This window comes from Blastococcus sp. SYSU D00820 (genome assembly GCF_054050695.1).
The window spans coordinates 1-53897 of record NZ_JBJGZW010000030.1 but is presented as its reverse complement, the minus strand read 5'-3'; the positions used below and the strand labels follow the sequence as shown (position 1 = coordinate 53897).

At 75.2% G+C, this 53897-nt stretch carries 45 protein-coding genes, 1 tRNA gene and 1 pseudogene; 29 read left to right on the top strand and 18 right to left on the bottom strand.

The window, feature by feature from the left end; genetic code table 11:
• Positions 1-118: 118 nt before the first annotated feature.
• The 5 genes from dhaL (at position 119) to ACI79R_RS21735 (ending at position 6140) form a co-directional block, all read left to right on the top strand.
• Positions 119-931, top strand: a complete 813-nt coding sequence (gene dhaL, locus ACI79R_RS21755; protein WP_456575763.1) for a dihydroxyacetone kinase subunit DhaL — start codon at positions 119-121, stop codon at positions 929-931.
• Between the two features lie 41 nt (positions 932-972).
• A tRNA-Ser gene (locus ACI79R_RS21750) sits at positions 973-1060 on the top strand.
• 322 nt (positions 1061-1382) lie between these two features.
• Complete coding sequence (locus ACI79R_RS21745) at positions 1383-3374, top strand: oxidoreductase (RefSeq protein WP_456575762.1); 1992 nt, start codon at positions 1383-1385, stop codon at positions 3372-3374.
• Complete coding sequence (locus ACI79R_RS21740; protein WP_456575761.1) at positions 3364-4347, top strand: MBL fold metallo-hydrolase; 984 nt, start codon at positions 3364-3366, stop codon at positions 4345-4347. Before ACI79R_RS21745 ends, ACI79R_RS21740 begins: the two co-directional genes overlap by 11 nt.
• Entirely contained in the window at positions 4344-6140 is a 1797-nt protein-coding gene (locus ACI79R_RS21735) for an acyl-CoA dehydrogenase (protein WP_456575760.1), read from the top strand. Before ACI79R_RS21740 ends, ACI79R_RS21735 begins: the two co-directional genes overlap by 4 nt.
• Here the strand turns inward: ACI79R_RS21735 and ACI79R_RS21730 are convergent.
• From ACI79R_RS21730 to ACI79R_RS21710, 5 genes are all read right to left on the bottom strand, one after another.
• Entirely contained in the window at positions 6053-6859 is an 807-nt protein-coding gene (locus ACI79R_RS21730) for a TetR/AcrR family transcriptional regulator (RefSeq protein WP_456575759.1), read from the bottom strand. The two genes, ACI79R_RS21735 and ACI79R_RS21730, sit on opposite strands and share 88 nt — an antisense overlap.
• Positions 6860-6907: 48 nt before the next feature.
• Positions 6908-7333 carry a VOC family protein gene (locus ACI79R_RS21725; RefSeq protein WP_456575758.1) on the bottom strand — a complete coding sequence of 142 codons (426 nt, stop codon included), beginning with the start codon at positions 7331-7333 and terminating at the stop codon, positions 6908-6910.
• 37 nt (positions 7334-7370) lie between these two features.
• Complete coding sequence (locus tag ACI79R_RS21720) at positions 7371-8141, bottom strand: SDR family NAD(P)-dependent oxidoreductase (RefSeq protein WP_456575757.1); 771 nt, start codon at positions 8139-8141, stop codon at positions 7371-7373.
• Positions 8138-9550: a phenylacetate--CoA ligase family protein gene (locus ACI79R_RS21715; RefSeq protein WP_456575756.1), complete on the bottom strand. Its 1413-nt coding sequence runs from the start codon at positions 9548-9550 to the stop codon at positions 8138-8140. The genes ACI79R_RS21720 and ACI79R_RS21715 overlap by 4 nt, the downstream gene beginning before the upstream one ends.
• A 130-nt stretch (positions 9551-9680) precedes the next feature.
• Positions 9681-10349, bottom strand: coding sequence for a TetR/AcrR family transcriptional regulator (locus tag ACI79R_RS21710; protein ID WP_456575755.1), 669 nt, complete (start codon positions 10347-10349; stop codon positions 9681-9683).
• A gap of 87 nt (positions 10350-10436) precedes the next feature.
• On the opposite strand from ACI79R_RS21710, the gene ACI79R_RS21705 reads away from it, so the two are divergent.
• The 3 genes from ACI79R_RS21705 (at position 10437) to ACI79R_RS21695 (ending at position 12841) form a co-directional block, all read left to right on the top strand.
• Complete coding sequence (locus tag ACI79R_RS21705) at positions 10437-11642, top strand: acetyl-CoA C-acyltransferase (protein WP_456575754.1); 1206 nt, start codon at positions 10437-10439, stop codon at positions 11640-11642.
• Positions 11639-12388 carry a 3-oxoacyl-ACP reductase FabG gene (gene fabG, locus ACI79R_RS21700; RefSeq protein ID WP_456575753.1) on the top strand — a complete coding sequence of 250 codons (750 nt, stop codon included), beginning with the start codon at positions 11639-11641 and terminating at the stop codon, positions 12386-12388. The genes ACI79R_RS21705 and fabG overlap by 4 nt, the downstream gene beginning before the upstream one ends.
• 138 nt (positions 12389-12526) lie before the next feature.
• The gene (locus ACI79R_RS21695) at positions 12527-12841 is read left to right on the top strand and encodes a PspC domain-containing protein (RefSeq protein ID WP_456575752.1); all 315 of its coding nucleotides are present in this window, start codon (positions 12527-12529) and stop codon (positions 12839-12841) included.
• A gap of 13 nt (positions 12842-12854) precedes the next feature.
• Here the strand turns inward: ACI79R_RS21695 and ACI79R_RS21690 are convergent, their stop codons facing one another.
• The gene (locus ACI79R_RS21690) at positions 12855-13808 is read right to left on the bottom strand and encodes a PH domain-containing protein (protein WP_456575751.1); all 954 of its coding nucleotides are present in this window, start codon (positions 13806-13808) and stop codon (positions 12855-12857) included.
• A gap of 190 nt (positions 13809-13998) precedes the next feature.
• Between ACI79R_RS21690 and ACI79R_RS21685 the strand changes: the two genes are divergently transcribed.
• Entirely contained in the window at positions 13999-15039 is a 1041-nt protein-coding gene (locus tag ACI79R_RS21685; RefSeq protein WP_456575750.1) for a GGDEF domain-containing protein, read from the top strand.
• A gap of 7 nt (positions 15040-15046) precedes the next feature.
• Here the strand turns inward: ACI79R_RS21685 and ACI79R_RS21680 are convergent, their stop codons facing one another.
• The 3 genes from ACI79R_RS21680 to ACI79R_RS21670 are packed head-to-tail and all read right to left on the bottom strand — an operon-like array spanning position 15047 to position 17267.
• On the bottom strand, positions 15047-16171 hold the full coding sequence (locus tag ACI79R_RS21680) for a geranylgeranyl reductase family protein (protein WP_456575749.1): 1125 nt from the start codon (positions 16169-16171) through the stop codon (positions 15047-15049).
• A gap of 56 nt (positions 16172-16227) precedes the next feature.
• On the bottom strand, positions 16228-16803 hold the full coding sequence (locus ACI79R_RS21675) for an LOG family protein (RefSeq protein WP_456575748.1): 576 nt from the start codon (positions 16801-16803) through the stop codon (positions 16228-16230).
• A 5-nt stretch (positions 16804-16808) separates the two neighbouring features.
• Positions 16809-17267, bottom strand: a complete 459-nt coding sequence (locus ACI79R_RS21670) for a MaoC family dehydratase (protein WP_456575747.1) — start codon at positions 17265-17267, stop codon at positions 16809-16811.
• A gap of 85 nt (positions 17268-17352) precedes the next feature.
• Between ACI79R_RS21670 and ACI79R_RS21665 the strand changes: the two genes are divergently transcribed.
• Positions 17353-17820 carry an NUDIX domain-containing protein gene (locus tag ACI79R_RS21665; RefSeq protein ID WP_456575746.1) on the top strand — a complete coding sequence of 156 codons (468 nt, stop codon included), beginning with the start codon at positions 17353-17355 and terminating at the stop codon, positions 17818-17820.
• Positions 17821-17822: 2 nt separating this feature from the next.
• Here ACI79R_RS21665 and ACI79R_RS21660 read toward each other — a convergent pair whose 3' ends face one another.
• The gene (locus ACI79R_RS21660) at positions 17823-18632 is read right to left on the bottom strand and encodes an endonuclease/exonuclease/phosphatase family protein (RefSeq protein WP_456575745.1); all 810 of its coding nucleotides are present in this window, start codon (positions 18630-18632) and stop codon (positions 17823-17825) included.
• 110 nt (positions 18633-18742) lie between these two features.
• On the opposite strand from ACI79R_RS21660, the gene ACI79R_RS21655 reads away from it, so the two are divergent.
• The 4 genes from ACI79R_RS21655 (at position 18743) to ACI79R_RS21640 (ending at position 21547) form a co-directional block, all read left to right on the top strand.
• On the top strand, positions 18743-19522 hold the full coding sequence (locus ACI79R_RS21655; RefSeq protein WP_456575744.1) for a hypothetical protein: 780 nt from the start codon (positions 18743-18745) through the stop codon (positions 19520-19522).
• A gap of 33 nt (positions 19523-19555) precedes the next feature.
• Positions 19556-20443 (top strand): 1,4-dihydroxy-2-naphthoyl-CoA synthase, encoded by an 888-nt coding sequence (locus ACI79R_RS21650; protein ID WP_456575743.1) that lies wholly within the window; start codon positions 19556-19558, stop codon positions 20441-20443.
• Positions 20444-20511: 68 nt separating this feature from the next.
• The gene (locus ACI79R_RS21645) at positions 20512-20844 is read left to right on the top strand and encodes a hypothetical protein (RefSeq protein ID WP_456575742.1); all 333 of its coding nucleotides are present in this window, start codon (positions 20512-20514) and stop codon (positions 20842-20844) included.
• A 106-nt stretch (positions 20845-20950) separates the two neighbouring features.
• Positions 20951-21547, top strand: coding sequence for a TetR-like C-terminal domain-containing protein (locus ACI79R_RS21640; RefSeq protein ID WP_456575741.1), 597 nt, complete (start codon positions 20951-20953; stop codon positions 21545-21547).
• 6 nt (positions 21548-21553) lie between these two features.
• Here the strand turns inward: ACI79R_RS21640 and ACI79R_RS21635 are convergent, their stop codons facing one another.
• Positions 21554-22222, bottom strand: coding sequence for a TetR/AcrR family transcriptional regulator (locus tag ACI79R_RS21635; RefSeq protein ID WP_456575740.1), 669 nt, complete (start codon positions 22220-22222; stop codon positions 21554-21556).
• Between the two features lie 13 nt (positions 22223-22235).
• Positions 22236-22715: a DUF5946 family protein gene (locus ACI79R_RS21630; RefSeq protein ID WP_456575739.1), complete on the bottom strand. Its 480-nt coding sequence runs from the start codon at positions 22713-22715 to the stop codon at positions 22236-22238.
• A 121-nt stretch (positions 22716-22836) separates the two neighbouring features.
• Here ACI79R_RS21630 and ACI79R_RS21625 point away from each other — a divergent pair, with 121 nt between their 5' ends.
• Positions 22837-23952 (top strand): NDMA-dependent alcohol dehydrogenase, encoded by a 1116-nt coding sequence (locus tag ACI79R_RS21625; RefSeq protein ID WP_456575738.1) that lies wholly within the window; start codon positions 22837-22839, stop codon positions 23950-23952.
• Between the two features lie 33 nt (positions 23953-23985).
• Positions 23986-24663 (top strand): HAD family hydrolase, encoded by a 678-nt coding sequence (locus ACI79R_RS21620; protein ID WP_456575737.1) that lies wholly within the window; start codon positions 23986-23988, stop codon positions 24661-24663.
• Here the strand turns inward: ACI79R_RS21620 and ACI79R_RS21615 are convergent.
• The 4 genes from ACI79R_RS21615 to ACI79R_RS21600 are packed head-to-tail and all read right to left on the bottom strand — an operon-like array spanning position 24660 to position 29309.
• Entirely contained in the window at positions 24660-25631 is a 972-nt protein-coding gene (locus tag ACI79R_RS21615) for a glucosyl-3-phosphoglycerate synthase (RefSeq protein WP_456575736.1), read from the bottom strand. The two genes, ACI79R_RS21620 and ACI79R_RS21615, sit on opposite strands and share 4 nt — an antisense overlap.
• A 53-nt stretch (positions 25632-25684) precedes the next feature.
• The gene (locus ACI79R_RS21610; RefSeq protein ID WP_456575735.1) at positions 25685-27856 is read right to left on the bottom strand and encodes a phage holin family protein; all 2172 of its coding nucleotides are present in this window, start codon (positions 27854-27856) and stop codon (positions 25685-25687) included.
• The gene (locus ACI79R_RS21605) at positions 27853-28497 is read right to left on the bottom strand and encodes a DedA family protein (protein WP_456575734.1); all 645 of its coding nucleotides are present in this window, start codon (positions 28495-28497) and stop codon (positions 27853-27855) included. The genes ACI79R_RS21610 and ACI79R_RS21605 overlap by 4 nt, the downstream gene beginning before the upstream one ends.
• Complete coding sequence (locus tag ACI79R_RS21600; RefSeq protein WP_456575733.1) at positions 28494-29309, bottom strand: MBL fold metallo-hydrolase; 816 nt, start codon at positions 29307-29309, stop codon at positions 28494-28496. Before ACI79R_RS21600 ends, ACI79R_RS21605 begins: the two co-directional genes overlap by 4 nt.
• Before the next feature lie 243 nt (positions 29310-29552).
• Here ACI79R_RS21600 and ACI79R_RS21595 point away from each other — a divergent pair, with 243 nt between their 5' ends.
• On the top strand, positions 29553-30026 hold the full coding sequence (locus ACI79R_RS21595; RefSeq protein WP_456575732.1) for a hypothetical protein: 474 nt from the start codon (positions 29553-29555) through the stop codon (positions 30024-30026).
• Positions 30023-32491 carry a hypothetical protein gene (locus ACI79R_RS21590; protein ID WP_456575731.1) on the top strand — a complete coding sequence of 823 codons (2469 nt, stop codon included), beginning with the start codon at positions 30023-30025 and terminating at the stop codon, positions 32489-32491. Before ACI79R_RS21595 ends, ACI79R_RS21590 begins: the two co-directional genes overlap by 4 nt.
• A 131-nt stretch (positions 32492-32622) precedes the next feature.
• On the opposite strand, the gene ACI79R_RS21585 is transcribed toward ACI79R_RS21590, so the two are convergent.
• Positions 32623-33210 (bottom strand): TetR/AcrR family transcriptional regulator, encoded by a 588-nt coding sequence (locus ACI79R_RS21585; RefSeq protein ID WP_456575730.1) that lies wholly within the window; start codon positions 33208-33210, stop codon positions 32623-32625.
• Between the two features lie 110 nt (positions 33211-33320).
• On the opposite strand from ACI79R_RS21585, the pseudogene fdh reads away from it, so the two are divergent.
• The 4 genes and pseudogenes from fdh to ACI79R_RS21565 all read left to right on the top strand — a co-directional run bounded on the left by fdh (position 33321) and on the right by ACI79R_RS21565 (position 39212).
• Positions 33321-36614, top strand: a pseudogene (fdh, locus tag ACI79R_RS21580) (formate dehydrogenase).
• A gap of 208 nt (positions 36615-36822) precedes the next feature.
• Positions 36823-37878: a 4Fe-4S dicluster domain-containing protein gene (locus ACI79R_RS21575; protein WP_456575729.1), complete on the top strand. Its 1056-nt coding sequence runs from the start codon at positions 36823-36825 to the stop codon at positions 37876-37878.
• 1 nt (position 37879) lies between these two features.
• Entirely contained in the window at positions 37880-38920 is a 1041-nt protein-coding gene (gene nrfD, locus ACI79R_RS21570) for an NrfD/PsrC family molybdoenzyme membrane anchor subunit (protein WP_456575728.1), read from the top strand.
• A gap of 163 nt (positions 38921-39083) precedes the next feature.
• Positions 39084-39212: a hypothetical protein gene (locus ACI79R_RS21565; protein WP_456575727.1), complete on the top strand. Its 129-nt coding sequence runs from the start codon at positions 39084-39086 to the stop codon at positions 39210-39212.
• A gap of 12 nt (positions 39213-39224) precedes the next feature.
• On the opposite strand, the gene ACI79R_RS21560 is transcribed toward ACI79R_RS21565, so the two are convergent.
• Positions 39225-40439, bottom strand: coding sequence for a glycoside hydrolase family 3 N-terminal domain-containing protein (locus ACI79R_RS21560; protein ID WP_456575726.1), 1215 nt, complete (start codon positions 40437-40439; stop codon positions 39225-39227).
• Positions 40440-40706: 267 nt separating this feature from the next.
• Between ACI79R_RS21560 and ACI79R_RS21555 the strand changes: the two genes are divergently transcribed.
• From ACI79R_RS21555 to ACI79R_RS21525, 7 genes are all read left to right on the top strand, one after another.
• Positions 40707-41858 carry a hypothetical protein gene (locus ACI79R_RS21555; RefSeq protein WP_456575725.1) on the top strand — a complete coding sequence of 384 codons (1152 nt, stop codon included), beginning with the start codon at positions 40707-40709 and terminating at the stop codon, positions 41856-41858.
• 118 nt (positions 41859-41976) lie between these two features.
• Positions 41977-42777 carry a PP2C family protein-serine/threonine phosphatase gene (locus ACI79R_RS21550; protein ID WP_456575724.1) on the top strand — a complete coding sequence of 267 codons (801 nt, stop codon included), beginning with the start codon at positions 41977-41979 and terminating at the stop codon, positions 42775-42777.
• The gene (locus tag ACI79R_RS21545) at positions 42774-44354 is read left to right on the top strand and encodes an FHA domain-containing protein (RefSeq protein WP_456575723.1); all 1581 of its coding nucleotides are present in this window, start codon (positions 42774-42776) and stop codon (positions 44352-44354) included. Before ACI79R_RS21550 ends, ACI79R_RS21545 begins: the two co-directional genes overlap by 4 nt.
• Positions 44351-45940 carry a serine/threonine-protein kinase gene (locus tag ACI79R_RS21540; RefSeq protein ID WP_456575722.1) on the top strand — a complete coding sequence of 530 codons (1590 nt, stop codon included), beginning with the start codon at positions 44351-44353 and terminating at the stop codon, positions 45938-45940. The genes ACI79R_RS21545 and ACI79R_RS21540 overlap by 4 nt, the downstream gene beginning before the upstream one ends.
• Entirely contained in the window at positions 45937-46677 is a 741-nt protein-coding gene (locus tag ACI79R_RS21535) for a hypothetical protein (RefSeq protein ID WP_456575721.1), read from the top strand. The genes ACI79R_RS21540 and ACI79R_RS21535 overlap by 4 nt, the downstream gene beginning before the upstream one ends.
• A gap of 171 nt (positions 46678-46848) precedes the next feature.
• The gene (locus ACI79R_RS21530) at positions 46849-52842 is read left to right on the top strand and encodes an Ig-like domain-containing protein (protein WP_456575720.1); all 5994 of its coding nucleotides are present in this window, start codon (positions 46849-46851) and stop codon (positions 52840-52842) included.
• A 55-nt stretch (positions 52843-52897) separates the two neighbouring features.
• Complete coding sequence (locus ACI79R_RS21525; RefSeq protein WP_456575764.1) at positions 52898-53860, top strand: AAA family ATPase; 963 nt, start codon at positions 52898-52900, stop codon at positions 53858-53860.
• The last annotated feature ends 37 nt before the right edge of the window (positions 53861-53897 follow it).

The following is a 53897-nucleotide window of genomic DNA, read 5'->3' as shown; positions in this document are numbered from 1 at the left end:
CCCCCCCCCCCCCCCCCCCCCCCCCCCCCCCCCCCCCCCCCCCCCCCCCCCCCCCCCCCCCCCCCCCCCCCCCCCCCCCCCCCCCCCCCCCCCCCCCCCCCCCCCCCCCCCCGCCGGGGTGACCGTCGAGCGCGCCTGGGTGGGCACGTTCATGACCGCGCTGGAGATGGCCGGCTGCTCGCTCAGCGTGCTGCCGGTGGACGACGCGGTGCTGGCCCGCCTCGACGCACCGACCTCCGCCGCGGCCTGGCCGGCGGCCGGCCGCGGCCGGGTCGGTGACGACGCCGAGGTGCCCGCTCCGGAGGCCGACGAGCCGTCGGGGACGCTGCTGCCCGCGGACTCGCCGCTGCGCGCGGCGCTCACCGCGGTGGCGCACGCCCTGGAGGCGGCCGAGCCCGAGCTCACCGCGATGGACCGCGAGGTGGGCGACGGCGACCTCGGCGTGAGCCTGCGCCGGGCCGCCCGGGCGGTGCTCGCGGAGCTGGACCGGCTGCCGGGGGAGACGCCGGCGGCCACGCTGCGGGCGGTGTCGGCGCTGGTGCGGCGGGTCGTCGGCGGCACGTCGGGCCCGCTGTACGCCGTCCTCCTGCTGCGCGCGGCGACCGCGCTGGACGGCGTCGCGCAGCCCGGCCCGGCGGAGTGGGCGGCCGCCTTCACCGCGGGCGTCGAGGGCGTCACCGACCTCGGCGGGGCGCGGCCCGGCGACGCGACGATGGTGGACGCGCTGGTGCCGGCGGCCTCGTCCCTGGCCGAGCGGCTCGACCTGGGTGCCGCGGTGATCGCCGCCGAGCAGGGTGCCGCGGCCACCGCGGCGCTGCGCGCCCGGCGCGGGCGGGCGAGCTACGTGGGGGAGCGGGCGGTGGGCCGGGTCGACCCGGGCGCGCACGCGGTCGCGCTGTGGCTGGCCGCGGTGCGGGACGCGCTGACCTGAGCCGGGAGCCGTCCCGGGTGCGGGATAGCCTCGTGCCGCCAGGAGGGCTCGCCTAGTGGCCGATGGCGGCGGTCTTGAAAACCGCTAAGAGGTAATCCCTCTTCGTGGGTTCGAATCCCACGCCCTCCGCTCGGGGACGCGAGAGTCCGTCCTCCATCGGGGCCCGAGGCTGAGGCCGGGGCCCGTGGCGGTGTCGGCGTGCCCGCTACCTGCCCGTGCGGATCGAGGACGTGCCCTCCCGCGGGTGGACGAGGCGCCGGTCCCGGTGGTCGGACTCCTGTCCACGGGTTCGTGTCGACCCCGCCGTCGACCCACTGGATCGGCGGCGCCGGGGACCTTGACAAGTGTGGGCCGGCACACAACAGTGACGCCATCCGACCGCTGGGTCGGTTTCTTGAACCAGAGGTAGGCGCGGCGACGGGGCCGGCGCCACTGCCCGCGGAGGTCGGACATGGAGAAGTACGCGCCGTTGTGGGAGCCGCTGCAGGTGGGCTCCGTGACGCTGAAGAACCGCGTCGTCGTCACCGCGCACGCCCTGCAGTACGCAGTGGACAACCTCATGACCCAGCAGAGCGTCGACTACTACGAGGAGCGGGCCAAGGGCGGTGCCGGGCTGATCCTCACCGAGGCCCAGGCCGTGCTGCCCAACAGCCGCGGGCTCGCCCCGCGCACGACGCAGGGGTGGGACCCGGCCGTCATCCCGGTCTACCAGCGCCTGGCCGAGGCGGTGCACCGTCACGGGGCCAAGGTGTTCATCGACCTCTCCCACTTCGGGGTCGAGGACCACAGCTCGATGTTCCTGGACAACTGGCGGGCGCTGTGGAGCGCCTCGGGCGTCCCGTCGTTCACCTACAACGAGATCGGCAAGCCGATGACCCGCGAGGACATCGCCGAGCTCGCCGACGGCTTCGCCCGCAGCGCGCGCAACGCGAAGACCGCGGGACTGGACGGCGCCGAGGTGCACGCCGCGCACGGCTACCTGCTGTGCAGCTTCCTGTCCCCTCTGACCAATCTGCGCACCGACGAGTACGGCGGCAGCACCGAGAACCGGTGCCGCATCGTGCTGGAGTGCGCCAAGGCCGTCCGCGACGAGTGCGGCCCGGACTTCCCCATCGGTGTCCGGCTGTCCCTGGTGGAGGGCGTTCCCGGCGGCATCGACGCGGACGAGGGCGAGCGGATCGCCCGACACCTCGCCGACTCCGGCCTGTTCGACTACTTCAGCATCAGCGCCGGCAACGCCTCGACCTTCGACCAGGTCGTCTCCCCGATGAGCTTGCCTGGTGCCCGGCTGGTCGACCTCGCCGCCCGCGCCAAGAAGGTGGTCAACGGCCTGCCCGTCCTGACCGCCAACGGCATCACCGACCTCTCGATCGCCGCCGACATCGTCGAGCAGGGTCACGCCGACCTGGTGGCGATGACCCGCGCGCACATCGCCGACCCGCACCTGATCAGCAAGGCCCGGTCCGGCCGCGAGCAGGAGATCCGGCACTGCGTCAGCGCCAACCAGGGCTGCATCAACCGGATGGCCCGGGGCTGGTCGCTGACCTGCACCCAGAACCCGGCCGCCGGCCGGGAGGAGCTGCTGGGGATCGGCACGCTCACCCGTCCGGAGACGGCGAAAAAGGTGGTCGTGGTCGGTGGGGGCCCGGCCGGCATGAGGGCCGCCGAGGTCGCCGCCTCCCGCGGTCACGACGTCGTGCTCCTCGAGCGCGACGACCGGCTCGGCGGGCAGATCCGGTACGCCGCCCGGCTGGCCACCCGTGGCCGGTGGAACGTCATGGTCGCGGACATGGAGCGGCAGCTCGCCCTCCACGGCGTCGACGTCCGCACCGGGGTGGACGCGACCGTCGAGGGCGTCCGGGCACTCGCCCCCGACCACGTCGTCCTCGCGACCGGGTCGACCTGGCGCACCGACGGCTTCAGTGCGAAGACCGCCTTCCGACCCGGCATCCCGGGTCTCGAGCACGTCCGGGTGCTCGACCCCATCCAGGCGATCGCGCACCCCGAGCTGTGCGGCGAGCGGGTGCTCGTCGTCGACGACACCGGGGAGTACACCGCCCTCGGCCTGGCCGAGACGCTCGCCCAGGCCGGCAAGACCGTGGAGGTCGTGACCGCCGCGATGTACCTCGGCGAGAACATCCTGCTGACCCTGGACGTCGGCCACCTCTATCCGCGGCTGCACGCGCTCGGCGTCACCCTCACCGCCCAGCACATCGTCGGGGCGGTCACCGAGGAGGGCGCCGTGCTCACGCGGGTGTGGGACTTCCAGAACCGGGTCCTGCCCGTGGACTCCGTCGTCACGGTGATGCTGCGCGACCCGGAGACCTCCTTGGCCGCAGGGCTGCGGGAGCACTTCGAGGTCAGCCAGGTCGGCGACTGCTCGGCACCTCGCCAGGTGGACCAGGCCATCTACGAGGGTGAGATGGCCGGCCGTGCGATCTGAGGCAGCGACCACCGAGGAGCAGGCCACCACCGGGGAGCAGGCGACCACGATGCGCAGCTGGACCGTCGGCGACATCCGGATCACCCAGGTGCTGGAGATGCCGGTGGAGGTGGGCGTCCTGGACGGGCTCATCGCCGAGGCCACCCCCGAGGTGGTGCAGGGCATCCCGTGGCTGTACCCGGACTACGCCACGGCGGGGGGTCAGACCATCTGGAGCCTGCACTCCTACGTGGTGGACACCGGATCGACCGTCGTCGTGGTGGACACCGGGTGCGGCAACGGCAAGTCCGCCCCGCTGATCCCGGCCTGGGGCAACCTCGACAACCCGTTCCTGGAGCGGCTCGCCCAGGCCGGTTACACCCGCGAGCAGGTCGACCTCGTCCTGTGCACGCACATGCACCTGGACCACGTGGGCTGGAACACCGTCGACGACGGCGGTCGCTGGGTGCCGACGTTCCCGAACGCCCGCTACACCTACGTCTCCGACGAGTTCGAGTATCACCAGGGCATCGCCGAGGAGGCCGACATCTCCGAGGACCTGGCCGGTGCGGTCGTCTACGAGGGCGCCAACCCCGACATCCACAACCAGACCCGGCTGGTGTTCGCGGAGTCGATCCAACCCGTCGTCGACGCCGGGCTGCTGGACCTGGTGCCGGCCGACCACGTCGTGATCGAGGGCGTCCGCTACGTCTCCACCCCGGGGCACACGAGGTCCCACCACAGCGTGCTGGTCGAGTCGAAGGGGGAGCGGGCGTTCATCACCGGTGACTTCATCCACCACCCGGTGCAGATCGCGCAGCCGACCTGGAGCAGTCACGGCGACTTCGACCGGGCGCAGAGCGCACGTCGGCGGGTGGAGTTCGTCGACTCCAACGCCGACACCGACCTGCTCGTGCTGGGCACGCACTTCGCCGGCACCAGCGCCGGCCGCATCGTGCGCGACGGTGAGAGCTACCGGTTCGCGCCCGCGTGAACACCTCGGCCGTGCAGCGCGGGCTGCTGTCGACCCTGGACTTCCTGGTGACGGAGTGGCTGGAGCTGGGCTCGCTGCTGCAGCGGCCCCGCTACACCGAGCACTCGGTCCAGACCTGCAGGGACCTGCTCGGGATGGCCTCGGACATCGCCGCCGAGGTCTTCGAGCCGGCCAACCGGGTCAGCGACGTCGAGGAGCCCCGGGTCGGTGCCGACGGTGAGGTCGTGCTGCCGGCAGCCACGCACCGGGCGTGGGAGGCCTACCGCGCGGCCGGGGTCGCCGGGGCGAGCCACGACCACGAGGACGGCGGGATGCAGTTGCCCCGGGTGGTCGACATGGCGGTGCGCGCGGTGTTCTCCGCCGCAGGGCCGAACCTGGTGCCGATGCTGCTCACCGAGAGCAACGCCGCACTGCTCGTGGAGCACGGGTCGCCCGCTCAGCGACGGGTGTTCGCCGTCCCCCAGTTGGCGGGGCGCTGGACCGGGACGATGGCGATGTCGGAGTCGCAGGCCGGGTCGTCCCTGGCCGACATCACGACCCGGGCGGTGCCCGACGGCCCGGGATCGGACGCCGACCCGCTGGGGCCGCGCTACCGGCTGACGGGCGACAAGATGTGGATCAGCGGCGCCGAGCACCCGCTCACGGACAACATCGTGCACCTGGTGCTCGCCAAGATCCCGCGGGACGACGGCACGATGGCCGCGGGTACGAGTGCGCTGTCGCTGTTCGTCGTGCCCAAGGTCCGGGTCGGACCGGACGGCGGACTGCTGGACCGCAACGGCGTCTCGCTGGTGGGGCTCAACCACAAGCTCGGCATGCGCGGGATCCCGAACACCGCGCTGTCCTTCCAGGGAGCGGTCGGCCACCTGGTCGGCGAGCCTGGGCGGGGCCTGGCCCAGATGTTCCACATGATGAACGCCGCCCGCGCCGAGATCGGCCTGTTGGCGGCCTCGCTCGGCTACGCCGGGTTCGCCGTCTCCCTGGACTACGCCCGCTCCCGGCGGCAGGGCCGCGCCCGGGGGAGCCGGTCGGTCGAGCAGGTGCCGATCATCGAGCACGCGGACGTGAAGCGGATGCTGCTGGCGCAGAAGTCCTACGCCGAGGGCGCGCTGGCGCTGGCCCTGTACGTCGGTCGGCTGCTCGACGACCAGCGGACCGGGGACGACGTCGCCCGCGCGCGCGCCGCGACGCTGCTGGACGTGCTCACGCCGGTGCTGAAGAGCTGGCCGAGCGAGTGGTGCCTGGAGGGCAACAGCCTGGCCATCCAGGTGCTCGGCGGCGCCGGCTACACCCGGGACTTCCCGGTCGAGCAGTACTGGCGCGACCAGCGGCTGAACATGATCCACGAGGGCACGCACGGCATCCAGGCCATGGACCTGCTCGGTCGCAAGGTCCGGCTGCGGGACGGCGCATGCCTGCGCGAGCTCGGCACGGCCCTGTCCGGCACCGCAGCCCGTGCCCGGGCGGTCGAGCTCGGCAGCTGGGCGGCCGCCCTGGAGCGGGCGTGGGCCGATGTCCTGTCGGCGACGGAGACGGCCTGGCGCAGTGGCGATGCCTCGGCTGCGCTGGCGAACGCCACGCCCTACCTGCAGGCCTTCGGGCACGTCGTCCTGGCCTGGGTGCACCTGGACCTGGCGGTCGCGGCCGCCGCCTCCCCGCATCCCGGGGTGGCCGGTCGGACGGCGGCCACGGCGTACTTCTTCGCCTACGAGCTGCCCCGTGTCGCTGCGTGGCTGGCACCGGTGACCGGCGGCGAGATGCTGTGCCGGGACCTGGACGCCGCCGTGCTCTGAGCCTCGGGGCCCGGAGGCGCCGGCGACGCGAGCGTGGGCAGCAACTGCTCCAGCCGCTCGCTGTGGAACCGGATGGCCCGGGCGTGGTACTGGGCCGTGGAGACCGGGTCGTGCGCCGGACCGGAGTCGATCGGGCCGTCGTCCTGGCGTACGAGGCCGCGCAGCAGCAGCTCCACGAAGTCGTCGGCGATCTGCGCCGGCGACTTGGGGCCGTCGGCGGCGTACCACTGGCTCAGCCAGTTGCACATGCCGTCGATGGCGAAGGCCATCACCTTCTCGTCCCGCGGCTCGAAGTCACCGGTGGCCACCCCCTCGCGGAGGATGGCCTTGAGCACGGAGTCGCTGCGCCGCTTCAGCTGACGGAACTCCGCCCGGACGTCCGGGGGCAGCTCGGCCTCGGAGGAGAAGGACAGGCTGTACAGGTCGATGTTCTGCGTCACCGACGCGACGTGGTAGCGGACGTAGTCGCGCAGCTTCGCCGTCGGGCCACCCGAAAGCGAGGTGTGCTCGCGGAGGCTCTCGAACTCCTGGGTGATCCAGTTCCCGAAGACCTGCCGGAGCAGGTCGTCGCGGTTGCTGAAGTAGTGGTAGAGCGCGCCCTTGGTCAGCCCGACCTCGTCGGCGATGTCCTGCAGGGACACCCCGCGGATACCGCGCTCCTTGAACAGCCTGGTGGCGGAGCGGACGACCTCGTCCCGCACCATCGTGCCTCTGGCCATCGGGGGTCTGCGCTCACCGTCCGCTAGGGGTCCTCCTGGACGGCGAGCCTACCTCGCGGTCTCCCGCCCGACCTGGATCAGCTCGATCTGGATGCCGGCCATCTCCCGGGGGTGCAGGAAGTTCACCGGGGGGTGGCCCGGGCCCTCCTTGGCGCGCTCGAGCAGGGGCTTGAGGCCCTGGTCGGCGAGCCGCTGACCGGCCGCGTCGACGTCGTCCACCCCCAGGGAGAGCAGGAAGAAGCCGTCGCCGTTGCGCTCGAGGAAGCGGCCCACCGACGTCGTCGGGTCGGCGCTGGTGATCAGGTTGAGGAAGAACCCGCCCAGGTTGAAGGAGGACCCCTCCATCCCGGGGAAGGCGAAGCCGTCGGCGCCGACGGGGGTGCTGTCGACGCCGAGCACCTGCTCGTAGCGGCGCGTCCAGCGTGGGAGGTCGCGGACGGCGATGTTGATGCCGTTGACGTGGTCCAGGGGCATGGGGGGCTCTCCTCGTCGCGGTGGGGGTGCGGCTGGTTCAGGTGGCGGACAGGCCGCCGTCGACCAGCAGGGTCTGGCCGGTGACGTAACCCGCGGCCGGCGAGGCGAGCCAGACCGCGGTGGTCGCGAGCTCCTCGGCGGAGCCGGGGCGGTCGAGCAGGATCCGGGGGCGGAGTACGCCGTCGACGTACTCCTGGGGATAGGCCTCGGTCATCTCGCTGGCGAAGAAGCCCGGCGCCAGTGCGTTGACCCGGATGCCCTTGCGCCGACCCCACTGCTGGGCGAGGTCGCGGGTCAGCCCGACCAGCGCCGCCTTGCTGGCCGAGTAGGCGGCCTGCGGCAGGCCGGCGGTGGTGTAGGCGAGGACGCTGGAGATGTTGATGACCGAGCTCCCCGGCGTCATGACCCGCGCGCAGGCCCGGGCGGTCCAGTAGGACCCGTGCAGGTTGACGTCGACGACGGAGCGGAACTGCTCGGGGGTCTCCCGGGTGGCGGGGACCGCGGACGCGACGCCGGCGTTGTTGACCAGCACGTCGACCCGGCCGAACTCGTCCATCGCGCTGTGCACCAACCGGTCGCAGTCCTCGGGTCGGGCCACGTCGGTGGTCACCGCCAGCGCGCGCCGTCCGTGGGATCGCACCGCCGCGGCGCTGGCCTCCAGCCGGTCGGCCCGGCGTGCGGCCACCACCACGTCCGAGCCGGCCCGGGCGAAGGTCTCGGCGAAGGCAGCGCCCAGCCCGGCCGAGGCGCCGGTGACCACGGTGACCCGGCCCTCCAGCGAGAACCAGTCGGTGAGGCCGAACGTCACCGCAGGTCCAGCAGTCGCTTGACCTTGCCCTCGCCGCCCAGGCCGGTCAGCGGAGCGAGGGCGCCCGACGGCACGACCTCGACGTCGACCGTCACCCCGAAGAGCACCTTGAGCTGGCGCACCATGTCCCCGTGCAGGGCCGTCTCGTCGGCCCCGTGCTTGGCCTCGACGCGCACCGTCATCCGCTCCCGGGCGCTGATGCCCTCGCCGACCTGGTCGACAACGCAGAGGAACTCCCCGGTGGAGCGCGGGTCGCCCTGCACGGTGTCCTGCGCGGCGCGCGGGTAGACGCTGGTGGCGCGGAGCTTCACCATCTCGTCACTGCGGCCGAGGAAGCCCGACAGCTTGGTGGTGCGTGTCCCGCAGCCGCACTCCGCCCGGGCCGAGCGGTACATCAGGTCCTTGAGGTCGTACCGGATGATCGGCGGCACCGACCGGTGCAGGCTGGTCACGACGATGTTCCCCGCCTCGCCGTCCGCGAGCGGGTGGCCGTCCTCCCGGTCGACGATCTGCAGCACGGCCGTGTCGTCGTTGACGTGCAGGCCGTCCTGTGCCCGGCACTCGTAGCCGATGAGGCCCACCTCGTGGGTGCCGTAGTTGTCGTAGACCGGGACGCCCCACGCCTCCTCGAGCAGCCGGCGGAGGTGGCCGTCGGTGTCGACGCCCAGGTAGGTGTGGATGAACCGCGTGCGCAGATCGCCGTGCAGGTCGATGCCGGCACTCTCGGCCGTCTCGGCCAGGATCTTCAGGTACTCGCCGAACGCGACCCAGCCGGCGGTGCCCCATTCGCGCGCCAGCTCCAGCTGGCGGATCGAGCTGGTCACCGCGCCGGAGCCCGTGGTCAAGGGCACCATCCCGCTCCAGTGCATCGCCGCCGTCGAGGCGCACCAGGCCGTGTTGGCCAGGCTGTTGGTCAGCGTGATCTGGAGGACGTCGCCCACCTCGCCGCCCTGGGCGACGAAGGCCCGGGCGAACTGGATCGCCTGCACCTCCCAGGCGACGGGGTCGAAGAGGGTCGGCCGGGGCAGTCCGGACGTGCCGCCGCTGGACTGGATCTTCAGCGGGGTGGCCATCGCGTCGAGGGCGAAGGTCTGGTGGGTGCCGAACGGCGGCAGCTGCTCAGCGCTGCGCTTGAGGTCCTCGCTGGTGAAGGTCGGGATGCGAGGCAGGTCGTCCAGGCCGCGGATGTCGCCGGGGGCCATGCCTGCCGCACTCCACCGGTCGCGGTAGAAGGGCACGGCCCACGCCTCGGTCATCCGCTGCAAGAAGCGGGTCTCCTGCAGGTGGCGCAGCTCGTCGTCGGACGTGCGGGCCATCTGCTCGGCGAACTCCGGCGGGGGTGGGTAGTCGGCCATGAACTGCGGCCAGTCGACGCTGGCCCAGTAGTAGGGGATGGGCTTCGGCGACATCGACGGGCTCCATGCAAGTCATGCGGTCGGTTTTTTGACCGTCAGGTCAAGCATGGCTGCCGTGCGCGTGGGCCGTCAAGGACCCGGCGTCAGTACGGCGGAGCGGGGTGCTGGCCGATCGGCGTGCCGGTCAGGGCAGCAGGCCGCCGAGCAGGACGGAGACGACCTGCTCGGCGAGCTCGGCGCGGGCTGCGTCGTCCTGGTCCGCACGCGGCCGGTACCAGATGGCCACGCCGACGATCCCGCCGATCAGGGTGCGGGTCGCCAGGCGGCTGGGCAGCGGGCGCAGCGAACCGTCCTGCTGACCCCGGACGACCAGGTCGTGCACGAGGTCCTCGTGCGCGGTACGCAGCTGGTCGAGTTCGGCCAACCGTCGGCGGTCGGCGTCCTTGAGGGGCATCTGCCGTCGGTGCTCGACCCCGTTCTGGATCACCACGTGGTAGGTGAACGCGTCGAGGATGTTGCGGGTGTGGGCGACGCCGACCGCGTGCAGGCGCTCGGCCGCGGGCGCACCCTCCATGCCGGCGAGGGCGCCGTCGACCCGGTCGGCCAGGAGCAGCATGCCGCGCTCGTAGACGGCCAGGAACAGGTCCAACTTGGAGCGGTAGCTGTAGTAGACCGCACCCTTCGTCGCGCCGATGCGTGCGGCGATCTCGTCCATGCTCGCGGCGTCGTAGCCCCGTTCCATGAAGGCCTCGGCGGCTGCGTCCACGATGCGCAACTGCGCGGTCGGCAGCTGCAGCCGGGCCGCCGCGCCGACGGCGGCCCGGTCGTCGTCGCTGGTCTCGCGCGCGGTCATGAGTCCTCTGGGTCGCCGGTCGGGGGGTGTCCAGGCTAGCCAGACGAGCTCTTCCCTTCGTCGTGATACTCAGTAGTATGCCGCCGCATGAGCACTCGTGAAGCGGCCGTGGTCGCCGTCGCCCGCACTCCCGTCACCAAGGCCTTCCGAGGCGCGTTCAACGACACGTCGGGCCAGGAACTGGCCGGCCACGCCGTCGAGCACGCCGTCCGCCGGGCCGGGATCGACCCGGCCGAGGTCGAGGACGTGCTGCTGGGCTGCGCGATGCAGGAGGGCACCACGGGCTTCAACGTGGCCCGGCAGGCGGCTCTGCGTGCCGGGCTACCGGTCACCGTGCCGGGGTCGACGGTCGACCGACAGTGCGCCTCGGGCCTGATGGCCATCGCCTCCGCAGGCCGCCAGGTCGTGCACGAGGGCATGGACGTCGTCGTGGGCGGTGGGGTGGAGTCCATCTCGCTGGTGCAGGACTCCCACCGCAACACCCACCGCGCGACCGACGCGTGGCTGGACGAGCACCGGCCGGGGGTGTACTGGCCGATGCTGCGCACGGCCGAGCTGGTGGCCGAGCGGTACGGGATCTCTCGGGAGGCACAGGACCTGATGGGCCTGCAGTCGCAGGCGCGGGCGGCGGCCGCCCGGGACGCCGGCCGGTTCGACGCCGAGATCGCCCCGATCACGGTGACCACGAAGGTGACCGACCGCGAGACCGGTGAGGTCAGCGACCGGGAGGTCACGGTGACCTCCGACGAGGGCATCCGGTCGACCACGGCCGAGGCGCTGGCCGGGCTGCGGCCGGTCCTCGCGCCCGGCGACGCCAGTGACGTCCCCTCCGTGACGGCCGGCAACGCCTCCCAGCTCTCCGACGGCGCGGCCGCGGCGGTGCTGATGGAGGCCGGCGTGGCCAGCCGCCGCGGTGTGACCCCGCTCGGCTTCTACCGGGGCATGGCCGTCGTCGGCTGCGCGCCCGAGGAGATGGGCGTCGGCCCGGTGACCGCGATCCCCAAGCTGCTGCGCGGCCACGGGTTGTCGGTCGACGACATCGGCCTCTGGGAGCTCAACGAGGCCTTCGCCTCCCAGGCCGTGCACTGCCGCGACCGCCTGGGCATCGACCCCGAGAAGATGAACGTCGACGGCGGTGCCATCGCCCTGGGCCACCCCTACGGCATGACCGGCGCCCGCCTGGTCGGGCACGCCCTGGTCGAGGGTCGACGCCGCGGGGTGCAGTGGGTCGTGGTGTCGATGTGCGTGGGCGGCGGCATGGGTGCCGCGGGCCTGTTCGAGGTCGCCTCGTGAACGCGCTCGACGGCAACCTCGCCTTCGACTACGCCGGCCAGACCGTGGTCGTCACGGGTGCCGGGCGCGGGGTGGGGCTCAGCATCGCCGCCCTCTTCGTCGCCTCCGGGGCCACTGTGGTCGCCGTCGACCGGGACGAGGAGGTGCTCGCCTTCGCCGCGGAGGAGATCGGGGCCGTCCCGGCCGCCGCCGACGTCGCCGACCGGGCCCAGGTGGACCGGGTCGTGGCCACCGCGCTGGGCCGGACCGGGCGGGTCGACGTGCTCGTCAACAACGCCGGCGTGCTGCGCGACCGGCGGGTCTGGAAGCTCACCGCGGAGGACTGGGACACCGTGCTGGCAGTCCACCTGAGCGGCGCGTTCCACTTCACCCAGGCCTGTGTCCCGACCTTCCGGGCCCAGCGACACGGCCGGATCGTCAACGTCACCTCATACACCGGCCTGCACGGCAACGTGGGCCAGGCCAACTACGCCGCCGCCAAGGCCGGCGTCATCGGGTTCACCAAGACCGTGGCCAAGGAGCTGGCCCCCTTCGGGGTGACGGTCAACGCGATCTCCCCCAACGCCGACACCCGCATGATCGCCTCCATCCCCGACGAGGTGCGCGCGCAGACGGAAGCGGCCATCCCGATGGGCCGGTTCGGCCGCCCCGACGAGATGGCCGCCGCAGTGGCCTTCCTGGCCTCGGCCGAGGCCGGCTACATCACCGGGGTCGTGCTCCCGGTCGACGGCGGGCTGGCGATGTGAGGGCCGCGCACGGGCCGGCCCCAGCGCGAGCGGGTCGCCGGGCGCCGGCGCATCGGGGTACCCGGAGCTGCCGTTCCCAGGGTCGGATCCGGGCGTTCCCGGATGGGCGCGGCGGCCGCCGCCGAGCAGGCTCGTGCCATGACGACCAGCACCCCCGCCCCGGACCAGCCGACCACCGCCCGCCCGCCGCTGCGCCGCAGCGCCACCGAGAAGATGGCCGGCGGCGTCTGCGGCGGCCTCGCCCAGCACACCGGCGTCGACACCCTGCTCTGGCGGCTGGGTTTCGTCGTCCTGACGATCGCCGGCGGCGCCGGCGTGCTGACCTACCTGCTGCTGTGGGTGCTCATGCCGCCGCCGGAGCAGCCGGGTGCGCCGGTCGGACCCCTCGACCGGTGGATCGGTGACCTGCACACCCGGCTGACCGGCAAGGGACAGACCCCGCCCGCCGCCTGAGCAGCCCGGCGGCTCAGCCGAGCAGCCTGGCCTTCTGCGCGGCGAACTCCTCCTCGGTGAGGATGCCGGCGTCGCGCAGCTCGGCCAGCTTGCGCAGCTGGTCGGCGAGGTCGGGCTGCGGCTCGGCCGGTCCGGACGGCGCCGGGGGCGGAGGAGCGGCCGGTGCGCCGAAGACCCCCATCGCCGGGTTGACGTGCAGGTACTGCGACTGCCGCTCGACCGTCTTCTTGTGCCGGGCCTCGCTGACCAGCGGCGACAGCAGGTCGTAGACCCGGTGCGGGCCCTCGATGTTGTCGAGCACCACCTGGCCGCTGGTCGTGCCGTGCTCCGGGGCGCCGGTCAGGTTGAACGTGTCCTGCTGGACGCCGTACGCCGGGTCGTCGAGGCCGAGCACGAGGTCGCCGACGTCCTTGCCCCGCTGCCAGACCGCCTGCCGCACGTCCATGTCGCGGACCGCCCACAGCGGCACGCTCTCGGTCCGCGTGCCGAGCAGGCCGCTCTCGATCCAGATCCGGTCCTTGGTGATCCGGTACCGGGCCTTGGCCACGCCGGCGGCACCGGTGGCCCCGCCCTTGCTCTCCCCGAACCAGAGCGTGTTCGGGTCGTTGGCCCACTGCTCGGTGCGCTTGGCCGACTGCTCGGCCAGCTTCTGCTTGCCCTGGTCGGCCATGGCCTTGCCCTGGTCGGCGACCTGCTTGAGCCGGTCCTTCCAGCTCGGCTTGCCGGCCGGCGTGGGCACGGGCTGCGCGGCGGGCTGCGTCGCGTCGTACGCCGGCGGCGGGTAGCCGCCCGGAGCGGGCGGCGGCGGGGGCGGCGGCAGCGGCGGGCCGGGCGGCGGGAGGTCCGGCGCGGGGGCGTCCTGACCGGTCACCCCCTGGTCGCTGACGTGCTCGGTCCAGGCCGAGCCGTTCCAGTAGCGCAGCTCGTGCGACCCGCTCGGGTCGGGCAGCCAGCTCGCGTCGGCCATGTGGTGCCTACCTCCAGCGTCGGCGGGACCTTCCCGGCGACCGCGACAGCTTGCCTGCGGCCGGGACGGGCGGGAAGGGCTCCGGTCGCGGCCGTTGCGCGCCGGGTGTGCGCGGCGACACGTCGCCCGGGTCCCCCGACGGGGTGACACGGGGATCAATGGCGCACAACCGGATGCCGATCCTCTCCTCGTGCACATCCCTCCGGCGTTCCGGGCGCGCGACCCGCGCTCGACCGCCCGCTCCGGCACCACGGTGATGCTGGTCTGCGCGGCCGCCCTCGGGATCTCCACGGCCTTCGGCGTCAACTCCCACACGATGCTGATCCGCGGCCTGGTCTGGTCCGTCGTCGTGGTGCTGCTGATCGGTGCGGTCGTCTGCCGGACGGTGCCCGCCGAGCGGCTGGACGGGAGCGGCTTCTTCCTCGGGGTCGGCCTGCTCGGCGTCCTCGTCATCTGCGGCCTCAACCTCGTCACCGACGACCCCTCGGCCGGCGCGCAGGCGTTCCTCGCCTTCCCGGTGCTCTGGGTCGCCGCCCACCAGCGCCGGGCCGCGGCGGTGACCGTCACGGCGGTGGCGGTCGCCTCGAACGCCGTCGTCCAGCCGATGCTGCTGCCCCTGGAGATCGCCGCGTCCGACGTCGGCATGGTCGGCACGATGCTGGTCGCGGTGGCGCTGATGCTGGTGCGCGCGGCCGAGCGGCAGGACCAGCTGGTCGCGGCCGTGCACCGGCAGGCGACGGTGGACTCCCTGACCGGCCTGGTCAACCGCCGGGTCCTCGACGACGCCCTCACCGACGTGCTCGCCCGCGACCTCGACGCCGAGGGCACCTCGCTGGTGCTGGTCGACGTCGACTCGTTCAAGCAGATCAACGACGTGCACGGCCACCCCGTCGGGGACGACGCCCTGGTGCACCTCGCCGGCCTGGTCCGCGGCCAGATCCGGGCCGGGGACGCCGTCCTCAGCCGGCTCGGCGGCGACGAGATCGCCGTCCTCCTGCCCGGGTGCTCGGCCGAGGTGGCCGCCCGCCGGGCCGAGGCATTGCTGACCGCCGTCCGCAGCACCCCGCTGACCCTGCCCGGCGGCGGGCTGCTGGCCCTCTCGGTGAGCATCGGGGTCGCGCACGCCCCGCGGCACGGTGCCGACACCCGCTCGCTGTACGCGGCGGCCGACGCCGCCCTCTACGAGGCCAAGCGCGCCGGGCGCGACCGGGTCGCGGTCGCCGCGGGCTGAGCGCGGCTCATCCGCGCCACCGCAGGTGGCGGGCCGCGCCCAGCAGCGTGCGCGCCCCCAGCCGGCCGTCGGCCAGGCCGAGCGCCACGACGTCGTCGAAGACCCGCTGGTCGGCCGCGGCCGCCCGGACGGCGGCGTCCATGACCGACGGCCACCGGCTTAGCGCCGACGCCGCCGACGACGAGCGCAGGTGCCCGGCCAGCCGCCGGCGCAGCGCCCGCCGGTAGGCCGCTCCCGATCCGGCCCCGGCCGCGGCGGCCGCACCGGCCAGCGCCCCCGACAGGACGGCGTAGAAGATGCCCTCCCCGGTCAGCGGGTTGATCAGCGAGGCGGCGTCGCCGGCCAGCAGCACCCGGCCGTCGGGCTGCCGGGGCCGGCCGGTGGACAGCGGCAGCCGGTGCGCCCGCAGCGGGCCGGGCTCGACCCCCGGCAGCAGCCGCTGCAGCCCCTCCACCAGCGCGGCGCGGGTGGCCCCGCCGGAGACCAGCTCCCCGTAGCCGACGTTGGCCCGCCCGTCGCCGAGCGGGAACGACCACGCGTAGGCCGGCCAGCGCTGCTCGGTGGTCACCAGCACCTGCACGCCCGGCCGCACCGGCGGCTCGGGGGCGTAGCCGCGGATGGCCACGGCCAGCCGGTCGTCGCGGTTGCGGGGGACGCCCAGCGCCCGGCGGACGACGGACTCCGCGCCGTCGGCACCGATGAGCACGCCCGCCCGCAGGGTGCCGTCGACCACCACGCCGTCGCCGTCGTCCAGCACCGTCCGCACGGTCCGCCGGCGGAACTCCGCTCCCGCGGCGAGCGCCGCGGCGAGGATCCGCGCGTCGAGCACCTCCCGCGGCACCACGTGCGACGGGCGGGCGGTGCGCCGCTCGACGGCCGCGCCGCGCGGAGCCCGCAGGGAGAGGCAGGGCACCGCCGGATAGCCGGCGGTGAGCGCGGCAGGGTCGACGCCCAGGACGGCGAGCACGTCGAGGGCCTCGGGGGCGACGCCGTCGCCGCAGACCTTGTCGCGCGGGAAGTCGGCGCGGTCCAGCACGAGCACCGAGGCGCCGGGGCGGGCGCGCCGCGCGGCGAGCGCGGCCGCGGCACCGGCCGGGCCGCCCCCGACCACGACGACGTCCCGGTGCTCCACGCCGCCGACGCTAGGCGGCGGCGCCGCTCCCGGCCCGGTGGAGTGCCAGGGGCGCACTATCCGCGCGGTGGCACTCCGTTCCACTTGCGGGCGGGGTGCTCGTAGGCCGCCACGAAGTCCAGCAGCTCCGCCGCGGTGGTCACGACGCCGAGCGCGTCGAGCCGGGCGCGGTCGAGGTAGCCGTCGTCCACCATGCGGCGCAGCTGGGTGAGCAGCGGCTGCCAGAACCCGTCGACGTCGACCAGCGCCGTGGGCTTGGCGTGCAGGCCGAGCATGCCCCAGGTCCAGGCCTCGAACAGCTCCTCGAGCGTGCCGGCGGCGCCGGGCAGGGCGACGAAGACGTCGGACAGCTCGGCCATCCGCGCCTTGCGCTCGTGCATGGAGCCGACCACCTCGAGCTGCGGCAGCCCGCCGTGGGCGAGCTCCTGGTCGACCAGGTGCTGCGGGATGACCCCGATGACCTCGCCGCCGGCCGCCAGCGCGGCGTCGGCCACGGTGCCCATGAGGCCGACGTGCCCGCCGCCGTAGACGATGCCCACCCCGGCCCGGGCGAGGGCGCCGGCGAACTCGGCGGCCGCCGCCACGTGGGACGGCGGACCGCTGTGGGAGCCGGTGAAGACCGCGACCCGCACCCGGCTCAGCCTCCGTAGTAGCGGTAGACCGGCTCGGCGATGCAGACCGGCTTGTCGCCGCCCTCGCGCTCGACGACCGCCGCGAACGTCACCTGCAGGCCGCCGGCGACCTCGTCGACCGAGGAGACGGTGGCCGTCAGCCGCACCCGCGAGCCGACCGGCACCGGCGCGGGGAAGCGCACCCTGTTCAGCCCGTAGTTCACGCCCATCGCCATGTCGCTGACCGCGAACAGCGTGCCGAACATCGGCGCGAGCAGCGACAGCGTCAGGTAGCCGTGGGCGATCGGCCCGCCGAACGGGCTCTCGGCGGTGGCGCGCTCGACGTCGACGTGGATCCACTGGTGGTCACCGGTGGCCTCGGCGAACTGGTCCACCTGCTCCTGGGTCACCTCCACCCAGTCGGTGGCGCCGAGGTCGGTGCCGACCAGGCCGGGGATCTCGGCCATCGTCGTCGTGGTGCCCATCGCTGCTGCCTCCCGTGGCGTGCGTCTCCCCGGCGATCCTGCCAGGAGCCCTCCCCGGCCCCGATCCGTGCGGTTGACTGGTTCCGTGGCGTTCTCCCCGACCGACGGCTGGGCGACCTGCGCCCTCGGGCACCGGCACTGGGGTCTGGTCGGCGCGGCCGGGCTGCTCCTGCACCGCCAGGGCGTGCGCGGCACCGAGCTGCTGCTCCAGCACCGCGCCGCCTGGTCGCACCACGGCGGCACCTGGGGCACGCCGGGCGGCGCGCTGCACGCCGGTGAGTCCGCCGAGCACGGCGCGCTGCGCGAGGCCCGCGAGGAGCTGGGTCTGGACGCCGCCGACGTCGTCCTCGGCGCCCGGTCGGTCGACGACCACGGCGGCTGGGCCTACACGACCGTCCTGGCCCGGCCGGCCCGCACGATCGAGCCCGGGGGCCTGCGGCTGGACGGCGAGAGCACCGCGGTCGACTGGATCCCGCTGGCCGGGGTTGACGGCGTCGCCCTGCACCCGGGCCTGGCCGCCTCCCTGCCCCGGCTGCGCGCGCTGCTGCCCTGACCTCACCCGGCGCGGACGGCGACCGTCAGCGCCCGGTGGTCGCCGATCGCCAGCGTCCGGACGGCGGACTCCACGGCGGCCGGCCCGCCGTCGAGGGAGACCAGGTGGTCCAGCTGCAGCCGCGGCTCGGGCGCGGGGAACGTCGGAGCCCGCACCAGCGCGGTGCCGCCCAGCACCCGCGCCGGCAGCCCTCCGGGCAGGTTGAGGTCGCCGGCGACCAGCACGGGGCCGGGCAGCGTCGCCGCCCACCGGCGCAGCGCGCGCAGCTGGCGCAGCGCGGTCGGCGGCGCGAAGGACAGGTGCGTGCCGACGACGGTGAGCCCGGCCAGCTCCGCGGCGACGGCGATCCGCGGCTCGTCGGGGAACCACCACCACCGCGGCCGGCCGGTGCGCGGGTCGGTCACCTTCAGCGGCAGCCGGCCGCGGCCGTGGCCGAGCTCCAGCACCGACCAGCGCAGCACCGGCACCCGGCTGACCAGCGCGATGCCGTAGGCCGGGCCGGCGACCGGGTCGCCGGGGCCGCGCAGCACCGGCGGGGAGACCGCCGTCCAGCTGCGGGTGGGGCCGGGCGTGCCGGCCACGGTCGCCGCGGCCCGCCAGTCGACGGCTCCCAGCGCGGCGGCCACCTCGGCGGCCTGGTCGGTGCCGGCCGAGCGGGGCTGGGCCGCGTCGGTCTCCTGCAGCGCCAGCACGTCGACGTCGAGGACGCCGACGGCCGCGCGCAGCGCCGCCGGGGAGAGGACGCCGCCGCCGGCCGCCCGCCCCGAGGCGAGGTTCAGGGTGCCGACGCGCAGGAGAAGGCCGCCGGGCACCCGGCCGACGCTACGGCCCGCGGCGCCCCGCCGCGCGGGGCGTTTCGGAACCGGCGTGCGTGCCTATCGAGGGTGGCGTCGCCCTCCCTTGCACAGAACGGAGTCGAGCCGTGGCTCCCCGCCGTCACCGTCACCGGGCTCCGCACGCTGCCCGGGCCAGCACCCCCTCGGCCGTCCGGACGCCACGGCAGCGGCTGTGGTGGCGGGTGCTGATGGCGCTGGCCATCGCCGGCATGGTCGTGTCCCCGCTGCTCGCCACCCGCGACGAGGGGCCCAGCGCGTCGGGGCCGGCGTCGGTGCCGGCGGAGGAGGACCGCGAGCCCACCGGCGGGCCGGGCGTGGCCACCGTGCCCTCGGCCCGCACCACCCCGGTGCCCGGGCCCGGCGCGACGCCTGCGCCGGCGGCCTCGGTGCAGGACGTCCCGGCCGGTGGCGCGGCCCCGGGCGGCGACACCGCCGTCGCCGGCGGCGGGACGGTCCCCGGGACGGGCGGCGGTGCGCCGGTGCCCGGGCAGGTGCCACCCGCGGCGCCGGGAGGCGGCACGGCGCCCGGCGGCACCGGCGGCGGTGGCACGACGGGTGGGGGCACGACGGGTGGGGGCACGACCGGCGCCACGGGTGCCGGCGGCTCCTCGGGCACCCCGCGTCCCGGCACCGGCGGTGGCGCGCCGGCTCCGGCACCGGCACCGGCTCCTGCGCCGGCTCCCGCTCCCGCGCCGGCTCCCGCTCCCGCGCCGCAGCCGGCTCCCCAGCCCGCTCCCCAGGACCCGGCCGACTGCGTGTGCGAGGTCGTCGACGACGTCGTCGGTGGCGTGGTGGGCGGCGTCGGCGGTGCCGTGGGCGGCGTGGTCGGTGGCGCCGGCGGGCTCGTCGGCGGCGGGCTGGGCTGAGCCGGGTCCGGCGCCCGGCACTAGGTTCGGGCCATGACCGCGCGCGACGACGTCTCGGAGATCTTCGACCGGGAGGCCTGGCGACCGGTCGAGGGCCTCGAGTTCACCGACATCACCTACCACCGGGCCGTGGACGCCGGCGTCGTCCGCATCGCGTTCGACCGGCCGGAGGTGCGCAACGCCTTCCGCCCGCAGACGGTCGACCAGCTGATCACCGCGCTGGAGCACGCCCGGCTGTCCACCGACGTCGGCTGCGTGCTGCTCACCGGCAACGGCCCCAGCCCGCGCGACGGCGGATGGGCGTTCTGCTCGGGCGGCGACCAGCGGGTGCGGGGGCGCTACGGCTACCAGCACAGCGAGAACTCCAGCGGCCGCCTGCACATCCTCGAGGCGCAGCGGCTGATCCGGTTCATGCCGAAGGTCGTCGTCTGCGTCGTCCCCGGGTGGGCGGCCGGCGGCGGGCACAGCCTGCACGTCGTCTCCGACCTGACGATCGCCAGCGCGGAGCACGCCCGGTTCAAGCAGACCGACGCCGACGTCGGCAGCTTCGACGGCGGCTTCGGCTCGGCCTACCTCGCGCGGCAGGTCGGGCAGAAGTACGCCCGCGAGATCTTCTTCCTGGGTGACGAGTACAGCGCCGAGGACGCCTGGCGGATGGGCATGGTCAACCGGGTGGTGCCGCACGCGGAGCTCGAGGCCACCGCGCTGGACTGGGGCCGGCGGATCGTGGCCAAGAGCCCCACCGCCCAGCGGATGCTCAAGTACTCGTTCAACCTGATCGACGACGGGCTGGTCGGTCAGCAGCTGTTCGCCGGGGAGACGACCCGGCTGGCCTACATGGCCGAGGAGGCCGTGGAGGGCCGCGATGCCTTCCTGGAGAAGCGGGACCCGGACTTCGCCCGGTTCCCGTGGCATGTGTAGGACCCCCTGACCTCCGCCTTTCGCGCGCGAATGGCGGAGGTGGTGACCCAGTCCAACGGAGGTAGACCGTGATCGTCGAGGTGGTGGGTGGCGCCGACGAGGTGCCGGAGGTGCGGGTCGTGGACGTCGACGACCTGACGAAGCTGCACCTGGCGCTGGGCGCGGTGACCGACGAGGAGGCCGACCGGGCGCTCCGCGAGGCCGGGCTGGGGCGGATGGAGGGCGCCGACACGGGCTACCTCGACGTCGCCGCCCTGCGCGCGGCCGCGGAGCCGCAGGCCACCGCGGAGGGCTGGGCCGGCGCCTGGGACGGCATGCTCGCCTACGCCGAGAAGAAGGGCTGGTCGGCCGACGACGGCCGGAGCGTGCAGGTGCACGTGGAGAGCGCGGCCGGCGCCTGACGATTCGAAACAAGACTGAATGGTCTTTATTCGTTGTCGACCATGTCGTTGTGGTCGCACAAGTGACCAGCCAGTATGTCGCGGTGCGCATGAACTGGAGGCCCGCGTGACCGGCACCCCTGGCCGGCCGTTGAGCGCCGAGCTCTCGGAGCAACTCGTGTCGGTCGCGGTGGACATCCTCGCCGACGAGGGCTGGGGCAAGCTCAACAGTGACCGGGTCGCCGCGCGTGCCCGTGCGGGCAAGGCCGGCATCTACCGGCGCTGGCCGACGATGGCCGCCCTCGCGCGGCACGCGGTCGGCCGGTTCGAGCTGGTGTCCACGCCGGCCGACACCGGGTCGCTGCGCGGTGACGTGCGGGCCCTGGTCGAGCGGTGGCGCGAGCCGCTGTCCCGCGAGGAGCGGGCCGCGGCCAGCCTGGTCGGCGCCGCCCGGCACGACGAGGACCTCCGGGCCGGCCTCGAGGCCGCCCTGGTCGAGCCCCTGGCCGCGGCGGTCGCCGAGATCGGGATGCGGTCGGCCGCGCGGGGCCACGAGGTGCCCGAGGCCCGGCTGGCGCTGCTCGGCTCGGTGCTCGAGGCGTTCTGGTGGCAGCGGTTCACCACGGCCGGCGACGGCGCGATGCTGGCCGAGCACGTCGACCGGGTGGTCGACGAGGTGCTCGTGCCGCTGGTCGCGCCCGATCGGCAGACCGCCGGCGTCTGAGCCGGCTCAGCCGGCGCGCCGCACCGGGTCCGCCGGGTGCCCGGCCAGCAGGCTCGCGAGGTCGGTGAGGACGTGGTGGGCCTGTCCCAGGGCCGCGGTGCTGCGTTCCGCCGGCACGTCCGCACGCGCGTAGGGCTCCTCGCGGACCACCGCGCGGACGGCGGCCAGCCAGCCGGCGGCGAGCACCGAGGCCGCGACCAGCGGGTCACCGGCCGGTGCCTGGGTGCTGTCCTGCCGCCACGCCTCGACCAGTTCCTCGCGCAGCCGCACCACCGCCTCGTGGTGCAGCCGCAGCTCGTGCGCGCGCAGGGCGGGGGAGCTGTCGACGACGTCCCAGAAGCCCTGCAGCTGCCCGTGCCGCAGCGCCTCGATGTGCGCGCCGACCCGCTCCTGGCCGTAGGCGTCGAGCGCGGCCAGCGGCGAGGTGCCGGCCGGCCGGTCGCGCACCGCGTCGGCGGGGCCGACCACCCACGGCGTCCGGTCGGCGAAGTAGAGCTCTTCCTTGGTGGGGAAGTGGTTGAACACCGTCTGCACCGCCACCGCCGCGGCCGCGGCGATGTCGGCGACGGTCACGGCGTCGAATCCCCGCTCGGCGAACAGCGCCTGGGCGGTGTCTCGGACGAGGGTGCGGGTGGCCTCCTTCTTGAGCGCACGGCGCCGAACGAGTTCACCCACAGTTGCGATCGTATCAACGCTGCGTAGATGACGACGGCCGGCTCGGGCCCTGCGCGGCGCGCGCCCAGTCCGCGGCGACCGCCCGGGCCCACGCCTCGACGAGGACGTGCAGGTCGATGACGTCGAGGTCGGCGGCGACGTCGGCGGGGGTGATCTGCCACACCTGCGGCCGCGGGCCGGCCGGGTCCAGTGCCGCGCCACCGCCGAGCAGGCCCGCCAGCCGGTCCAGGGCCGCCTGCAGCCGCTCCGCCGCGGCCGGATCGGGGTGCTGGGCGGCGTAGGCGTCGTCGGCCAGGGCCGCCGTCGCCGTCGCCCGCGGATCGGTGCCGGCCTCCTCGCGCAGCCCGCGCATCGTCTCCTCGAACAGCCGGGCGCACTCGGCCGAGGCGCCGGCGGGCGCGGCCACCGCACCGGTGCTGGCGAGCACGGTGCCGCAGCCAGGGCAGCGGGTGGCCGGGGCGGCGGACGGCTGCGCGGTGGGGGAGGCGGGCACCGGTCGATCCTGCCGCAGTAGCGGGCCGCCCGCGGGGCGGGAGGCCGGGTGCCCGGCGCCGTGGGGGCGCGTCCATGCTGGTCGGGACGACGTCGCAGGAGTGGAAGGAACGCGATCCCCGGTGAGGACCACAGGCGCAGTGCTGCGCGGAGCGGGCACGGACTACGAGATCGTGGAGCTCGAGGTGGTCGACCCCGGTCCCGGCGAGGTGCTGGTGGAGATGGCCTTCGCCGGGCTCTGCCACTCCGACGAGCACCTGCGGCACAGCAACCCCGGCGGGCGGTACCCGATCGTCGGCGGGCACGAGGGCTCCGGCGTCGTCCTCGCGGTGGGGGACGGCGTCACGCGCGTGCAGCCCGGCGACCACGTCGTCACCAGCTTCCTGCCCGCCTGCGGGCGCTGCCGGTTCTGCGCTTCCGGCCGCTCGAGCATCTGCGACAAGGGCGCGACGATCGCCACCGGCAAGCTGCCGACCGGCACCTATCCGTTCCGGCTGGACGGCGAGGAGCTCGGTGCGTTCTGCATGGTCGGCGCCTTCGCCCGGCACAGCGTGCTCAGCGAGTACTCGTGCGTGCGGATCGACCCCTGGCTGCCCCTGGACACCGCGGCGCTGACCGCCTGCAGCGTGCCGACCGGCTGGGGCTCGTCGGTCAACGCCGGCGGCGTGCGGCCGGGCGACACCGTGGTGGTCGCCGGGCTCGGCGGGGTGGGGGTCAACGCCGTGCAGGGGGCGGCCTCGGTCGGCGCGCTGCACGTCATCGGCGTCGACCCGGTCGCCATGCGCCGCGAGTTCGCCGAGAGCGTCGGCGCCACGCACACCGTCGCCGACCTCGCCGAGGCCGCCGAGCTCGCCCGCTCCCTGTCCCGGGGCACCGGCGCCGACGTCGTCGTGGTCGCCGTCGGCAAGATGTCGCCGGAGGTCATGGCCGCGGCCCACAAGTGCGCCGGCAAGGGCGCGACGGTGGTGCTCACCGCGCTCGCCGACCGGCCGGAGGACGGCGTCGTCCAGCTCAGCGGCCAGCTGACCACGGCGTTCCAGCAGCGCATCCAGGGCACGCTGTTCGGGGCCTGCAACCCCGCCGTCGACATCCCGCGGCTGCTGCGCATGGCCGAGGAGGGCCGGCTGGAGCTCGACCGGCTGATCACCCGGCGGTACGCCCTGGAGGACATCAACGCCGGCTTCCGCGACCAGGCGGCCGGGGAGACGGTGCGCGGGCTGGTGGTCCACGGCGGCTGACCGCCGGAGGAGTGGCGGGGGCGGGTGCGGGGCATGGGCCGCTCCATGCCCTCCCCCGCGATCGCCGTCCTCGACGTCGACGGCACCCTCGTCGACACCAACTACCAGCACGCCCTCGCCTGGTACCGCGCCTTCCGCTCGCTCGGGGAGACCTTCCCCGTCTGGCGGATCCACCGGCTGATCGGCATGGGCGGGGACCAGCTGGTGGCGGCCATCGGCGGCGACGAGCTGGAGGAGCGGATCGGCGAGCGGGCCCGCGAGCGGTGGGTCGAGGAGGCCGATCCGCTCATGCGCGAGGTGTCGGTGCTGCCGGGCGCGCGCGACCTGCTCGTGGCACTGCGCGAGCGGGGGCACCGGGTGGTGCTGGCCAGCTCGGGCAAGCCGCACCACGTCGAGCAGTACCTGGACATGCTCGACGCCCGCGAGCTCGCCGAGGACTGGACCACCAGCGAGGACGTCGAGGCGACCAAGCCGGCGCCGGACCTGCTGCAGGTGGCGCTGGGCAAGCTCGGCGCACCGGCCGACGCGACCAGCGTGCTGGTCGGCGACTCGGTGTGGGACGTCAAGGCCGCCGACAACGCGGGGATGCCGGCGGTGGTGGTGCGGTCCGGCGGTTTCGGGGACGACGAGCTGCGCGACGCCGGGGCGGTGGCGCTGTTCGACACCCCCGGCGACCTGGCCACGAGGCTGGACGAGACGCCGCTCGCCTAGCCGGAAGCGGCCTGCAGGGCCCGGTACTCCGGCACCGTCGCCATCGGCGGCCGCTCGTCGACGGCGACCGGGGTGCTCACCGGCACGAACCCGGCGCCGTCGTGCCGGAACTGGGTGAGCAGCCCGCCGGCCTCCCGGGCGCCGCCGGCCCGCGCGAGCACGGTGGAGACCACCTGCCCGGCCATCCGGCCCAGCGCCTCCTGCGCCTGGGAGGTGTGCCGCCGCACGCCGAGGTCGACCTGGGCCAGCCCGCCCAGGCCGGTCAGCTGCAGGAGGTCGACCAGCAGCCCGACCTCCACGCCGTAGCCGGAGACGAAGGGCACCCGCTCCAGCACGCTGCGCCGGCCGGCGTACTCGCCGCCCAGCGGCTGGACGACGCCGGCGAGCTCGGGCCACAGCGCGTTGAGCAGCGGGCGCGCGGTCAGCTCGGTCACCCGGCCGCCCCCGGCCGGCGTGCTCACGCCCTCGACCTCCAGCGGCCGGGTGTAGCACCCCTTCACGTAGCCGACCTGCGGATCTGCCAGCAGCGGCCCGAGCAGCGCCGGCACGTAGTGCGCGACGTCGCCGAGCAGGTCGGCGTCGAGGAAGACGACGAGGTCGCCGGTGGTCGCCGCCAGCGACTTCCACAGCGCCTCGCCCTTGCCCGGCCGCGACCCGTGCGCGGGCAGCACGTCGGCGGCGGCGACGACGTCGGCACCGGCGGCGCGGGCCACGGCGGCGGTCGCGTCGGTGGAGTCGGAGTCGACCACCAGCAGCTCGTCGACCAGCGGCACCCGGCGGACCCAGCGCGCGGCGATGTCGGCGACCAGCCGGCCGACGGTGGCCTCCTCGTCGCGGGCGGGGAGGACGACGCTGACGCGGTGCCCGCCGCGTCGCTTGGCGCGCAGCAGCGCGGGCACGTCGAGGTCGGCCAGGGAGGCGGCCGACGTCGTCCGGTTGCGGAACCAGGCGGCGGCGTCGGGTCTCATCGCCCCACTGTCCGGGACGCCGACGCCGGGCCGCCAGGGGCGGGGGGCGCTGTTCACGCAGTGCTCACGCGCCGGTCGGCCGGCGCGGGCCGCAGGCCCCGGGCGGCCGCGCTGTCGCGGCCGATCGCGGCTCCCTCGCCGGTCGGCTCGGGGTGGCCGAGGTCGGTGAGCCAGCCGCGCAGCACGCGGTGCAGCTGCTCGGCGCCGACGATCTCCCCCGGCGCGGCGAAGGAGCGGGGGTGGGCGAGGAAGCCGAACTGCTGCGGCCCGCCGAGGCCGCCGTGCGAGCCCACGTGCGGCTCGAACGGCGAGGCCTCGCCGGCGTCGGCGTCCCACCGGCTGTTGACGACGACGTCCGGGCAGTGCGGGAACCCCGACACCCGCGCGACCAGCGCGGCCGCGTGCTCGCCGTAGCCCGCGAGGGGATCGGTGCCGTGCACCTCGCCGGTGTCCAGCCGCAGGATGCCGTCGCGGCCGAGCACCAGCGGCCCACGCTCGGCCGAGTGCACCAGCAGGAAGCCGACGCCGTCGTGGTCGACCAGGCCGGGCAGCAGGTCGGGCCAGTGCCGCTCGATCTCCTCCAGCGGCACCCGGCCGGGCAGGTCGGCGAAGGAGATCGAGGCGGTGTGCCCGGACACCACGGTGACCACCCCCGGCGCGACCCGGGGGACCGCGCCCCCGGCGTCGCCGGGCAGCTCGTGCGCGTGCGGCTGACCGGCGGCGCGCTGCACCCGCTCGCGCAGCCGCCGGGCGATCGGGCCGGCGCTCTCGGCGAGCGCGGCACCGAGCTGCCAGGCCTCGTCCGCGGGGCGCCGGCTGTTCCGCGGGCCGGCGGTGCCCGGGGCGGCGGGGCCGCCGCCGCACAACCGGCCGACCAGCTGCTCCACCGTCTCGCCGAAGCGGGTGGCGAAGGCCTCGCCCTGGGTCTGTCCGTGGTCGGAGAGCAGCACCAGGTGGTAGGGCCGGGGCGCCAGCTGGGCGGCGCGGGCCAGCCGGCCGACCTGCTGGTCGATGCTGCGCAGCACGGCCAGGCTGTCGGCCCGCTCGAGGCCGCCGTGGTGGGCGGCCTCGTCGTAGCCGAGGAAGTCGGCGTAGACCACCGGCCGCCCGGCCAGCATGTCCTCGAGCATCGCGTAGACGACGATGTCGCGGGCGATCACCGTCGTGCCGGGGCGCATCAGCGGCCACAGCCCGCCGCGGGAGACCCGCGGGCGCACGTCGAGCCGGCGCTCCCGGGCGGCGGCGACCAGCTCGCGGCCGATGTCGACCGCCGACACCGCCAGCGTGCGCAGCGCGTTCACCGGGTTGGCGAAGTACGCGTAGTAGCCGGAGCCGACCGCTGCGCGGGACCGCCGGGGGCGCCGGCGGGCCCGGCCGGCGGGCACCAGGGCCAGCGCGCTCATGGTCAGGCTCACGTGCGGCGCGTCGCCGGTGAACAGGTTGCCGTGGCCGGCGCCGCCGCCGGCCAGCAGCCCGCGGCCGTCGGAGATCCGCCGTTCCACCTCGGCGGCGTCGACCGGGTGGGAGACGCGGACCAGGGCGTCGCGCTCCTTCTCGTACCAGCGGAAGCCGAAGACGTCGTGGTTGGAGCCGTGCAGGATGCCGCTGACCGAGGCGCCGGTCTGCGAGCTCCAGTCGGTGTGCCAGGCGGTCATGGTGTGGCTGCCCGAGCGCAGCCAGGAGGCCAGCGTCGGCATCGAGCCGTCGCCGACCGCGCGCCGGGCCGTCTCGTGGGCCAGCGCGTCGATCTGCAGGAACAGCACGCCGGGCGGGCAGTCGGCGAGGCCGGCGGTCCCGCGGGCGCGGCGGCGGGCGCGGCGGAAGAAGACCTCGTCCTCGTCGATCGCCAGCACGCTGCTGACCAGGCCGGACACCGCCGCCATGCCGACGACGACGAGCACGGCGGTGCGCAGGTCGGCGATCATCACGCCGGGGATGAGGAAGGACAGCCCGAGCACCGCGGCGCCGAGCAGCAGGAAGCTGCCCAGCCCGAGGGTGAGCAGGGCGACCGGCAGCGCGATCCGCATGACCAGCGGCCAGACCACGCCGGTGAGCACGCCGAGCAGCAGCGCGGCGACCGGCGGCTGCCACCACGAGCCCATGTCGAACCGCACGAGCCAGGCGTCGAGCACGACGAGCGCGCCGGTGGCCGCCGCCCAGACGCCGACGATGCGCGCCGCCGTCCGCCCGCGCTGGAGGACGCGGCCGGGAGCGCCGTCGGTCATGCCTGCCCCGGCGTGCAGGGCGTGGTCTCCTCCGGGTGCTCCGCGGCCGCCGCGCGCCGCGTCCGGCGGCGCTGCGCGCCCAGCACGTTGAGCACCGCCCCGACCAGGAGGACCAGCACGGTCGCCAGCAGGGTGGCCAGCAGCGGGGAGTCGAAGATGCCGCCGCTGACCACCCCGAGCAGGGCGTAGGCGATCGCCCACAGCGTCGCGGCCAGCAGCGAGGCCGGCAGCAGCCGCCGCCACGGATAGGCCAGGGCACCGGCGGCGAGCAGCACCGGGATGCGGCCGGCGGGCAGCAGCCGGCCGACGACGACGATCTGCCAGCCGTGCCGGCGGAACTGCTCGCGCACCTCCTCGATGCGGTCGGCGTGCTGCCCGCGGGCGACCCAGCGGACCGCCGCGGGCCCGCCGGACCGGCAGACGGCGAAGGTGACGACGTCGCCCAGCCACGCCCCGAGGGTGGCCAGCACGAGCACGAGCAGGAGGTCCAGCTGGCCGGAGCTCACCGCCACCGCGGCGCCCGCGCCGACGACCGCGCCGGTGGGCACCACGGGCACCACCGAGCCGAGCAGCACGCCGCCGAAGACCACCGGGTAGCCGATCGACCCGGCGTCGGTCCAGCCGTCGGCGAGCACGCTCACGGCGACTCCGCGGGATCGGGCTCGGGCAGCAGCACCGGCCGGCCCGGTTCGGTCAGCAGCACCCGCGTGTCCAGGCCGCGGGCGGCGACCGCGGCGGCGAAGTCGCGCGGCGGCTGGACCAGCAGCCGGCGCATCCGGCCGCGCAGCGGCGGCACCGTGGTGGCGCCGGGCAGGGCGAGGGTGCCCCAGTGCACCGGCACGGCCAGCCGCGGCCGCAGCCGGGCCACCGCCTCGGCCGCGCGCGGCGGGTCCAGGTGGCCGGGGCCGAGGTTGGGCCCCCAGCCCCACACCGGGAGCAGGGCGACGTCGATGCCGCCGTCGCCGAGCGCGGTCATCCCGTCGAACAGGTCGGTGTCGCCGCTGGCGTAGATCCGCTGCCCGTCGCCCTCCAGCAGGTGGCCGACCGCCGGGGCGTCGGGCCCGTGGGTCAGCCGCGGGCCCCAGCGGTGCGCGCTGTGGTCGGCCGGGACGGCGGTGATCCGCAGGTCGCCGTCGGCCAGCGACTCCCCGGGCGCGAGCTCGTCGACCCGGCGCAGGCCGCGCGACCGCAGCCAGGCGCCGGCGCCGCGGGGCACCACCACGCGCACGTCGGGGCCCAGCAGCCGCAGCGAGGGCAGGTGCAGGTGGTCGCCGTGCTGGTGGCTGATGACGACGACGTCCACCCCGGCGAAGGTGGCCGGTGCCGGCAGCGGCACCACCCGGCGCAGCGGACCGACGCGCGGGGTCAGCACGGGGTCGGTGAGCACCGTGCGCCCGGCGAGCTCGACCCGCACGGTCGAGTGGCCGAGGAAGTGCAGCACCGGGGCGGTCACCGGTCCAGTATCGGCCCGCCCGGTGACGCTCCGGCCTCGTCGTCCCGCGATCGGGTGCCCGGCATAGGAGGCTCTGCGCACGTCCTGGGCCCCGATACGTGGGTGGAGCCTCCTATGCCCTGGGGGGCTGCTGGGGCAGTTGCGTCACGGGATGGTGCCGGCGCGGCGCGGGGCGTTGCTTCCGGAACGGGCGGGGGCTCTCATGGCCGGGTCGGCGCCGCGACCGGCACGGGGGGTGGGCAGGTGGCGAGGTCGGTCCGCGCCCGCAGTGCGCCGTCCCCGGCCCGGCGGATCTCGCTGCCGTGGCTGGCCGTGGGCCTGCTGCTCGTCGTCTCCTTCGCCGTGCCGTGGACCGGCAGCGGGCTGGCCTCCAGCGTCTCCGGCTTCGGCCTGGTGGGATTGGTCGGCTCGGGCGCCGTCGGCAGCTGGGTGCCGGCGTGGGGCGCCGTTCCGCTGGCGCTGCTGCCGGCCTGCGGCCTGGCCGTCGCCGGGACGGCGTTCAGCCCGAGCCCCACGGCCCGCACCGCCCGGCTGGTGGTCTTCTGGCTGGCCGCCGCGGCGTGTCTCGTCCTGGCAGGGGCGACCTGGTGGTCCCCTCTGCTGCAGTCCGGCCCCGGCCTCTGGGCGGCCGTCGCCGCCGTCGCCGCCGGACTGATCCTGCTCGCCGGGCCGCGGGTGGCCCGGCTCGTCCGCACCACCGCTGGAGGAAGACCGTGACCTGTCCGACCTGCGGTCGGGCGTCGGAGCCGGGAGGCCGGTTCTGCGCCGGCTGCGGCACCGACCTCGCCGCCACCCCGCCCGCGCCGCCGCCGTCGACGCCGACCGGGCCGGTGTGGACGCCGGCTCCCGGCGGTCCGTCGACCGGCGAGTGGACCGTGCCCGCCGCGGGGCAGCCGCAGCCCTGGGCGCCGGCACCCGGCCAGCCGGCCCCCCAGCAGCCCGCCTACGAGCAGCCGACCTACGAGCAGCCGGCCTACGCGCCGCCGCAGTACGAGGCGCCGCAGTACGAGACGCCGCAGTACGAGCCGCAGTACGCGCCGCAGCCCGACCCCGGGTACCCCGGCGCGCAGGAGCCGTCCTGGACCGTGCCCCCGGGCGCGCCCGACCAGCAGCCGCCGGCGCCGAGGAAGCGCCGGTGGGTGATCCCGGCAGTCGCCGGTGGGGCCGTCGTGCTCGCCGGCGGGGTCGCCGCCGCGGCGGTGTTCCTCTCGTCCTCCGGCGCCGGCTCGCCCGACGAGGCGGTGGCCAACCTCGCCTCCGCGCTCTCCAGCGAGGACCCGGCCGGCGTGGTCGCCGTCCTCGAGCCCGGCGAGTTCGCCGAGCTGGCCGACGTCTACGAGAAGGCCGCGGCCAAGGCCAAGGAGCTCGGCGTCGACGAGCAGGCGTCGTCCGACACCTTCGTCTCGGGCCTGGACCTGCAGGTCGAGGGCCTGCAGACCGACATCGAGATGCTCAGCGACAACGTGGCCCGCGTGAACATCATCGGCGGCGAGCTCACCTGGGACGTCGCGGCCGACGAGCTCAGCCCCGAGCTGCGCGAGGCCCTCGAGGCCAACGGCAGCATCGAGGACGCCAGCGGCAGCTTCGACCTCACCGACCTGGCCGTCGGCGGCCCCGGCGGCACCCAGCCCTTCCTCATGGCCGTGGACAACGGCGACGGCTGGTACGTCAGCCCGCTGTTCACCATCGCCGAGTACGCGGTGCAGGCCGGCGGGCTGCCCTCGGGCGACTACGACCGGGCCGGTGAGGAGGTGCCGGAGGGCGCCGGCGGGCAGGACCCGGAGGACGCCGTCCAGACGCTGGTCGGCACGCTGAACAACGCCGGCCTGGTGGCCGCCCTCGAGCAGGCCACCGACCAGGCCGGCGGGGTGTTCGCCGTCTACCAGGACGCGCTGCTGCAGTCGCTGCGCGAGGAGGAGGACGTCGACGACCTGGTCTTCGACATCGACGTCAGCACCCGGGCCGGGGAGGTCAGCGACGGCCGCGCCGCGGTGTCGCTGCTCAGCATCACCGGCACGGTGAGCGACGGCTACGACACCGAGGACGTCGACGTCAACGTCGCCTGCCCGAGCGGTGACCCCGACTCCTGCTTCGAGGCCGGCGGCGAGCTGCTCTCGGTCGAGGACGTGCACGTCATCGTCGAGGAGCGCGACGGCCAGTGGGTCATCGATCCGCTCGGCACGGTCTGGGACTACCTGGACCAGGCCGTCGAGGGCTTCGACGAGGACGCCCTGCTGCAGCTGCTCGCCGAGCAGGGCCTCGAGGAGTTCGCCCAGCCGTCGGGCTCGCTCGACACCGACGAGACGACCGAGGTGCCGATCGGGGACGCCGGGTTCGCCGTCTACACCTTCGACGCCGAGGACGGCGTGGACTACACCGTCTCCGTCACCGGTGACTCCTACGACTACGCCTCGTTCGCCGGCGCCCACGAGTACGTCGACGCGGCGTTCTCCGCGGCCACCTATCCGGGCGGTGGCGAGGGCCGCGTGGTCGTCTGGGACGACGACGGCGACGGGACGGCGTCGGTGGCGCTGTACGCGATGCCGTCGCAGGAGGTCGCGTGGGGCCAGGCCGCCAGCGGCACGGTCGCCGGAGGCGCCTGCGTGCAGCACCGGATCGACGTGGGCGGCACCGACCTGGTGAGCGTCACGCTCGACAGCGGCTCCGACGTCGGCGCCTACCAGCCCGACGGCCAGGTCGAGTGGGTGCGCAGCAACGGGTCGGGCGGTGACGTCTTCGACACCGACGGCGGCACCGACTTCGACCTGCAGGTCTGCAACTTCGACGGCGAGCCGGCCGACTACGAGCTGTTCGCCAGCGAGTACACCGGCTCGGGCGGCTCCGGTTCCGGCACCTCCGGCGGCGGCGCCGTCGACGGCGCCTCCTCGGTGGACGGCTACGTCTCCGGGGGCGTGGCGGACACCTACCACACCGTCTACGTGCCGGCCGGCGCGACGGTGACCGTCGAGGTGACCCCGCTGAGCTCCGACCTGGACGTCAAGGTCATGGTCGACGGCACCGGCACCGACTACTCGTCGGAGACGTTCGACAGCCAGTGGGAGGGCGACACCGAGAGCTTCGAGCTCTACGGCGGGTCGGACGACTCGTACTTCTACGTCGAGGTCGGCATCTACAGCAACAGCCCGGCGTCGTCGGGGGCGTACACGATCACCGTGTCCTGACGCGCGAGCTCCGCGAGGGCCCCGTCCGGACGACGACGTCCGGGCGGGGCCCTCGTGCGTCCGGGCCCGCCCGGGAGCTCGGCATAGGAGGCTCTTGCACGGATCGGGCCCGGAAACGTGCGGATAGCCTCCTATGCCCGAGGTGGGCGGCGCTCCCAGGCCGCGACCACCCGCTCCACCAGCTCGTCGGTCACCGGCTGCGCGGCGATCAGCACCCGGTGCACCACCGGCCCGACCACCAGCGCGTACTCGTCGTGGTCCAGCCGGTCCTCCGGCGGCAGCATCCCGTTGAGCACCCGGCGCCGGTCCTCGGTGATGCCGGTGAGCACCGCGGCGATCTCCGCGTCGCCGGAGGCCGCCGCGATCAGCATCGCGTAGGCGGCGCGCGTGGCGGGCTCCTCGAAGCCGGCCCGCGTGGCCCGGAGGTAGCTGCGCAGCGCCGACGCCGGATCCGGCTCCTGCGGGAGCGGGCGGGCCACCCGGCGGGTGACCAACTCGGCGGCGAGGTGCTCGGGGGTGGGCCAGTAGCGGTACAGCGTCTGCCGCGAGACCCGCGCCGCGGCGGCGACGGTGCTGTGCGTCAGCGCCGCCGGACCCTGCTCGGTGAGCAGCCGGCGGACCGTCTCGAGCACGTGGTCGCGGGTGCGCTGCACCCGCGGGTCCTCGTCGGGGCGCCGCCCGGGGCGGGGCGACCAGCCGTGCGGGAGGGGGATCTGCACGTTCGCCGTCCCAACCCGTCGCCGTCCGATTGCGTTCGGTGACCGTACCCCGGACGGTGCGCGCGGCTCCCGAGCGGCCGGATCCGCCGGGCAGTGGCAGAGTTGCCGGGGTGAAGACCTGGCTCGAAGCCTGGCCGGTGTTCCGGCAGCTGACCGGCCCCGACCCGCTGGGACGTGGCGCGGCCGCCCGCAGCAAGGCGACCGAGGCGGTGGTGAGCCGTACGGCCACCGCCGACCGGGTGGTGCAGAGCGTCTGCCCCTACTGCGCGGTGGGCTGTGCCCAGCGGGTGTTCGTGAAGGACGAGCAGATCGTCCAGATCGAGGGCGACCCCGACTCGCCGGTCAACCGCGGGCGGCTGTGCCCGAAGGGCAGCGCGAGCAAGCAGCTGGTCACCAGCCCGACCCGGGTCACCACGGTCAAGTACCGCCGTCCGTACGGGACGGAGTGGGAGGACCTCGACCTCGACACGGCGATGGAGATGATCGCCGACCGCGTGCTCGACGCGCGGCGCAAGGGCTGGCAGGACGAGGACGGCGGACGGCGCGTCCACCGCACCATGGGGATAGCGAGCCTCGGAGGGGCGACCCTCGACAACGAGGAGAACTACCTCATGAAGAAGCTCTACAGCGCCCTGGGCGCGATCCAGATCGAGAACCAGGCCCGCATATAGCACTCCTCCACGGTGCCCGGTCTGGGTGCCTCGTTCGGTCGTGGCGGTGCCACGAACTTCCTGGAGGATCTGGCGAACTCCGACTGCATCGTCATCGAGGGTTCGAACATGGCCGAGTGCCACCCGGTGGGTTTCCAGTGGGTGATGGAGGCCAAGGCGCGCGGCGCGAAGATCGTGCACATCGACCCGCGGTTCACCCGCACCAGCGCGGTCGCCGACCTGCACGTGCCGCTGCGCGTGGGCACCGACATCGCGTTCCTCGGCGGGCTGATCCGGTACGTCCTCGACAACGAGCTGTACTTCCGCGACTACGTGGTCGCCTACACCAACGCTGCGGCGCTGGTCGGTGAGGACTACGTCGACGCGGAGGACCTCGACGGCCTGTTCTCGGGCTTCGACCCCGACAGCCGGCAGTACGACGAGGCGAGCTGGCAGTACGAGCCGGAGGAGCCGCCGCACTCGGGCTCCGACGACCCCGCGGAGGCCGCCGAGCAGGACCGCTCCGAGCAGCACCCGGACGTCAAGAAGTCCGACCGCGCGCAGGCGGCCGGCAGCGGCGGCCCGCCGATCCCGGCCAAGCCCAAGCGCGACGACACCCTCCAGCACCCGCGCACGGTGTTCCAGATCCTCAAGCGGCACTTCGCCCGCTACACCCCCGAGATGGTGGCCGAGGTCTGCGGCATCGAGCCGGCGGTCTTCGAGCAGGTCGCCCGCTGGGTGACCGAGAACAGCAACCGCGACCGGACGACGGCGTGGGTGTACTCGGTGGGCTGGACGCAGCACAGCGTGGGCGCGCAGTACATCCGGACGGCGTCGATCCTGCAGACGCTGCTGGGCAACATCGGCCGTCCCGGCGGCGGGATCATGGCGCTGCGCGGGCACGCCAGCATCCAGGGCTCCACCGACGTCCCGACGCTGTTCAACCTGCTGCCGGGCTACCTGCCCATGCCGCACGCGGTGCAGCACCAGACGCTCGACGAGTACTGCGCCGACGCCGCCGGCAAGGCCGGGTTCTGGGGCAACAAGCGGGCCTACATGGTCAGCCTGCTCAAGGCCTGGTTCGGCGACGCCGCGCAGCCGGAGAACGACTTCTGCTTCGACCACATCCCCAAGATCAACGGGGACCACAGCTCCTACCGGACCATCGCCGACATGATCCAGGGGAAGGTGCACGGCTACTTCCTCGTCGGCGAGAACCCGACCGTCGGGCACCCCAACGGGCGGATGAACCGGTTCGGGCTGGCGAACCTGGACTGGCTGGTCGTCCGCGACCTGCAGATGATCGAGTCGGCGACGTTCTGGAAGGAGTCGCCGGAGATCGAGACCGGCGAGTTCGCCCCGGAGACGATCGGCACCGAGGTCTTCTTCATGCCGTGCGCCACGCACGTCGAGAAGGAGGGCACCTTCACCCAGACCCAGCGGCTGCTGCAGTGGCGGCACAAGGCCGTCGAGCCGCCGGGCGACGCCCGCAGCGACCTGTGGTTCTACTACCACCTGGGCCGGATCCTGCGGGAGCGGCTGGCCGCCTCCACCGATCCGCGCGACCGGCCGCTGCTGGACATGACCTGGGACTACCCCCTGCACGGGGAGACCCAGGACCCCGACGCCGAGGCGGTGCTGCGCGAGATCAACGGCGTCGGCCCCGACGGCCGGGCGCTGTCGTCCTACATGGAGATGAAGGACGACGGGTCGACCAGCGGCGGCTGCTGGATCTACTGCGGCGTCTACGCCGACGAGGTCAACCAGGCCGCCCGGCGCAAGCCGGCGCGGGAGCAGGGCGCGGTCGCCTCCGAGTGGGGCTGGGCGTGGCCGCTCAACCGCCGGATGCTCTACAACCGCGCCTCCGCCGACCCCGACGGCAGGCCGTGGAGCGAGCGCAAGAAGTACGTGTACTGGGACGAGGAGGCCGGCCGCTGGACCGGCCCCGACGTGCCCGACTTCGAGGTGGACAAGCGGCCGGACTACGTGCCGCCGGAGGGCGCCAAGGCGCAGGCGGCGCTGGCCGGCAACGACCCGTTCGTCATGCAGGGCGACGGCAAGGCGTGGCTGTTCGCGCCCGCCGGCCTGGTCGACGGGCCGCTGCCGACGCACTACGAGCCGGTGGAGTCCGTCGTCGAGAACGCCTTCTACAAGCAGCAGGCCAGCCCCACGGTGGAGCGGATCGAGGGGCCGTGGAACCGGGAGAACCCCTCGCTCAGCGAGGTCTTCCCGTTCCAGGTGACCACCTACCGGCTGACCGAGCACCACACCGCCGGCGGGATGAGCCGCACGCTGCCCTACCTCGCCGAGCTCCAGCCGGAGTTCTTCGTCGAGGTCAGCCCCGAGCTGGCCGAGCTGCGCGGGCTGACCAACGGCGAGTACGCCACGCTGGTGAGCACGCGCACGGCGATCGAGGCGAAGGTGCTGGTCACCGAGCGGATCCGGCCGATCCGGCTGAGCGGCGGGCAGGTCGTGCACCAGATCGGCATGCCCTACCACTGGGCCTACAGCGGGCTGTCGACCGGTGACTCGGCCAACGACCTGCTGGGCATCGTGCTCGACGCGAACACCCACATCCAGGAGGACAAGGTCAGCACCGCCGACATCCGGCCGGGCCGGCGCCCGCGCGGGCAGGACCTGCTCGAGTTCGTCGAGTCCTACCGGCGGCGGGCGGGCGTGGCCTCGGGGAAGGTGGGCGTCAACGGGCGCGCGCCGGTCGAGGCCTCCACCGGCCAGGACCAGGCGGGCTCGTGACCGGGGCGGCTGCTGTGGCTGCCCACATGATCAGGGTCCCTGATCGTGTGGGGTCCTCCCGGGCGGTGCACGGTCGGGGAGGACCCGGTACGGCCGGGGAGGACGGCGAGCACGGCCGGCAGGGCGAGCCCGGCGCGCACGGCACGGACGGCGAGCACGGCCGGCACGGCGAGCACCGCATGGACGGCGCGACGAGGGAGGGACGGCGATGACGATCAGCTCGGCCAGCCCGGCGTTCACCGGGCGCGACCCGGAGAACCGGCTGTTCGGCCCGCTGCCCGACGTCCAGCGCGAGGCCGGCTACGAGGACCACCCCACGCGGGTGGGCTTCTTCACCGACACCTCGGTGTGCATCGGCTGCAAGGCCTGCGAGGTGGCCTGCAAGGAGTGGAACACCCTCCCGATGGACGACTCGCACGGCACGCGCGACGTCATCGGCCTGTCGGGGATGTCCTACGACAACACCGGCCAGCTCGGCGCCAACTCGTGGCGGCACGTGGCGTTCATCGAGCAGGTCCGCACCGTCGACCTGCCGATGCCGACCTTCGGCCGGCCCGGCGACGACCGGCAGGACGACGGCCCCTCGGCCGCCGGCGCCGACCCCGACAGCCTGGGCAGGGCGCAGGCCAGCGTGCTCAACGCCGAGGCGCTGTCGGAGTTCGACCCGCAGACCGGGCAGAGCGGCAGCGACAAGCAGGTCCGCTGGCTGATGAGCTCCGACGTCTGCAAGCACTGCACGCACGCCGGCTGCCTCGACGTCTGCCCGACCGGGGCGCTGTTCCGCACCGAGTTCGGCACGGTCGTGGTCCAGGGCGACATCTGCAACGGCTGCGGCTACTGCGTGGCCGCCTGTCCCTACGGCGTCATCGACCAGCGCAAGGGCGACGGCCGGGTCTTCAAGTGCACGATGTGCTACGACCGGCTGACCGACGGGCTGATGCCGGCCTGCGCGAGCGCCTGCCCCACGCAGTCGATCCAGTTCGGCGACCTCGACGAGCTGCAGGCCCGCGCCGACGCGCGGCTGGCGACGCTGAAGGCGCAGGGCGTGGAGACCGCGCGGCTGTACGGGCGCGACGAGAACGACGGCGTCGGCGGCGACGGCGCGTTCTTCCTGCTGCTCGACGAGCCGGAGGTCTACGGCCTGCCCCCGGACCCGATCGTCACCACGCGGGACCTGCCGGCCATGTGGAAGGCGGCCGGCAAGGCGGCGGCCCTCATGATCGGGGTCGCCGTGACGGCGATCGCCGGCTCGCGGCGGAGGTGACATGACCGGCGGGATCACCAGCCCGGGCTCGGGCTGGCGTCAGGCCGACCGCGGGCCCGCGGTGCAGCGGACCGGCAAGCGCCGCCGCCGCGGGGGCGGGCGCGGCCGCGGCGAGGTCGCGATGGTCGACGACGTCGAGTTCACGTCGTACTACGGCCGTCAGATCGTCAAGACGCCGGTGTGGAAGTCGCCGGACGTGCCGCTCTACCTGTTCCTGGGTGGCGCGGCGGGGTCCTCGTCGATCCTCGCGGCGCTGGCCGACGTCACCGGCCGGCCGGCGCTGACCCGGGTCGGCCGCTACACCGCCGGCGCGGGCGGGCTGCTGTCGGTGGTCGCGCTCATCCACGACCTCGGCCGCCCCGAGCGCTTCCTGCACATGCTGCGGGTGCTCAAGCCGACGTCCCCGCTGTCGGTGGGCACCTACATCCTGTCGCCGTTCAGCGCGGCGGCCGCGGCGACGGCCGGGGTGGAGCTGCTCGGCTGGTTCCCGCGCCTCAAGCGGTTCGGGGGAGTGGTCGCCGCGGTCTTCGGCGGGCCGCTGGCCACCTACACCGGCGTGCTGCTGGCCAACACCGCGGTGCCGTCGTGGCACGCGTTCCACACCCGGCTGCCGTTCGTCTTCGGCGGCTCGGCGATGGCCGCCGGTGGCGGCATCTGCCTGGCGCTGACCCCGCTGTCGGAGTCCGAGCCGGCGCGCAAGATGGCGATCATCGGCGCCGGGATCGAGCTCGCCGCGATTCGCGGTGTCGAGGGCAGCGACAGCATCGTGGCCGAGCCCTTCCACGAGGGGCGGCCCGGGCGGTTCATGCGGGCGGCCAGGGCGTGCACCTCGACGGGCATGGCGCTGGCCGTCGTCGGCGGGCGCCGGCGGTGGGGGGCGGTCGCGTCGGGGACGCTGCTGGCGGCGGGCTCCCTGCTCACCCGGTTCGGGGTCTTCGAAGCCGGCATCGCCAGCACCAAGGACCCGAAGTACACCGTCGTCCCGCAGCGGGAGCGGCTGGCCGCGCGGCAGAACGGGCACGCGTCGACCGTCACGACCTGACTCGTGAGGTCCCCGGGACGGATGTGGTGGACACGACGCGCCGACTGTGACGGACCTGTTCGCCATTGACGCTGCGTGATGGGAAGCTGACGGAGTGGTGCGCGAGCGGAAGATGATCGGACACACCGGCACGACCTGCCCCCTGTGTGGTCACCGGGGTCTGGTGCTGACCGAGTCGCGGTTCGTGCGTCGGGGGCTGGCCCGGCTGCGCCCGGGTTTCGACGCCGACGCGCGGCTCTACGAGCTGTGCAAGGAGTGCGGCGCCAAGCACACCGTGGAGCTCGCCGCCTGACCCGCCCGCGGGTCAGCCGAGCAGGCCGGCCCGCGCCTTGGCCAGCAGTGCTGTGTGCACCGCCGCGTCGATCGTGGCGGCGAACGCCGGGTCCGCGGCGTCCCGCGCGACGACGGCGTCCAGCATCTCCGGCAGCGTCGCGCCCGAGACGGTGAGCACCAGCGTGCCGCCCGCGGCGAGGAACCGGACCGCGCGGTCACCCGCCGGGATGTCCTGCACCGCCTCGGCGACGCCGAGGTCGTCGGAGATGACGACGCCGTCGAAGCCCAGGTCGCCGCGCAGCACGTCGGTGACGACGACGGGCGAGAACGCCGCCGGCGCCGACGGGTCGATCTGCGTGTAGGTGGCCGAGGCCATCATCACGAACGGTGCCGCCGGCGACCGGGCCAGCGTGCCGAACGCGGTCACCTGCTCGTCGCCGCGGGTGGTGACGGTGTCGGTGGCCGGCGCGTCGTCGGTGTTCTCGACGACCCGGCCGAGGCCGGGGAAGTGCTTGAGCGTCGCCGTCACCCCGTGCGCGGCGAGCCCGTCCACCACGGTCGCGATCGCCGGGACGGCGGTGGCCACGGTGCTGCCGTACTGCCGGCCGAACGCGCCGATCGGGGCGTTGCGCGCCTCGGTGCCGGCCGGGACGACGTCGGCGACCGGCGCGAGGTCGAGGTTGATCCCGGCCGAGGCCAGGGACGCGCCCAGGCCGTCGGCGAGCGGGGCGAGCTGGTCCAGCGGCAGCCGGCCCTGCTCCACCGCCGGGGGCAGCGCGCCGAAGCCGGGGCCGCGCAGGGTCTGCACCGCGCCCCCCTCCTGGTCCGCGGCGATCCACGGCCGCAGCGCCGGGCTCAGCTGCGTCCAGCCGGCGGTCACCGCGGCCAGGTCGGCCGCGGCGATCGAGCTGCGGCCGCGCAGGAAGACGCCGCCGATGCGGGTGTCGCGCACCATGCCGTCGGCGGCGGCCAGGCCGTCCAGCGGCACGCCGACGACGAACAGCTGCGCGATCTGCTGCCGCCGGTCCAGCCCGGCCAGGGCGGCGGCCACCAGGGCCTCGTGCTGCTGGGCGACCGGGTCCTCGGTCGGCGAGGGCGTCGCGGGCGCCGCGCTGGCCGACTCGGCGCTGCTCGACGCCGGCGGCGCCGTCGTCCCCCCGCCCGCGGCCGGGGTGCTGCCGCCGCAGGCGCTCAGCACCAGCAGCAGGAGGCTGCACAGGGTGACGAGGAACGGACGGCGCGCCACCGGCCGGGGCCGCCGACGGGCCCGGCACGCCCCGACGAGTGAGCCACTGGTGCCGGAATCGCGCTTCTGGCGACTACTCTCCACGCGCACCGGAACGGGTTCGAACAGCAAGGGGCGTCGGCCGAGCGTCGACGTCATCGGGGAGCGGGGGAGTGCCCGATGGCACACGACGATGCGGGCCTGCCGCCCGTCCAGCGGTCCGACGACCTTCCCCCGGGAGTCACGGACCCCAGCCTGCCAGGCGCTCCGGGCGCACCCGGTGAGGACATGGCCACGATCCGCCGCGCCCGCCGCGGTGGCGACGACGCGCCGGCCGATCCGCAGGCGTGGGCGCCGCCGGCCGGCCCGGCACCCCACGGCGGTCCCACCACCCCGCCGCCGGCCGGGCTGATCACGTCGATGCCCGCTCCTCGCCAGGAGACGCCGGCCCCCAGCCCGGCTCCGGCGTGGTCGGCGCCACCCGCCGCCTGGGCCGCCGCCCCGCAGGCCCCCCTGCCCCCGCAGCCGGCGCAGGCCTGGCCGCAGCCGGCGGCACAGCCGGCCCCGCAGACCGCGCCCGGCGCGTGGCCGCCGGCCGCGCAGCCCCCGGCGCCGCAGCCGTGGGACGCCTCGGCCACCGCGCCGGTCGGACCGGTCAGCGCGCCGCTGCCGGCGGTCGGCGTCCCGCAGGCCCCGCCGCAGGTCATCTGGGCCCCCGCCGCCGCTCCGGCCGCCGGCGCGCCGCGCAAGCGAGGCATCGGCCTCGGCGTGCTCATCGGTGCCCTGGTGGCGTTGCTCGTGCTCGGCGGCGGCGCGGCCACCTGGTTCTTCTTCCTCCGGCCCGCCGACGACACCTCGGCCAGCACGGCCGCGGACGACGAGCCGGCCGAGGCCGGCACCGCGGTCGCCGACGAGGAGGGCGCCGACCAGGACGCCGGCGGCAGCTCCGGCAGCGGCGGTGGCAGCACCGTGACCACCGTCCCGAAGCCGACCGAGACCGCTCCGCCGACGCCGCAGGTCTCGCCCGAGCAGCAGGCGCTGCAGCAGCTGCAGGCGATGCGCGACGCGTCGGCCGCCCGGGTGTCGCTCGACGGGCGGTGGGTCGCGCAGGTGGCGTCCAAGAGCGTCGGCATCATCGATCCGCTGCAGACCACCGAGACCGGCAGCCACCAGTTCTTCGCCGTCGACATCCTCGCCGAGAACCAGGCGCTGCGGCAGCGGGTCGCCGGCGAGGGCACCGTCCACGTGCTGCTGAGCACCGACTTCGGCCGGTCCTCGCTGGCGCCGGACGGCCAGCCGTACTGGATCACCGTGGTCGACGGCGGCTTCACCAGCGCCCAGCAGATCCGGGACTGGTGCACCGCGACCTTCTACGACCTGACCCAGCAGCAGATCGAGAACGCCTGCGCCGCGCGCACGCTCGACCCGTCGCACCCCTGAACCGCCCGTCCGCACGGCGTCGTCCTGCCCGTCCGGACGCGGTTCGCCTCGTACGCTTCCCGCGCCGATCCGGCGGCCGCCGCCGTCCGGGGTCGACGCGTCATGGACAGGAGTCGGGATGCCGCAGGTCGAGCTGACGTGGGGAGTGGCGACCCACACCGGTCAGCGCAGCGAGAACCAGGACCGGTCGCTGGCGGCGCCGCCCCTGTTCGCCGTCGCCGACGGCATGGGCGGGCACGCGGCCGGCGGCGCGGCCAGCGAGGCGGCGGTGACCGCGCTGGCCACCGCGGCCGACGGGCCGACGGTCGGCATCCCCGAGCTGCGCGCCGCGCTGGACTCCGCCGACCAGGTGATCCGCGCGCTGGGCTCCGGCGATCCCGAGCGCGGCGCCGGGACGACGGTCGCCGGGGTCGGCCTCGTCGAGAGCGGCGGCGAGCTGTTCTGGGCCGCCTTCCACGTCGGGGACTCCCGCATCTACCGCTGGTCGCCGACCACCTGGGAGCAGGTGAGCACCGACCACTCGGTGGTGCAGGAGCTCATCGACGGCGGGCAGATCTCCGTGGCGGAGGCCGCCGAGCACCCGCAGCGGCACGTGATCACCCGCGCGCTCGGCGTCGGCGCGCCGGGGGAGGCGGACTTCTCGCTGCTGCCGGTGGAGGGCGGCGAGCGCTTCCTGCTCTGCTCCGACGGGCTGACCGGCGAGCTCGACGAGGACCGGATCGGCCGGCTGGTGGGCGCCGACCTGCCGCCGGCCGAGATCGCCGACCGGCTGGTCGCCGAGGCGGTCGCGCACGGCGGGCGGGACAACGTCACGGTCGTGGTCGTCTGCGCGCACCCGGTCGCCGGGGCCGACGACGGCACCGACGTCGAGGACATCACCGTGCCCCGGCTGCCCGGCACCGCCGGGCCCCGGCCGTGACCGCGGCCCCGGGCTGGCGGCACCGCCCCGGCGCGCACTGGGCGGTGGTCGGGCCGACCGCGGCCGCGCTGCTGGTGGGCGAGGCGGCGCTGCCGCTGGCCGAGCGGATCTGGCCGTTGCTGGACAGCCCCGCCGTCGACGTCGACCGGGTGCTCGACGAGATGACCCGCGACGGCCACGCCGGCCTGCCGTCGTTCGCGCTCGTGGAGGTGACCGGTGCCGGGCTGCGGGTGCTGGTCCGCGGCACCGCGCTGGCCCGGGTGCAGCCGGACGGCGCCGAGCCGCGCACGCTGGACGGCGTCGGCTTCCGGTCGTGGCGGGAGGACGTCGTCCCGGACGCCGCGGTCGCGGCGCTGACCGTCGCCCGGGAGCAGGCGATCGGCCCGCTGCTGCCGCTGCGCGGCGGGATCGTGCGCGCCGGCGCGCTCGAGCTGGCCGGGGCCGCCGCGGCGCCCGAGGCCGCGCCGATCGTCCCGGCGCCCGCGGAGGAGGCGGCGGTGCCCGAGCCGGCCGCCGACCCCGGCCGCACCCTCGACGAGAGCTGGTTCGACGCCGAGGCCGGCCGGGCGGCGACCCCCGCGCCGGAGCCGGAGCCGGTGCCCGCGCCGGTCGCGCCCGAACCGCCCGCCGCCGAGCCCGAGCGCCCCGCGGACGAGTACTACGACCTGGTCACCGGGATGACGCAGATCGGCAGCGTCGAGGACGCCGCCGTGCGACCGGAGGAGGAGCAGCCCGCTCCGCCGCCCGCCCCGGCACCCGCCGGCCCGCCGCCCGTCGCGCCGCCGCCGGCCACCCTCCCGGCCGCCGCGCCTCCGGCCTGGGGGCCGCCGACCACGCCGCCGGTCGCCTCCTGGCCCCCACCCGGCACCGCGCCGGCCCCACCCCCGGCGCCGGCGGTCGCCCCGGCTCCCCCGCGGCCGGCTGCCGCGACCCCGCCGCCGGCTCCGTCCGGCCCGGGGCTGATCAGCAGCATCCCGTTCCTGTCGCCGCCGGCGTCCGCACCCGCGACCCCGCCGCCGGCCCCGGCACCGGTCCAGCCCGCGCCTCCCGCCGACGAGGAGGCCGTCCTCACCGTCGCCCGGGTGCCCGGCGGCGCGACGGCCGCCTCGAAGGTCGGCGCGCTGCCCGCGGTGGTCTGCCCGAGCGGCCACGCCAACCCCCCGGACGCCGAGCGCTGCCGGATCTGCCGGGCCGACGTCTCGTCGGCGCCGCAGCAGTGGGTGGAGCGGCCGGTGATCGGCCGGCTGCGCTTCGACGGCCCGCCCGGCACGGTGCCGGTCACGGGGCCGATGGTGATCGGGCGCGCCCCGCGGGCCGACCGGGTCTCCGGCGACGCGGTGCCCACGATGGTCACCGTGCCCAGCGGCGACGGTGACGTCTCCCGCTCGCACCTGCGCGTCGTCGTCGAGGGCTGGCACGTGATGGTGGTCGACCTCGACACCACCAACGGCACCATCGTCGAGGACCCGAACGGGGAGAGCCGCCGGCTGCGGCCGGACGAGGAGAAGATGATCCTGCCCGGTTCGCGGGTCGTGCTCGCCGACACCGTCGGCTTCGTCTTCGAGGCCGCACCGTGAGCTCGGCGATCCGGTCGGTGCCGCCGCAGATCCCCGGCTACACGCCCGAGGCGGCGCTGGGCACCGGCGGCTTCGCCGAGGTCTTCCTCTACCGGCAGGCGATGCCGGAGCGGGAGGTGGCGGTCAAGGTCCTCGGCGAGCGGCTGACCGGCGCGGACAGCCGGCAGCAGTTCTTCACCGAGGCCAACCTGATGGCCCGGCTGTCCACCCACCCGTACATCGTCACGATCTACACCGCCGACGTGACCGCCGACGGCCGGCCGTTCCTGGTCATGGAGTACTGCTCGGGCTCCGACCTCGCCCGCCGGGTCAAGCGCGAGCCGCTCTCGGTCGCCGAGGTGCTGCGCACCGGCATCCGCATGGCCGGTGCCGTGGAGACCGCGCACCGGGCGGGCATCCTGCACCGCGACATCAAGCCGGCCAACATCCTGGTCACCGACTTCGGGGCGCCGGCGCTGACCGACTTCGGCATCTCCGCCGCGGTGCACGACACCACCGGCATCGAGGGCCTGTCGGTGCCGTGGGCGCCGCCGGAGGTGCTCGAGGACCCGGCCCGCTCGACCGTGCAGAGCGACGTCTACTCCCTCGGCGCCACCGTGTGGCACCTGCTGGCGGGGCGCTCGCCGTTCGCCGTCCCGGGCGGGCCGAACGGGGTGCCCGACCTGGTGCACCGGATCACCTCCGAGCCGGTGCCGCGCACCGGCCGGGAGGACGTCCCCTCGCGGCTGGAGCGGGTGCTGGCCCGGGCGATGGCCAAGGACCCGGCCCAGCGGCACGCGACCGCGCTCGACCTGGCCCGTGACCTGCAGGCGGTCGAGAACGCCGAGGGCTACGCCGAGACGCCGGTCGACGTCCGGGCCGACACGCGGGGCGGGCGGCCCGCGCCGTCCGCCCCCGTCCGGCCGGCCGCGAGCCCGCCGTCGCCCGCCGATCCCGACCTCGTGCCGACGACCGGCCCGACCCGGCCGCCGGTCGCCGCGCCCGCACCGGCTCCGGTGCCGCAGCCGGTGCCGCAGCCGATGCCGCCGCCGGCGCCGGTCCCGCCGCCGCAGGCCGAGGAGCGCACCGCCGCCCGACCCGGTGCCGGCACCCCGCCGCCGGTGGACGACACCCAGGTGCGCCCGGCGGCGCCCGCCCCCGAGGAGCCGGAGCCCGCGGCGCCGCGACGCGGCCGGCTGCCGGTCGTCCTGGCCGTCGTCGCGGTGCTGCTGGTGCTCGGCGGGGTGGTCACCTGGCTGGTGACCGGCGACCCCGACCGGCCCACGCCGCCGCAGCCGACGACCGCGTCCCCGGCGACGCAGGAGGGCGTGCCGCTGGCCGTCGTCCCGGCCCCCACCGGGCTGGCCGGCGCCCGCCAGGCCGACGGCTCGCTGCTGTTCACCTGGCAGACCCCGGATCCGGCCGAGGGCGACAGCTGGGTCGTCCGCCGCACCGAGCCCGGCGCCCCCGCCGGCGCCCAGCTGGTCGGCGAGCCCGCGTTCACCGTGACCGGCGTGCCCGCCGGGGCGCAGGCCTGCGTGGCGGTGCAGGTGCGCCGGGCCGACGGCACCCTCTCCCGCGAGCCCGCCGAGGCGTGCGCCGGATGAGCGCCCCGGAGGAGACGGCGGCGTCGCGCGCCACCGTGCTGTTCTGCGGCGAGGCGCACGAGGTCTCGCCCGACCGGCCGTTCACCATCGGCCGCGACGCCGACCTCGTCGTCGACGACAACCCGTTCCTGCACCGGAGGCTGCTCAGCGTCCAGTACGACGCGGGGCTGTGGTGGCTGGCCAACACCGGCGCCCGGCTCTCGGCCACGGTCAGCGACCGCGACGGCCTGCTGCAGTCGTGGCTCGGCCCCGGCGCGGCGCTGCCGCTGGTGCTGCCGCACACCGTCGTCCTGTTCACCGCCGGGCCGACCACCTACGAGGTGGAGGTGCTGGTGCCGGCGACCTACACGCCCACCGGCGCCGGCCGGGAGGACGGCGACGCCGCCACCACCCTCGCGCCACCGGTGCTGACCGCCTCGCAGTACCTGCTGGTGCTCGCGCTGGCCGAGCCGCTGCTGCGGCAGGGGGTCAGCGGGCGCACCGAGATCCCGTCGTCGGCGGAAGCGGCACGGCGGCTGGGCTGGGCGCTGACCCGGTTCAACCGCAAGCTCGACAACGTCTGCCAGAAGCTGACCCGCAGCGGCGTCCGCGGGCTGCACGGCGCCCCGGGGGCGCTGGCCAGCGGCCGCCGGGCCCGGCTGGTGGAGTACGCGGTCGCCAGCCGGCTGGTGACGGCCGACGCGCTGCCGCTGCTCGACCAGCCGCAGGGCGACCAGCCCGACCCCGACGACGCCTGACCCGCGGCGCGGCGATCTGGACGGAACCGGACCGGTCCGTCCACCTCCTGCGGCCCCTGTGACTGCTGGGTCTCGCAACACGCGGGGTCGTACCGATCAAGCGATGCGCCGCATAGCCTTCCTGCGCACGGCAGCTGCCGGGCACGGGGGCGGCTGCTGCGAGGGACGTCGATGGGTGGACTGCGGTCTGCGTTCGCGCGCCGGCGTCGCCTCCTCTCCGGCGGTGCCGTCGGGCTCGCCGCCCTCACCCTCGCCGGCTTCGCACTCGTCAACCCCGGCTACCCGACCGCCGAGGTGGAGCTGCACGACGCCGGCATCTGGGTCACCAACGGCGGCGAGCTGCTCGTCGGCCGGGTGAACCGGCAGATCGAGGAGCTCGACGCCGCGGTCGGCGCCACCGACGACGAGGTCGACGTCGTGCAGGAGGGCGCCACCGTCTTCGCCGTCCAGTCCGCCACCGGCACGCTGCAGCGGCTCGACGTCGCCTACGTCGCGCTCGGCGACGACGTCCGCCTGCCCGCCGGCGCGCAGGTGGGCCTGGGCGGCGGCCGGGTCACCGTGCTCGACCCGTCGACCGGCGCGCTGTGGATCCGCGACGCCGACGCCGTCGGGGCGCTCGACACCAGCACCGACGAGGCCGACCTGACCGTCGGCGCCGACGGCGTGGTCGCGGTGGGGCCGACCGGCGTGGTCGCCGCGGTCTCGATCGCCGACGACGAGCTGGTCGTCGTCCCGCCGGACGGCGCGCCCAGCACCGTGCCGCTCGGCCGCGACCTCTCCGACGCGCAGGTCACCGTCGTCGGCGACCAGCCGGTCGTGCTCGACCGGGAGCGGCACGAGCTGCTCACCGCCGACGGCGAGGCGCACCCCCTCGACGACGACGGGACGGCGCAGCTCCAGCAGCCCGGCCCCGCGTCGCCCGGCGTGCTGGTGGGCACCGACGGCGCGCTGCTCGACGTGCCGCTGGCCGGCGGCGCGCCGGCGCGGCTGGCGCAGGGCAGCGGCGAGCCCGTGGCCCCGGTGCGGCTGGGCGACTGCGCGCACGGCGCCTGGCGCACCGACCCCACCTACGCCCGGTCCTGCGGGGGCGCGAGCGCCGAGCCGGTGGCCGTGCCGACCGCCGAGCCCGGCGCGGTGCTGCGCTTCCGGGTGAACCGCGGCGCGGTCGTGCTCAACGACACCGGCAGCGGCACCGTCTGGCTGCTCGACGACGCGATGACCATCGCCGAGAACTGGGACGACGTCCGCCCGCCGGACCCGACCGACGAGACCGACGAGCAGTCCGATCGGTTCGACGAGGCCGAGACCCTCGACCGGCCCGAGGTCAACACCCCGCCGGTCGCGGAGGACGACTCCTACGGCGCCCGGCAGGGGCTGCCCACGCTGCAGCCGGTGCTGGACAACGACACCGACGCCGACGGCGACGTCCTGGTGATCACCGCGGTGCAGCAGCCCGACGCCGCGCGCGGCAGCGTGCAGGTGGTCGAGGGCGGCCGCCGGCTGCAGTTCACCGCCGCTCCCGGAGCCACCGGCACCGTCGGCTACGGCTACACGGTCGACGACGGCCGCGGCGGCAGCGCCAGCGCCCAGGTGCAGGTGGAGATCCGCCCCGCCGGCGTCAACGAGCCGCCGCAGCTCAAGGGCGACCCGAGCGAGACCGTCGTCGAGCTCCGGCACGCCGTCACCCACAACGTGCTCGCCGACTGGATCGACCCCGACGGCGACGAGATGACCCTGGCCTCGGTCACCGGCCCGCCCGGCGACACCGCCACCGGTACCGCCGACGGCTTCGTCACCTACCAGGACTCCGGCACCGCGCCCGGGCTCAAGCTGGTGGACCTGGTCGTCTCCGACGGGCAGGCCGCCAGCCCCGGCCAGCTGCGGGTGCAGGTGCGCCCCGGCGGCCAGCTGCCGCCCACCGCACGCGCCGACCACGCGACCGCGTTCGCCGGCGAGCCGGTGGTCGTGGCGCCGCTGGCCAACGACACCGACCCCAACGGCGACGCGCTGCGGCTGACCGCCGTCGAGCCCGAGGGCGCGCTGGAGGTGGCGCCCGACTACGTGGCCGGCACCGTCACCCTCACCGCCGCCGCGCCCGGCTCCTACTACGCCGTCTACACGATGGCCGACGAGGGCAGCACCGCGCAGGGGCTGATCCGCCTCGACGTGCTGCCCGGCGGCTCGAACACCCCGCCGGTCGCGGTGCGCGACCTGGCCTTCGTGCCGGCCGGCGGCCGGACCACGGTCGACGTGCTCGCCAACGACGTCGACGTCGACGGCGACGTGCTGGTGCTGACCGGGATCACCGTCGCCGACGGCGCCGGGGTGTCGGTCAGCGTCGTCGACCACCGGTTCCTCACCATCGCGGCGCCGGCGCTGCTGCCCGGTCCGGTCGTCGTCACCTACACGGTGTCCGACGGGACGGCGAGCGCGCAGGGCGGCGTGATCGTGCGCAGCGCCCCGCCGAACGCGGTCAACCGCCCGCCGGTGGCCGCGCCGGACACCGTCACCGTGCGCGCCGGTGACGTCGCCACCGTCGACGTCCTGGCCAACGACACCGACCCCGACGGCGACGAGCTCTCGATCGACCCGGAGCTGGCCGAGCTGCCGTCGGCCGGCACCGTCACCGTGGTCGGCGACCGGCTGTCGGTGCAGGCGCCGGCCCAGGCCGGCACGCTGCACGCGGTCTACGTGGTGCGCGACAGCACCGGCCAGCCGGCCTCGAGCCAGCTCACCGTGCACGTCCGGCCGGACGACGGCCGCAACAGCCCGCCCACGCCGCGGGCGCTGACCGCGCGCGCCCTGGCCGACAGCCGCGCCCGCGTGGAGATCCCGCTGGCCGGCCTGGACCCCGACGGCGACTCGGTGCGGCTGGTCGGCGTGGGCAGCGCGCCCACGAAGGGGCGGGTCGTCGAGGTGGGCACCGACCACCTGGTCTACGAGGCCTACGACGAGCCGGGCACCGACACCTTCACCTACGTCGTCGAGGACCGCTTCGGCCTGACCGGCACCGCCACGGTCAAGGTCGGCATCGCGCCCCGACCGCCGGGCAACCAGCCGCCGACCGCCCAGCGCGACGACGTCACCACCCGGCCCGGCCGGACGCTCACCGTCGACGTGCTGGTCAACGACTCCGACCCCGACGGCGACAGCGTCTTCTTCGCCACCGAGCCGTTCGAGGGCGCCGAGGACCTCGACGTCCGGCTCAGCGGCAACCGCGTGCGGATCGTCGCCCCCGACGAGGGCTCGGTGACCGTCGGCTACCGGATCACCGACCGGCACGGCGGCGAGGCGCTGGGCACCCTGACGGTGTCGGTGGACGGCGCGGCGCCGCTGCTGCCGCCGGTGGCCGTCGACGACGTCGTCCCCACCGAGGTGCTGGTGCCCGGGGAGTGGGTGCCGGTCGAGGTGCTGGCCAACGACCGCGATCCCGACGGCTCGGCCGAGGACCTCTCGGTCTCCCTGGACGTCGGCTCCGACGTCGCGCGGACCGACGAGCTGGGCCGGGTGCTGGTGCGCGCGACGGCGCAGCCGCAGACCATCCCGTACACCGTCGAGGACGTCGACGGCCTGACCTCCTCGGCCGTCGTGCTGGTGCCGCGGGCCGGGGACCTGGCGCCGCGGTTCCGCGAGGGCGCCCAGCGCCAGACCGTCGGCGCGGGCGGATCGACGTGGGACCTCGCCGACCTCGTCGAGGACCCGGAGGGCGCCGACGTCCGGCTGACCGGCTCGGACATCAGCGCGACGCGCTCGGACGGCGGCCGGCTGGCAATCGACGAGACGACGCTGACCTTCACCCCCGCGCCCAACTACGCCGGCCCGGCGTCGCTCACCTTCGAGGTGACCGACGGCAGCAGCAGCGCCGAGCGGCCCGACGGCAACACCGCGCTGCTCACCCTGCTGATCACCGTGGACACCGACGTCAACCAGCCGCCGGTGTTCATCGGGGCCTCGATGACGGCGGTGCTCGGCGAGGACGCCTCGCGGCTGGACCTCGACGACCTCGTCGACGACCCGGACGGCGGCGACCCGGTGTTCGAGCTGCCCGACGCCGCGCAGCTGCCGGCCGGCTTCGACGTCTCGCTGGACCGGGGGTCGACGCTGCGGGTGGCGGCCGCACCGGGTGCCACCCCGGGCCTGATCGGCCGGCTGAAGCTGTCGCTCAGCGACGGGGAGAACCCGCCGCAGGACGCGTGGGTGGACCTCCGCGTCGTCTCCAGCGACCGGCCGCTCACCCAGGCCGTCGCCGACACCGCGACCGCCGACCAGGGCGACGAGATCACCGTCGACGTCCTGGCCAACGACGTGAACCCCTATCCCGGGGAGCCGCTCACCCTGACCGGGGCGAGCCTGGTCGGCCAGGGCGCGGAGGTCGGCACCGACGGCAACCGGGTCACCGTCCGCCCGCGCGCGGACTTCGTCGGCACGGTGACCGTCGAGTACTCGGTGCAGGACCAGACCGGCGACCAGAGCCGCGAGGTGCGTGGCCTGCTGACCGTCGCCGTCCGCGGCGTGCCCGAGCGGCCGGTGGCGCCGGCGGTGCTGGAGAGCCGCAACCGCGAGGTCGTGCTGTCCTGGGCCGCGCCGGCCTCGAACGGGGCGCCGATCACGGACTACGTCGTCCAGGGCAGCGGGGTCTCCCAGACCTGCCCGACGACCACCTGCACCATCACCGGGCTGCGCAACGGCGACACCTACACGTTCACCGTGGTCGCCAGGAACGAGGTCGGCGACAGCCCGGCCAGCGCGCCGTCCGGCCCGGCCCGGCCCGACACCCAGCCCGGCGTGCCGGCCGCGCCGGTGCTGACCTTCGGCGACGGCGAGCTGACCGTCGCCTGGAGCGCGCCGGCCAACGAGGGCTCCCCGATCACCTCCTACGACGTGGAGCTCTCGCCGGGGAGCACGGCCACGGTCACGGGCACCTCGCACACGTTCACCGGCCTGACCAACGGCCAGAGCTACACCGCCCGGGTGCGGGCGCACAACAGCGCGCCCAACCCGGGGGAGTGGAGCCCGAGCTCGGCGCCGGAGATCCCGGCGGGCGTGCCCGACCGGCCGGCCGCACCGGTCGCCACCCCGGCCGGCGGCGAGCTCGGCAACCAGGTGCAGGTGTCGTGGACGGCGCCGGCCACCAACGGCGCGCCGATCGACGCCTACACGCTGGAGATGCGGCAGGGCGCCACCGTGGTCAACACCCGCACCTATCCGGGTGGGACGACGTCGGACACGCTGCCCGCGCAGAACGCGCAGGACTACACGTTCGTGGTGACCGCACGGAACAAGGCGGGGCTCTCGGAGCCGAGCCCGGCGTCGGCCACGGTGCGGGCCTTCGGCGCGCCGTCGAAGGTGCAGGGGGTCAGCGCGACCGCCACGGGCAGCAACGGCGTGGTCCGGCTGGACTTCGCGCCGGCCCAGGACAACGGCCAGGCCGTCACGGAGTACCGCGTGGTCATCAGCCCCGGCGGCGCCACCCGGACCGTGGGTGGCCCCGGCCAGCAGATCACCGGGCTGACCAACGGCACCGACTACCGGTTCACCGTGCAGGCCTGCAACACCTACTGCGGACCGGCGAGCGACCAGTCCGCGGCGGTCCGGCCCTACGGCCCGCCGGGGGCGCCGCAGGTGTCGGCGTCGGCGGCCGGCCCGCAGACGATCCGGTTCAGCTGGAGCCCGCCGGCGGAGAACGGCCGCCGGATCACCGGGTACCAGTACAACGTCGACGGCGGTGGCTGGTCGGGCACGACGTCGGCCACCAGCGTCGACGTCGGCACCGGGTACAACACGCCCCGGCGGATCCAGGTGCGCGCGGTCGACGAGGCCGGGTCGCTGGGGGCGGACGGTACGGCCAGCGGCGGGCCGTCGCCGGCCAGCGTGACGGTGAGCCGTGGCGCCCACCAGACGGTCGCGGGCTGCGACGACGCCCAGTGCGGGTACATCGTCATCGACCTGCACGGGCTGCGGCCCAACCAGTCGTTCCGGGTCACCTACGGCTCCGACGACCCCGGCGGGCCGAGCGCGCTGAACGCCCGCCCCCACACGATCACCAGCGACGGCGCCGGCAACGCGCACGTCGTCGGGCCGAAGGTCTACGGCTACCCGAACAACCACGTCTGGGTCACCGTCGACGGCCTGGAGTCCAACCACCTCCTCTGGGGCTACCGGTGACCCCGGGCGCCCCCAGCACCAGCACCACCGAGAAGCGGAGAGCAGCAGCGTGACCATGACCCCCGACGAGGCCCGCTGGTTCGCCGGCACCGTCGACGCGATCGTCGCCAACGTCGGCCGCGCCGTGCTCGGCAAGGAGCACGTCGTCCGGCTGGCGGTGACCTGCCTGCTCACCGAGGGCCACCTGCTGCTCGAGGACTACCCGGGCACCGGCAAGACCTCGCTGGCCAAGTCGCTGGCCAACACCGTGCAGGGCAGCCAGAGCCGGATCCAGTTCACCCCGGACCTGCTGCCCGGCGACGTCACCGGCGTCACCGTCTACGACCAGCGGACGATGACCTTCGACTTCCACAAGGGGCCGATCTTCGCCAGCATCGTGCTGGCCGACGAGATCAACCGCGCCTCGCCCAAGACCCAGTCGGCGCTGCTGGAGGTCATGGAGGAGGGCACCGTCACCGTCGACGGCGTCCGGCACGACGTCGGCTCGCCGTTCATGGTCATCGCCACCCAGAACCCCGTGGAGCAGGCCGGCACCTACCGGCTGCCGGAGGCCCAGCTCGACCGGTTCCTCATGAAGACCTCGCTGGGCTATCCCGACCACCAGGCGACCGTGGCGCTGCTGGCCGACGCCAGCAATCGCAGCCGCGCCGGAGAGCTGGCGCCGGTGGTGACCGCCGAGGTGGTCGCCCAGATGGCCGGCCTCGCCGACACCGTGCACGTCGACCCGGCGGTGCTCGAGTACGTGAGCACGATCGCCACCGAGAGCCGCCGGGCGCCCGACATCCGGGTCGGCATCTCGGTGCGCGGGTGTCTGGCGCTGGTGCGCGCGGCGAAGACGTGGGCGGCCATGCAGGGCCGGCACTACGTGATCCCGGACGACGTCAAGCAGCTGGCCGAGCCGGTGCTGGTGCACCGGATCATGCTCGACCCGGAGGCCGAGTTCGCGGGGAAGACCGCCACCCAGGTGATGCAGCAGGTGGTCGCCGACATCGCCCCGCCGGCGCAGCGAGCCGCATGAGGGCGGTCCTCCCCGCCATTCGCGCGCGAATGGCGGC

Bases quoted from the DNA above. Each gene is read 5' to 3' on its own strand.
- ACI79R_RS21745 (WP_456575762.1), top strand. From the start codon at position 1,383: ATGGAGAAGTACGCGCCGTTGTGGGAGCCGCTGCAGGTGGGCTCCGTG.
- ACI79R_RS21730 (WP_456575759.1), bottom strand. From the start codon at position 6,859: ATGGCCAGAGGCACGATGGTGCGGGACGAGGTCGTCCGCTCCGCCACC.
- ACI79R_RS21725 (WP_456575758.1), bottom strand. From the start codon at position 7,333: ATGCCCCTGGACCACGTCAACGGCATCAACATCGCCGTCCGCGACCTC.
- ACI79R_RS21715 (WP_456575756.1), bottom strand. From the start codon at position 9,550: ATGTCGCCGAAGCCCATCCCCTACTACTGGGCCAGCGTCGACTGGCCG.
- ACI79R_RS21710 (WP_456575755.1), bottom strand. From the start codon at position 10,349: ATGACCGCGCGCGAGACCAGCGACGACGACCGGGCCGCCGTCGGCGCG.
- ACI79R_RS21705 (WP_456575754.1), top strand. From the start codon at position 10,437: ATGAGCACTCGTGAAGCGGCCGTGGTCGCCGTCGCCCGCACTCCCGTC.
- ACI79R_RS21695 (WP_456575752.1), top strand. From the start codon at position 12,527: ATGACGACCAGCACCCCCGCCCCGGACCAGCCGACCACCGCCCGCCCG.
- ACI79R_RS21690 (WP_456575751.1), bottom strand. From the start codon at position 13,808: ATGGCCGACGCGAGCTGGCTGCCCGACCCGAGCGGGTCGCACGAGCTG.
- ACI79R_RS21670 (WP_456575747.1), bottom strand. From the start codon at position 17,267: ATGGGCACCACGACGACGATGGCCGAGATCCCCGGCCTGGTCGGCACC.
- ACI79R_RS21650 (WP_456575743.1), top strand. From the start codon at position 19,556: ATGACCGCGCGCGACGACGTCTCGGAGATCTTCGACCGGGAGGCCTGG.
- ACI79R_RS21620 (WP_456575737.1), top strand. From the start codon at position 23,986: ATGGGCCGCTCCATGCCCTCCCCCGCGATCGCCGTCCTCGACGTCGAC.
- ACI79R_RS21615 (WP_456575736.1), bottom strand. From the start codon at position 25,631: ATGAGACCCGACGCCGCCGCCTGGTTCCGCAACCGGACGACGTCGGCC.
- ACI79R_RS21610 (WP_456575735.1), bottom strand. From the start codon at position 27,856: ATGACCGACGGCGCTCCCGGCCGCGTCCTCCAGCGCGGGCGGACGGCG.
- ACI79R_RS21575 (WP_456575729.1), top strand. From the start codon at position 36,823: ATGACGATCAGCTCGGCCAGCCCGGCGTTCACCGGGCGCGACCCGGAG.
- nrfD (WP_456575728.1), top strand. From the start codon at position 37,880: ATGACCGGCGGGATCACCAGCCCGGGCTCGGGCTGGCGTCAGGCCGAC.
- ACI79R_RS21555 (WP_456575725.1), top strand. From the start codon at position 40,707: ATGGCCACGATCCGCCGCGCCCGCCGCGGTGGCGACGACGCGCCGGCC.
- ACI79R_RS21550 (WP_456575724.1), top strand. From the start codon at position 41,977: ATGCCGCAGGTCGAGCTGACGTGGGGAGTGGCGACCCACACCGGTCAG.
- ACI79R_RS21535 (WP_456575721.1), top strand. From the start codon at position 45,937: ATGAGCGCCCCGGAGGAGACGGCGGCGTCGCGCGCCACCGTGCTGTTC.
- ACI79R_RS21530 (WP_456575720.1), top strand. From the start codon at position 46,849: ATGGGTGGACTGCGGTCTGCGTTCGCGCGCCGGCGTCGCCTCCTCTCC.
- ACI79R_RS21525 (WP_456575764.1), top strand. From the start codon at position 52,898: ATGACCCCCGACGAGGCCCGCTGGTTCGCCGGCACCGTCGACGCGATC.